The organism is Shewanella sp. AC91-MNA-CIBAN-0169 (genome assembly GCF_040310165.1).
Lineage (GTDB): Bacteria > Pseudomonadota > Gammaproteobacteria > Enterobacterales > Shewanellaceae > Shewanella.
Genome location: NZ_JBEOPM010000006.1, coordinates 57672 through 115342, shown reverse-complemented (window position 1 = coordinate 115342; position 57671 = coordinate 57672). Strand labels below are relative to the sequence as shown.

The following is a 57671-nucleotide window of genomic DNA, read 5'->3' as shown; positions in this document are numbered from 1 at the left end:
ACTATGTTGGTTTCATGGTACGCATAAAACTCAGCTAAAGTTTAACATGCGCAGATAAAACACCTTATATCAAAAACTGTGATTTCCTTTTGAGCTAATTTCTGGCGCTGTGATAATATGCGCACCTTATAATATTGTTGAATTACTTATCGAAGGGCAACAGCATGGCCAGTAATGGACTGTCGGGTATGGAGAAAAAGGTCGCATTTTCGTTAGCCAGTGTGTTTGGTTTACGAATGATGGGATTGTTTATGATTATGCCTGTCTTCGCGCTGTATGGTCAGCACCTTGAAGGCTTTTCACCGCTATGGGTGGGTATTGCCATTGGTGCTTACGGATTAACCCAGGCTTTTTTACAGATCCCAATGGGCATTTTGTCCGACAAATACGGACGTAAGCCGATTATTCTTGGTGGCTTGGTATTGTTTGCCATTGGTAGTTTAATTGCCGCATCATCGGATCACATTTACGGGGTGGTGTTTGGTCGTGCAGTACAAGGTATGGGCGCAATCGCTGCCGCCGTGTTAGCGCTTGCCGCCGATTTAACTCGAGACGAGCAACGCACTAAAGTCATGGCGATTATCGGCATGTGTATTGGCTTTTCATTTGCCTTGTCATTATTGGTCGGGCCTATTGTGGCGCAATACATGGGCTTAACGGGGTTGTTTTTATTAACCGCAGTTCTGGCAGTATTGGGCATGTTAATTGTGCAGTTTTTTGTTCCCAATCCTATTAGCCAAGCGCCTAAAGGCGATACGGTCGCCACTCCGACAAAATTAAAGCGTATGTTGTTAGACCCGCAGTTATTTCGCCTAGATGCAGGTATTTTTATTCTGCACTTAGTGCTAACCGCGGTGTTTGTTGCATTGCCGCTCGATTTGGTGGATGCCGGTTTAGTCAAAGAAAAGCATTGGATGCTGTACTTCCCCGCTTTTGTTGGTGCATTTTTCTTAATGGTGCCGTTAATTATCATTGGGGTGAAACGCAACAACACCAAAACCATGTTCCAGTTGTCGTTAATGATCATGATGGTGTCACTTGCCGCGATGGGGCTTTATGCCGATAACCTTTGGGTGTTAAGTGGCGCTGTAGTGCTATTTTTCACCGGCTTTAATTACCTTGAAGCATCATTGCCAAGTTTGATTGCTAAGTTTTGTCCTGTCGGCGATAAAGGTTCCGCTATGGGCGTGTATTCAACTAGTCAATTTTTAGGCGCATTTTGTGGCGGCATGTTAGGCGGCGGAGCTTATCAGCTCGTCGGCGCATCTGGGGTGTTTTTTGTTGCGCTAGGGCTAATGTGTGTGTGGTTATTTTTGACCCTCGGCATGCAAAAGCCTGTGTTATTGAAAAGCTATACGCTTGAAGCTACAGTAAAAGATAGAAGCGATGCACAAGATATGGCCAGTAAATTGTCACAGTTAATCGGTGTTGTAGAGGCCATTGTGGTGCTCGAAGAGAAAGTGGCTTATTTAAAGGTCGATGATAAATTCAATTTAAGCGAAGCGCGAGCTGTGTTAGGCTCTGTGAATTAGATCGTGTAGATCATTCAGCTTAGTATTCAGTTAAAGTAAACAGATAAAAATCTCAGGAGATTTCGATGGCTAGTCGTGGTGTGAATAAAGTGATTTTGGTCGGTAACTTAGGTAAAGATCCTGAGGTTCGTTACATGCCAAACGGCAATGCTGTTGCCAACTTTACTATAGCGACAAGTGAGTCGTGGAAAGACCAGCAAGGTCAAATGCAAGAACGTACCGAGTGGCACAACATTGTTATGTATCGTCGTCTTGCGGAAATTGCTGGCGAGTACTTAAAGAAAGGCTCTAAAGTTTATTTAGAAGGCAAATTGCAAACCAGTAAGTGGCAAGATCAGACTACCGGTCAAGACCGTTATAAGACTGAAATCAACGCTATGGAAATGCAAATGTTAGACAGCCGCAACTCAGGTGATAATGCCGGTGGTGGTCAGTATCAAGGGCAAGGTCAAAGCTCTGGGCAAAACGCCGGACAAAATATGGGACAACAACAGTCTCGTCCTGCACCAGCACCTCAAGCTCGTCAGCCACAAGCGCAATACAATCAAACTGCGCCTGCTGCAGGTAATGAAGCTTACCAAGCTCAGCCTAATGCTGGCCAGCAAGGTGGTGGTTACCAGCAACAATCTGCGCCAGCGCAACAAGCTGCACCTGCTTATGCACCAAAGCCAGCCGCTGCACCTCAGGGTAATTTCCAACCACAAAATGCTCCTGCACAGCGTCCAGCACCACAGCCACAACAAAACTTCACTCCAGATTTAGATGAAGGCTGGGATGACGATATTCCGTTCTAATTTTCACTAGAGATTACATAATCCAATGTGTTGATTAAAACTTTTAAGGCCTGCTTTTGCAGGCCTTTTTGTTTTCTACGTTAGAGAAGCAACGAGACTGACTCTGCCAGCAGTATCTTTATGGTGTAAATATCACTGTGGCAGTTTTAGGATATAAAATGTTTTATTCAATTAAAACAGAGTATTCATCAAGTGACTTATGACCTCTTGCCGTCAGAAAGCTCAACAACGCTTCGGGGCTACGGTTCAGTAAGCGTTCAATTGGAAACCCCACTGTTTCAATGACCTCAATGGCTTTTTCAAACTCGCCTAAGCTAAAAGCAACATGCGAGTCAGAACCCATAACGAGCAGTCCACCTGCTACTTTTACTGCATTGGCGATTTCAATACAGTTACATGTACTGCCTTTTCTCGACGTCAAAAAAGAGGAGTTATTTATCTCTAGCGCCACGTTATGTTTGGCAGCGGCAGAGGCGACGCGCTTAATATCGATTGGATAAGCAGGGTTGCCTGGGTGAGTAATAATGTCGACATTACCACTTTCAATACAGTTGATGAGTGCAGTAGTGTGAGCCTCTTTAGTCGATGGTGGGAACACGGGTTCATGGAACCCTGCCAACACAATATCGAGCTCTTTTAAATAATCACCAAAAAAATCAATCTCGCCATGTTCATTTTTGATATTCGCTTCAATGCCGCGCAGCACGCCAACACCGTCAACAATTCTAGGTAACACTCTCATATTTACAAAGTGCCAAAAATGGGGCGCATCAGCCATATCTGGGCCATGATCGGTAATGGCGAATAACTTGATACCTTTGGCTTTCGCAACACAAAGGTAATCATGGAAGGTACTATAAGCGTGAGTTGACGCTATAGTATGCGCGTGAATATCAACAAGGAATTTCATGGCGAGTCTCGTTCTCTGAATCAAAAACAGTAGGCATCAAGTCTACGCTGTTAACTGGGCTTTCTCTATGATCACTTTTGTTGATTACTTGCAGCAGGTATTGAGGCATATTGTCGAAGATGCCTTGGCGTTATACATGGCTGTTTTCCGGCATTTTTAGTGAGCCAATCGGCCGCACATGATATTAACGATGTTGTAAGGCATTTGATATGAAATAGGCCGAATGTTGTCACTTTGCCTTATATATTCCACTTCTTAACCCGAGTTGAGGCTGAATAATGAGAGATGAGTTAAGAGCGAAAATTATTGCCGTGTGTGATAAAAAAATTGCGGCGAAAGGCGATAACGTCGGTTTGTCATTTTATGCATTTTTTGCCAACAAAAATGATAATCCTCAATTGCTGATGGAAGCGGCAACATGGTGGATTCAAACACACCAATTGGATCATTTTGTGAAGGCCCACAAAATTAAACAAATGATTCATAATGGCTTGTAATAGTCTGAATAAATTATGTGCGGCGGAGCAATACTGACCAATATTCAATAAGTAACCGATATATAGATTAAGTCATGCCTTAATGATTAAGCTTAATCGCTTAACGGGTTTTTAGATGACACAAGTCGTTTTTGAACGATCAATCAAAATTGTACTAATAGTTTTGACCGTTTTAATGTTATATTTTCACTCTTGAGTGACATTAACGATATTAAATGTCGTGCTTAATACCGATATAGTTAGCAGATATTTTTTGAAAAAAGCCGGAGGAATGAGTGGGAATAATTGGTCGACTGTTAGTTATTGGCGCCACTTTACTATTTTTTAGTGGCTGCGCTAGCACCTCAACAGCGGGTGATCCATTCGAAGCGGTTAATCGAAAAAGCTGGGACTTTAATTACCAGGTCATGGACAAATATGCTTTAAAACCAGCAGCAGAAGGCTATGAAACAGTCCCTCAGCCGATCCGACAAGGTGTGACAAATCTGCTATCAAATCTAAGTGAACCTCTTTATGCAGTAAATAACCTTTTACAATGGAAAGTGACCGACAGCGGTAGCAGTGTTTTACGTTTTGTCGTCAACTCCACAATCGGCCTTGTGGGTCTTTTTGATCCTGCTACCGATATGGGATTAGTGAAAAAAGAAGAAACATTTGCGCAAACCTTTGGTGTTTGGGGTATTGGCAATGGGCCTTTCATCATGTGGCCTGTTTATGGCGCCAGTACTGCACGTAATACCGTCGGCGATTTTGTTGATGTTTTTGTGTATCCCTTATCTATTCTGTCGTTTGAACAAAGGGCCGGTAAGTTTGTGTTGGAAGGTTTAGACAGTCGGATTGATTTTCAGCAATATGAACCCATATTAGACGGATCGTTAGATCCTTATGGCTATGTTAAAGATGTCTATTTGCAGCGAGATGCTCACTTGGTCAATGACGGTAAAGTGGCTGAGACTGAATCTGACGAATTTGATCTAGAGTTTGATGACGAACTATTAGATGATGAGCTATTAAATGACGCACCTGCAGACGACAAATCAGACGATCACACTGATTACAAGGTAACGGACTAGCCAATGTCAAACATCAAAACGTTTTCATCTTGTACGAGTGAATTAAAAAATATTCGCGAATTTGTGGTAGATGCATGCCGCGATTTTCCTTTTAGCGAAGGTAAAGTCAATGAAATCGTATTGGCCGTTGATGAGGCTTGTGCCAATGTTATTCGTCATGGTTATCACATGTCGAAAAAGGGCTGTATAGAAATCGTGGTCAGCAGTGATGATGAGCATGCGCTATTTGTGATTAAAGATGTGTGTTCGCAGATTACTGACAAGCAATTAATACCGGCAGAAAATAATTTATGTAAACCAGGTGGATTAGGCCTTTGCCTCATTCATTATGTGGCTGAAAAAGTAAGACTTATCCCACATAAAGGCAAAGGTAATTGGTTAGAACTGACGGTTAAATTTGAGTGATATAAAATGAATATTGAAATTGAGACACATAACAATTACCAAGTGGTTAAGCTTTATGGAGAGGTCGATCTGAGCAACTCTCGCAGTATCAAACTCGACATCATAAAGTTAATTAAGAGTAAAAATAACATCATTGTCGATTTCACCCACCTGCAATATATCGATAGCTCAGGGATGGCTTCACTGGTTGAGGCCTTCAATGAAGCCAGAGAAAATGACACTGAATTTCATATCGTTGGTGCCAATGGTTCACCGCTTCAAGTACTGCAACTAACCCGTTTAAACACGGTGTTTAACTTAGCTGATTCAGTAAGTGCTGTGAGTAACAATGGTTAACCCTATCATTACTGTAGAGCATTTGTTTGCCCAATATGGCGATACCCATGTACTCAAAGACGTCAATTTAGAGGTCAACCCCGGCGAAATTCTGGTGGTGATGGGCGGATCTGGTTCTGGTAAAAGTACCTTGCTTAACCATATGCTTGGGCTTAAAACCCCTACGTCAGGCACTATCATGATTGATGGTGTGAATATTTTCACGGCTAAAAATAAGCAATTACGTAACTTACGCAAAAAAATGGGCGTGGCTTTCCAAGGCGGTGCACTACTGAGTTCATTAACGGTGGCAGATAATGTCAGGTTACCTTTAGAGCACAACACTTCGCTGGATACCCAAACCATTGATATTATGGTGCGGATGAAGCTTGAATTAATGAACATGGCTGGAACAGGCCATCTAATGCCTTCGGAATTATCAGGCGGCATGCTAAAACGAGCAGGACTGGCTAGGGCCGTAATTATGGACCCTAAATTACTGTTTTTTGATGAACCTTCAGCAGGGCTTGATCCCACAACTGCAGTTGAACTTGACGAGCTTATTCTCACTTTGAGAGATGCCATGAACATGACCATAGTGGTGGTCACTCATGAGCTAGAAAGTGTGTTTAAAATTGCCGATCGCGTGGTGGTATTGTTTGCGGGTGAAGTGGTGGCGAATGGCACCGTTGATGAGATTAAAAACTCGCCAGATGAACGCATTCAAAACATGATCAACCGTCAACCGAACACTTACAGAGATGATGGTGAGGTTTATCTCAATCGTTTGTTAAATAAGGATGAAAAATAATGAATGCCTTGTTTAATTCAGTCAGTAACTTAGGTGCCGCAACGCGTAAAAATATTGAAAGTGTTGGCCTAGCAACATTATTTTTACTGCGTATCGTCAGCAGCCTATTTACTGGGCTGGTGTCATTTAAGCAAGTGATTAAGCAGATATATTTTATTGGTAATCGGTCTTTAATTGTCATTATTGTTGCGGCGCTCTTTACCGGTATGGTTGTGGCACTGCAGTTTTACGATACCTTAGTGCGATTTGGTTCAGTGGATTTATTGGGTTCGGCAGTTGCCTTGAGCCTGATTAAAGAATTAGGTCCGGTGATGACAGCATTAATGGTAATAGCACGAGTTGGCTCTGCGACCTGTTCAGAAATTGGTATTATGCGTAACGAGCAACAATTTGATGCGCTTGATTGCATGGCGATTAACAGTTACCGCTATGTGATGCTGCCAAGACTATTGGCGGCGTTGTTTTGTGTTCCCATGCTGACGGCCGTTTTTGACTTGGTGGGCATTGGCGGTGGCTATATCGTTGGAGTACACATTCAAGGAGAAAGTCCTGGTGCATATATTCAAGGTGTAATGGATACCATTAGCTTTAAAGATGTGCTGGTTGGTCAAATAAAGTCACTGGTATTTGGTTTGTTTATTATGTGGATACCTTTATATTACGGCTTTTATTTACACTTAAACCAAAAAAATATGGGCGCTGAAGGCGTCAGCAATGGCACCACTCAGGCGGTGGTAATGAGTGCAATTATTATGTTATTTAGTGACTATATCGTTAGCTCATTAGCGCTATAACTAGAGGTTTCAATGAAAAACAATTACGTCAATTTTCTCGTCGGCCTGTTTGTATTATTCGGGATTGGGGCCTTGGTATTTATGTCAATTACCATTGGTGGAGCATCGGTCACTAATAGTGGTAACTACACCTTAGTGGCTAAATTTGAAAATTCTTCAGGTTTAAAAGAAGGTGCCTTTGTCGAAATGTCAGGTGTACGTGTTGGATTAATTCAATCGATTAATTACGACCCTAAAGCGTATGAGTCAGTCGTTAAAATATCATTAGATAATGCGATTACCGTACCTGATGATTCGATAGCCTCTATTCGTACATCAGGTATTATTGGCGACAGATTTGTTAAAATATCTACCGGTGGTTCAGAAATAAACATGGCAGATGGTGAAGAGTTTATTGAAACAGAATCATCAATCAGCATCGAAGAGTTAATAAGCAAATATATGTTTAGTCAGGATAAATAATGAAATCAATAATTTTTTTAATCATGATGCTAGTGATGCCGTCTCTAGCTTTGGCGGCACAAGAACCAACAGAACGCGTTAAATTAGGTGTGACAGATATCATTAGTATCGCATCAAATAGCGCCTTGTCAGTCGAACAGAAAAAACAATCACTCAGTGATGTGATTGAAAAACACGTCGACATACAAGCCTCTGCACAACGAGTGTTAGGTAAGTATTGGAGACAGGCAAGCGATACCGAAAAACGTCAATTTATGGTGTTGTTAAAAGGCGTATTAGTCGATACCTATATTGTGTTGCTAGAACAGTATGATAATCAAACGGTTGATTACACCAATGAAACAATCAAGAAAAAGGTTTATGCATCGGTAGATACTGAAATTCATACCAAAGAAAATATCATTCCGGTTTCATATCAGCTTTATCAACGTAATAATGAATGGAAAATTTACGATTTTGTTGCTGAAGGTTTATCGATGATCCGTACCTTTAGTAACGACTATAAAAGTACTTTGAAAAAAAGCGGTGTCACTGGTTTGAATGAAGCCCTTGCTGCTAAATTAGCCCAAAAGTAAGGTTACCCTTGAATATTGATAGAGCATTAGCTAACAGCATTATTGATGAAACCTTATGGTTTAAAACCAATTTGGCAGTCACATTAAGTGAGTTTAATTATTACTTAATTAAAAAAAATGGCCAAGTCAGCTGTAATTTTTCATCCTTGTGTGATGAGCATTACACCCGGCTCTATCAACAATTTAAAGCATTGTCGTTACAACACAGTATTACGGAAATTGTGCCTCTAAAGGACGATGGAAAAATGTGTTGGGTACTGCCTTTTGGTAAAGAATCGAGCTTATTTGACTGCATCATTCTGCTTAATTTACCTGCAGGAACTGAATCGCATCATGTTAGCTCGTTGTATTTTAGGCTTTTGTACCAGCTAAAAAGCTTCCAGTTTTCCGAAGCGTCATCACAACTTAACGCTGCCCAAGTGTGGATCCGCGATGAGATAGAAGAAATTTCGCGCTTGCAGCAATTGATGTTGCCAGACAAAGGTATCGTACTTAGCTCTGTTAAAATGGCTTATACCTATAAAGCGATGAAAGGTGCTGGTGGTGATTATTTAGACATTGTCGACCTTGGTAAAAGTCGCCCGGATGTCCAGGGTGATATCGGAATGATTATTGCTGACGTATCGGGTCACGGCCCTGCCGCGGCAGTAGAAACAGCCATGATAGATGCCATCTTACGCACCTTTGAACCGAAAGATTTAAACAGTAGTTCTTCTGAAGTGCTTAATTATATCAATCAACATTTTTTCACTAAAAAGCCTCGTGGCAGCTTTTTAACCGCTACAGTAATGCGTTATAACTTCCAAGAGAAAGAACTTATTTATGCTAATGCAGGCCATCCTCACGCCTATTTGAAAAAAGCCAACAGGCTGGTTGCCTTAGATCAAGGTGGCATTCCTATTGGGGTACTGCGTGAGCAAAATTGGGATACCTACCGGGTTAGTGTTGATGTAGGTGATATCTTATTTGTGTATACCGATGTGGTCATCGAAACGCAAAATGCCCACAAAGAATTATTTGGTTTCGATCGCTTAGAAAAAGCCATCAGCGCAGCACCCGATGAACCCGAAGCTATGCTGGAGTATCTGGAGCAGCAAATGAAACAGTTTTGCGGTTTTTCAGAGTTTCAGGATGATTTGACCATGTGCGCAATCCAGTTTATCTAAGCTAATTGAGTATTTAATCATTGAGAAGATGAAGATTGGGATGACGATATCCCGTTCTAGGACATCTCCAGTCACAGGTTTAATCTTTTTTATCAATAACTAAAAAGCCCTGAGTTACCGCTCAGGGCTTTTTTTATCTCACTGGTTTGTTGGGCTATTAAGCGGTTAATGCTTCAGCTGGGCCGAAGAATTCATAATGAATTTGGCTTTCTGGTACACCTAAGCTGGTGGCGATGGCCAATGCTGCTTTCATAAAACCGGTAGGGCCAAGCAGGTAAAATTCTACATCGCGGTCTGCAGGGAGTTGCTCTGCAATGATTGATGCATCAATAAACCCAGTGGCATGAGGTTGGCAGTGTTGTTCTGGTTGGTTGTAAACATACAAAGGTTTGATGTGGTCATGTGTTGAGGCAAGTTGATCGACATGGTGTTTAAAAGCATGGACATCACTATTTATGGCCGCATGAATAAAGCGAATATCGCGTCCTGAACCCGCTTCAGTATTGAGCATACTAATCGCAGGAGTAATACCGACACCGCCAGTCAATAATATTAACGGCTTGGTGTTTTTTCGTAAGATGAAATCGCCACTGGGTGCACGTAATTTCACTTTATCGCCTAACTGAATATTGTTATGTAAGTGATTTGAAACCACGCCATTAGGTTCACGCTTGACGCTAATTCTTAAATAATCTTTGCCTGCCGCGTCAGATAGACTGTAGTTACGACGCATTGATACGCCGTCGATATCATCAAATACTAAGGTCAAAAATTGCCCAGCGTCAAAGTTTGGTAAGCCTTTATTATCAAAAGGTTGAAAGTAGAATGAGGTAATCACTGAGCTTTCATCTACACGTTTGACTAAAATAAAGTCACGCTCGCCACGCCAACCACCTTGTTGTTGCTCTTTAGCTGTATAAATTGATTCTTCCGCCGCAATCAATATGTTGGCTAATTGGCCGTAAGCCTTGGTCCAAGCATCAATCACTTCGTCTGTTGCAGCATCACCGAGTACGGCTTTAATGGCTTGTATTAAACAACTGCCAACAGCGTCATATTGTTCAGGTAAAATGCCTAATGCAACATGCTTTTGAACGATTTTACTAACGGCATCACTTAAATTGCCCAATTCATCAATATTGGCACCGTAAGCAATAACCGCATTTGCCAGTGCTTTAGGCTGAGTGCCTTTGGCTTGGTTAGTTTGATTGAAAAATGGTAATACTTCTGGATGCTGTGCAAACAGTAATGGATAAAAATGGCTGGTGATGTCATTAGCGTAAATTTGCAGAGCCGGAACGGTGGCTTTAATAATTTGAACAGTTGCAGTGTCTAACATTAATGATTTCCTTCTAGGGAGTAAAATAGCGATAAGCTTCAATCAATTACCTTGTCTACCCATACATTGCACAGAACACGCCAATATTTATCTAGCTGATTTAGCAGGTATAATTTTCATAAGGGTTAATTTGACCTAGATCAATATATATGTCAAATTAACCTAAATTGGGTTAATTTGACATATTATGAATATTGTTCCCTTTATCGATATTGTAGAAGACTTAAATCGTGACCTGATAAAATCGGAACGTTACTTACGACTGATTTTAGCGATTCAGCGCGCTATACCATGTGACGTAGTGGCCTTGTTGAAACTTAAACATGATCATTTAGTCCCTGTAGCTGTTGTAGGGCTAAAGCAACAAGCCCTCGCTAGACAGTTTTCGATCAACCACCATCCACGCTTACAGCAAATTTTAGCTAACCCACATATTACCCGCTTTGATGCCGACTCAACACTGCCCGATCCCTACGACGGTTTAGTCGATGATGGCAGTGAACAATTGCACGTGCATGACTGTATGGGCAGTACTATTTATATCGATGGTAAAGCGTGGGGCGTTTTAACCTTAGACGCCATGAAAGCCGGTAGCTTTGATTCGCTTAACCCAACCGAAACCCGTGCTTATATTGCAGCTGTGGCCGCTGCGATTAGTACCAGTGAACATATTGAAGCGTTAGAAGTGCAAGTTGAACGTAATCATCAAGTGGCGCAGTGCATGTTAGCGACTGCTGGACCGTCGAGTATTATTGGAAACAGTGTCGCAATTACGGATTTATTGTCTGAGATAAATACCGTTGCAGCCAGCGATCTATCGGTATTAATCACTGGCGAAACTGGCGTGGGTAAAGAGCTGGTTGCCAAAAGTATTCATCAGCAATCACGTCGCAGCGAGCAACTACTAGTACAAATTAACTGTGCTGCATTGCCAGAAAGCATCGTCGAAAGTGAATTATTTGGTCACGTAAAAGGCGCGTATTCTGGTGCGGTAAGTGACCGTCGCGGCCGCTTTGAATTGGCTGATGGTGGGACATTATTTTTAGATGAAGTGGGTGAGTTACCACTTGCGGTGCAAGCTAAGTTACTACGTGCGTTGCAAAACGGTGAAATTCAACGAGTCGGCAGCGATAATATTATCGTGGTGGATGTCAGAATTGTTGCCGCTACTAACCGTAATTTACAGTTAGAAGTCAAAGAAGGTCGCTTTAGGGCTGACTTATATCATCGCTTGAGTGTGTATCCTTTACCTGTGCCACCATTACGGGATCGTGGTAAAGACGTTATTTTACTGGCTGGCTATTTTTTAGAAAAAAACCAACATCAGCTTGGCGTCGCGAAACTGAGGTTACAGCAAACCGCCATTGATCAGTTAACCCAATACCATTGGCCTGGCAATGTGCGAGAGTTAGAACACTTACTCAGTCGAGCTGCGTTAAGGGCTATTAGCGAGCAAGGGCGTCATGCCAGTATCATTAGCATCAGTCGTGTTCATCTCGGTTCAGAGTTTGTTGTGAGCCATACAGTAGCACCAGCAATAGCCGAGGTTGATATTATCAACGACAGTAATGCCGCAGCCGCATTATCGCAGGTGTTAACCCTTGGACTACGTGATTCAACCGATGAGTACCAACGACAAATAATACAGACGGTATTAGCGACCGAAAGAGGTAATTTAGCCGCTGTTGCCAGAAGTTTACAGCTGGATAGAAGCAATTTAATCCGCACCATGCGTCGTTTAGGGCTTGATCCTAACGCGGCATACTAAGAATGATATCCAAAGAAGCCGTGACGTGTGCGGCTAATTGTCTCGTCTGAAGTTATCTCGATCTGCAGTAATGACGATTTGAGTTTAATTAGAATATATTTTGTTATTTCAGTAATATATTCCGAAAAATTCTGGTCTATATATACTGAGTGAAGTTGGATTAATTAGAGTTTCCTAAAGGATTAATGTTATGCAAAAAGGTTATGTAGGTCATATTTCGTTGGTGGTTGCCATCGTCGCAGTCGCGATTGCTGCTTTGATGGTTTTTGGCTCGTCACTGGGATTGTGGGACCCTATTGTCGGCTTTATGGCCAGTCGTAATTACCATAACCTGTTGGGTTATTTAGTGGTCGTGGTTGCGGTGCTGGCATTAGTGACCAGCTTTACCATTAAGCAAGACAGTAACGCTAAGGGCAAAGGCATATTAACCTCTACAATAGCGCTATTACTGGGCTTAGCTATATTGTCGCCGAGCATTATGGCGTTGGTTATCAAACCAGTGAAATACCCACCTATTCACGATATTACTACCAATACTCAATCACCACCGCAGTTTGAGTTTTTAACTGACAGCCGGGTTGGCGCTAAAAATAGTTTGGTATATGGCGGAGAAGAGATTGCCGCGCAGCAACTGCAAGCTTTTCCCAATATTCAACCAATTGCGTCAGACTTATCGGTAGAAGCGGCTTATCAAAAAGCATTAACTGTGGCTAAAACCATGGGCTGGACCATTGTCGCTCAAGACCCAAAAGCACTGCGCTTTGAAAGTACGGCAACAACACCTTTTTTCAATTTTGCAGATGATGTCGTTATCGTTGTGTCTACGTTAGAACAGGGCAGTCGTATTGATTTACGCAGCGTGTCGCGGATTGGTATTGGCGATGCTGGTGTGAACGCAAAACGCATTCAAGAATTTAGTCAGCGGTTTGCTGAATAGTCTGAGTCTTGAATAAATTATGCCGCAGGCTTTAACCAATAAAAAGGAGCATAAAATGCTCCTTTTTATTAATGACGACAAAACGGTTAATTAACTTAAATGCTTAATCGAAGATACAGCTGCTAACGATTATTATGCTAAGTTTTGTGATGCGAGATATTTCTGACTTTAAATCAGCTTTTTAAATCAGCTCTTTAGCAGAACTGCCATTGTTTGTAGCCATCAATCAGTCGGTATCGCGCTTGATGGCCATAATGTGAAAGTGTATAAAGCTTTTCATCGGTATTTTACTTGCCTAAAAAGCCATTAAAAAATACATAACAAACAGTGCTATATTGATGCTCTAATTGATATAGGATGCTTATCATTTAACTGCAGTAAGTCCCAAAGATTGCCGTACAGATCTTCAAAAACTGCCACTGTGCCGTAGTCTTGCTCTTGAGGCGGCCGTACAAACTTAATCCCATCGAGTTGCATGCGGTTATAGTCGCGCCAAAAATCGTCGGTATTCAAAAAAAGAAATACCCGTCCGCCGGCTTGGTTACCAATAAAATCATGCTGCTCTGGTTTTGATGCCCTTGCTAGCAGCAACTACACTCCGTTTGACCCCGGAGGCGACACCACGACCCAGCGCTTGTCTTGTTCTGCTTGATAGGTGTCTTCAATCAAATCAAACTTCAATTTATTGACATAAAAATCGATGGCTTCATCGTAATCATTCACCACTAGCGCGATGTGAACTATAGACTGTTTCATTATTATCCTTTGATAGCTTTGTAAATTAGCCAGTGAATGAGCGTTGTAAATTAGCTAATGAGTTAATGCAAAATTTTCAGTGCCATCGATTATGCATTAATTAACCAGAACTCGAGATAACAAACGCCTCGCAAACAGCCCTTTGTCTTGCTAACTGCGTTATTTTTTACATGAGAAGACTTGCAATAGGCCAGCTATTGACGGGTTAATTCGCCTTGTTAGTAAAACAAATGACAAGTTTGAGAGTGGTTAATGGCTAAGCTTAATATCTTTATCATTCTATTCTCATCTCTACCCCTAGTTGAGGTTAATTCGATAGGTATGGAGATATTCACGCATAAAAAAAGCCACAGCAATGAACTGTGGCTTACTGATACTAGCGAGTCAGTGAATTCTAAATCGATTAGTTCTTTTTAGAATATTTTGCAGCTTCTTCACCCGCTAAGCGACCGAAGGTGATGATGTCTGAAATGGCATTACCACCTAAGCGGTTAGCACCATGAACACCGCCAGTAACCTCACCAGCACCATACAAGCCTGGGATAACCTGCTTCTTAGCATTCATGACTTCAGCTTTGGTGTCGATCATCACGCCACCCATAGTGTGGTGAACACCAGGTGTGACTTCGATTGCGTAGTAGTTACCTTCGTTAAGTGCGCGCGGTAGGTTTGGACGCTCAAAATCAGTGTCTTTACCGCTACTCACTAAGCTGTTGTAACGCGCAACGGTTTCAGTAAGTGCTTTGCCGTCAATACCTTCCATTTTACCTAATTTAACTAGGCTATCTGCCGTTGGTGCAACACCTAAACCAATATACTTATCAATTTTTGACAGTGATTTACGCACAGAATCATCAAAAATCAAATAAGCTGATTTACCGGTTTGCGCTAAGATAGCGGCAGATGCTTTATCACGAGTAGTAATTTCGTTAACGAAACGCTTACCTTCACGGTTAACCAAAATCGCACCATTACCACGTACCGCTTCAGTGACCATTACGCCACCTTTAACAGATAGTGTTGGGTGAGCTTGGATATATTTCATGTCTTTCAATGCGCCACCCGCATTTTCAGCCACATCCAGTCCATCACCTACAGCACCAGGTTGGTTAGTAGAGATAAAGCCTTTTAGCGAAGGATCGAGTTTAGCGACACGTTCGTTATTTTTAGCAAAACCACCCGTTGCTAAGATTACCGCATCGGCTTTCACCCAGTAGTAACCTTTGTACATACCCTTAACCAGAATACCTTTAACAGTGCCTTTATCATCTTTAAGCACTTCAATGCCGCGAGTGTTCATGCGTAAGTCGATATTACGTTTCACTGCATTATCATAAAGTACTTGAACGACATGGGCACCAACACCAGCACCACCAGTTGGACGGTGTGCACGGTTAACAGATGCACCGCCCATCATGCCAACATCGGTTAAATCGGCGCCCATAGCGGTCATCCAATCAACAGAGTCTTTAGAGTGTGAGCTTAATACTTTAACTAATGCAGGGTCATTTATGTTTTGGCCACCTTTCATAGTGTCTTCGAACATTAACTCTGGGCTATCAGTAATTTTTTTGGCTTTTTGTTGATCAGTCCAAGCAGCGTTCATGCCACCTGCAGCCAACTTAGCATTACCGCCAATAACAGGCTCTTTCTCTATAAGAATGACTTTAGCACCACTGTCTGTTGCAGATATTGCAGCAGAGAAACCTGCGCCGCCAGAGCCGACAACCACTACGTCAACAGTGTCGTGTGGGGCGCTAGCAAGAGCCGCCTGACGTTCTGATTTATCTTTGGCCAATTCAGCAATAGTCGGTTCGTCACGTAGCCATTTTTTAGCATAAGGCATGTTGAAATCGAAGCTGTGGCAAGAGTCACAGTACACCATCGATTTTTCGTGTGCGCTGTGGCATGAGGTACAAGCTACTTCGCCAGGAAAATGGGAAGCATGAGCATTATAATGTTCATGTTTTGTGGTTTCAGCTACTTCAGCAAGTGTGCCATGGCAAGATACACATTGGGCATTTTCATAGGTTAAGCTGTCATTTGACAGTTCACCATCTGGTGTATGACAGCTATCACACTCTTGGTTTTGTACATGGAATTCAGCTAAGTTATCAGCGGCAACAGCGTTGCCCATTAGGCCTGCTGTGCCCATTAATGTAGCAATACAGACTGCAAGATTGATCTTTTTCATTTTTGCTCCCCCTTCTATACGTAATGACGGTTTATTCATTAACTATAGAAGCCTCTTATTGTTTTAGTAAGGCTGAAGTGAGATTCACTTCACTTTAACAGTACGGTTCAAATTAGCATCGAGTTGATCAGCTATTATGTTCGCTCAATGTAATCTTTGCCTAAGGGGGCGCAATCAACAACCAGATAACCAGAATAGAGGGCAGAAATGACAACTCAATCACAAGCCTAAAAATGCGCTATGCAAACATGCATAGTTATAAAGAGGTATATGCAATTTTGCATAGCTTATGTGGAGATAGATCACATCGAGTTAACATCATAAGAAAACGTACATAATGATTTGCTAATTCGGGTAATGCTGCACAGTTTCAAGTGGAAAAAATGGGTAACATCGCGGCATGAAAACTCTATTGCTATTACTTATCATCATCACTATGCCTGTGCTCGCGCAAGACAGCATTGTCTTAGGCGTGCATTCAAAAACAGCGCCATTAGAGTGGCGTAATAACGGCGTTGACCAAGGCTTTAATATTGAGTTGATGGATAGAATTGGCCAGCTGACCAATAAGCGCATTATTGTACGTCGAAAGAGTTTTCAACAATTGGTAAAAGATGTTCATGATCCTGACAGCGATATCGATGTGATTACTGTGGTTAGCCCGGTGAACATGGATCGCAAGTTAGCTCAATCTGATCCTATATATGCAACCCATGCTAAAGCTTATACCTTGCAGGGTAAGGCGTTAATAAACAATTGGGCAGATCTTGTTGGTAAGCGGGTAGCTATTAAAAATGGTGCCTTTGTTGATGTGTTTTTATCTGACCATCTGCAAAATTTCGACCGCGTGGATGTTGATTTGTATGAAACCGGTTTTCAATTACTGATAAAAAACCAAGTCGACGTGGTTATTGCCGAGAGTTTTGTTGCGCGGCGCTTACTTCCGCTATATCCATCGGTGCGAAGTTCCAGTGATGCGTTAATTTTCGGGGCATTTAATTTTGTCGCGAATGAGACAAAAACCGAACTGATGTACCAAATTAACGAGGCGCTTAGGCAGTTAAAATTATCAGGCGAATACGACAAACTGGTTAATAAATGGTTTGGCACCGGGCGTGAAAAAGTTGATTTAACCTCTTCCGAAAAACGTATGTTTGCCCTCGCTGTTTTGGTAGCGATTATGTCTGCTATTGGGATGATTTTCACCGGATTTATAAGCGCTAGTTTACGCCGTCATACTAAAGCGCTTGATGCAGAATTAATTCAACGAAAGCGGATTGAAGTTGAGATATCTGAATTGTCGCAACAGTTCCAGTCTGTTCTCGATGGGATCCCCAATGGCGTGACCATAGTAAACCAGGACCTCCAGCATTTATGGAGTAACGATAACAATATTCACCTGTTAGATTCAGATGAGTTTTACTATGTCGACAACGATGTTTTTAAGCTTAAAGCCGCAGTATTCGATGTGTTATCGACCCAAAAGTCGTTTACTGCCGATATGCGGTATCAGCAGCAGTGTTGGCAATTACAAATTCATCCCATTGCCAACAATCAGGTGGTGATTCTACTTGAAGAATCAACCGAGCAGCATCGATTGCGCCAGGCTAATGAAGAGGCCAGTCGTCTAGCGTCATTAGGAGAGTTGTCTGCAGGAATTGCCCATGAAATCAACAATCCAACCGGCCTCATTGTGCATGCGGTATCACTATTTACCGCGGCCATGAAAGACTTAACGCCTGCCGCTAAGCACTATCAAAAACAAAACCCTTTCTGGCTTATTGCAGGGCTAAACCCAGACATTGCCATCAATGAGTTACAGTATAGTTGTGGCTCTATAGAAGAGGGTGCTAAACGTATCAGTCGAATTGTTAATGACCTAAAGCGTTACGCTATGCCGCATATTGCTGATCAATATACCCGAGTGAGCTTAAATGATGTGGTTCAAGTGGCCCAGCGTCTCACCGCGAATCAAACAAAATCTCACCAGATCAGTACCCTGTTATGTGACCCTAGCCCTAGCATTACAGGCGATGCTCAACAGTTACATCAGGTGTTAATTAACCTCATTCAAAATGCGTGTAATGCTTGCTCAACTCAGCCAGGGAGCATAGTGATAGAAACACATGTTGCAAACAACATGGCCATACTCAGTATCAAAGACAATGGCTGTGGGATGGACAGTGCCACATTAAAACGTATTACCGAACCCTTTTTCACCACTAGGCGCAACGAAGGTGGTAGCGGCTTAGGGTTATCGGTGTGCAGTAAAATAATTAAAGAACATCAAGGCGAAATGCAGATTCAGTCTACCTTAGGCAAAGGCACGCAAATTCGACTGATTTTTGCATTAGCACAACAGGATTAGCCCATGAAACTAGCCAGAAATATTCTGTTAATCGACGACGAAGCTGCATGGTTACGCACACTCGCGATAACCCTGAACCGTCTAGTTCCCGAAGCTGAAATTGACACTTGTGTCGACAGTCGCCAGGTGAGTAGTCGCTTACAGGTTGGCGACTATGCGCTAGTGCTAGTCGATCTCACCATGCCATTTCACTCCGGTGAAGAGTTATTAGCGATGATCCGCAGTGATTTCCCTAACACTCGAGTCATTATAGTGACAGGGGTAAATGAGGTTGATACAGCAGTTCGTTGTATTAAAAATGGCGCTTATGACTACTTTATTAAAACAGACAATGTCGATGAACTTGCACGAACAGTTCGCCGTGCACTTGAAGTGGTCGGGCTTGAAAGAAACTACCTTTATATCAAAGAGAAGTTTTTAAGCCGAACCTTAGATAACCCGCAAGCATTCAATAATATGCTAACTTGCGAGCCACAGCTATTAGATCAATTTCGCTATCTTGAAGCCGTATCTTGTAGCCCTGAACCCTTGTTAATTTATGGCGCCAGCGGAACTGGTAAAAGCGAGTTTGCTCAATCTTGCCATGCGCTTTATAGCCCTAATGAACCCTTCGTTAGTATTAATCTTGCTGGTATTAGTTGCGAGTCATTTGAGCAAAAAATGTGTGGCCAACTGTATCATCACAATAATGGCGAGCTAGAGGCGGTTGCAGGTTTATTGCATCAAGTGGGCAGTGGGGTACTCTATCTTAACGACATTGGCACGCTACCACTGGATGCCCAAATTAAGTTATTAGCGCTGTTAGAAAGCAAACAATATTACCCTTTAGGTAGCGACACAGCCTATCCGGTAAAATGTAAGTTTGTGGTATCAACTCAAGATGATTTACTCAAGCTTCATCAAGCAGGTAAGTTTAGGAGCGATCTACTCTACCGTTTACGGGCACATAAAATTAAATTACCGCTGTTAGCTGAAAGGCAGTTAGATATTGCTATGTTGATCAATCATTTTGTCGCCCTAGCCGCAGCAGAAATGAATCTGCCTGTGCCGATTCAACCAAGCGACTTAGCGTCAAAACTCGCCAGTTACAACTTTCCCGGTAATCTACATGAACTTAAAGGAATGGTCTTTGATGCTGTAAGCCGCAGTGATGGCATAGCGCTTAACACCTCTGCTTTTATGGAAGCCATTAATGAACACAAGTCATTGACTGCAACGCCGCAAGACCGAATTATCTTTCCCAAACAACTGCCCACCATTGCACAGATGAACCAAGCGTTAATGGACGAAGCCATGAGCCGTACCGCTAATAACCAAACTGCAGCAGCGCAAATACTGGGTATCAGCCAAAGTGCATTAAGTAGGCGGCTTAAAGGGCATTAGATGTTAATTTAAATACAACTTATTTATTATTAAAATATGTGAGCGGATATCTAGTTGAAAAGCGATTTTTACAACTATATCAAACCTCGTTGTAAATCGAGAAGGAAAAATGATCAAATGTATGTTTTATTCTACTTTATAGGTGTCTTCAATTAATCCCAATTTTAATTTATTTACATAAAACCCGATTACATCATAATCTATCAACTCATACTAGTTAGTGGTTGTGTTATTATTGTTTCATTGAAGTATTTTTTGTGTTTCATTTAAGTAGTTTTGATGTTTCTAATTAAGGCGCTAGTTTTAACGTTTATCTATAAGTTTTTAATTAATAACTTTTGATTTCAATCATATTTTTTACTTTAAATTTTGACATATTATTCGATTTGCATCCTTGCGCATCTTCTCTACCTAAAGGACAAGGAGAAAGTTCATTAAATAATGTTGTATTAATATTAAAAACCCCTTTTTCTTTGGCTAACATGCCTTTTTTCTTTAAGCTTCCCAGCATTAAGTCTAACTTTATAACGCTAATATGTAATATGTCAGCAATTTCTTCGCGGGTTAATTTTAAATTGATCGTAAGCCACTTTGATGAAAACGCTGTCTTTAAAGCGACGAGAATATCGAATAGAAACTTAATCAGTTTATCTTCTGGTGATGATGTTAATAAAAAAATAGCCAATGCAGTTTGTCTTTCTGTAAAATAGTTGGCATCAAACATAAAATGAGTAAAAAGCTCAATATCTTTTTTTATTAAGCCTTTAATCAAAGACTTATCGATAAGAATTATCTCGCTATCGCGAGCAACTTTAATGCTTTTACAGCAAGTACAATTGTCTTCTAATAATAAATGATAATCAGTCAACCTATTAGGGATGATGACATTCACAAATTTAGGTTTGGTGTAGTTGTTGGTCCTTTTTATATAAAATAACAATCCAGATTTTAAATATATAAAATTATTAAGTAAAATATCTTTAGAAATCAACTCTCCTTTCTTTAATGTTTTTAGCTCACCATTTTCTTTAATGAAATTCATTATGTCGGTTTTGACTACGTCAGGAAAGAATATAGTAGACCTGCTTTTTTTTTCAGAACTTAGAGACATAGCAAAAGCCATAAAGTAATACCTTAAATTTCCATTGTATTAAGCTGATATTCTAACATTCTAACATTTAAAACCAAACATTATATAACAAGTTCAAACCCTATTTATATCCAACTTATGTGGTGTTTATCACATATTTCTTTTAGTTGTGATGCGTGACTGATAAGCAAATAAGGTTTGTTTTTTTGTTAAGTAAATCACATGTTATTTATCATTGTTTATACCTATATGTAGGTATTTGAACGCATGTTCTGATTAAATTGGCTCAATAGATTTATAGATGTTAACTGAAAACCAAATAGAGTCCCGGCTAGTTAGTATTGTTTATTTTGGATCTTAAGAATGAAAAATAAGTTTACGATTTTATTTTCTACAATAAATATAGAAACTTACTTTAATGAAGTAATTATTCAACAGGTAAAGACATGAAGGTAAAAAACTCAGATTTAAGGAGGTATTTAACAATGAGGTCTCTCTATCAACTCGCCATGCTCATTGGTTGCGGATTATTGGTAATGCAAAGTGCTCATGCATTACCGTGGGACGATTTAACCGCAGAGCAGTTAGATACAACATTACAACAAAAATTTACTGACGGGAAATATTCTCCTAAAGGGGCAGACTCTTGTCTTATGTGTCATAAAAAAAATGAAAAGGTGATGGATTTATTTAAGGGAACTCACGGAAAGGTCATTTCAGAGGCATCTCCAATGGCGGGCTTACAGTGTGAGGCATGTCATGGCCCACAAGGTAATCATAATCGCGGTGGTAAAGAGCCGATGATAGCTTTTGGTAAAGACAGCAAGCTATCTGCTCCAGCCCAAAATACTGTTTGCCAAGGTTGTCATAATGACCCTAAACAAATGGCGTGGCATACCAGTACTCATAACTTAGAAGAAATTGCTTGTAGTGATTGCCATACCATTCATACAGCGAAAGACCCCGCACTAGATAAATTGAGTGTGAATAACACATGTACCTCATGTCATACCCAACAAAAAGCGGATATGAACAAGCGCTCATCGCATCCAATGAAGTGGGACCAAATGACCTGTATTGATTGTCATTCTCCTCATGGCTCAATGAGCGAAAGCGCACTCAATAAACCAACGGTAAATGACACTTGTTATAGCTGCCATGCTGAAAAACGTGGACCTTTCTTGTGGGAACATGCTCCTGTAACAGAAAACTGCGTCTCTTGTCATAACCCTCATGGCAGTGTCAATGACAATATGCTTGAAAGCCGAGCACCACAATTATGTCAGCAATGTCATGCCAATGACGGTCATGCTAGCCGTGTTGTCCCAGAACCTGGTATTGATTCATTTGGTGGCGGCAAAAGTTGTTTGAATTGTCATAGCAAAATTCATGGTTCTAATCATCCTGCTGGCAGTTTGCTACAACGTTAATGGAGAGCAAGTTTATGTCATTTAAATTGAATCTGATCACCATATCCATGATAGCCATGTCATCACCTGTTATGGCTGCTAATTTTGCAGTTGGTAACGCAAACATGGATTCGGTGAATACAAAAAATTATGAGTGTAATCGTTGTATAAGTTCTGCGGGGTACCAAGGTGAGGTAACGCTTGCTGCGGGTTATAACGACATTAATGATATTCATGCGGCTAATGCCTTAGGTACTGACAATAACGGCGCTATTGCGGCAGTGAGTGGAAATATCAAATACCAAGGTGAGTCAGGCTATGAAGCGAAGATTCAAGCTTATCAGTTAGGTATGGATAATGGTTTTGCTCATCTATCTGGCGGTCAAGCTGGCTTGTATGAATTTAACTTAGATATTGATTCTATCAAAACCTATCAAGCTGGCGATGTTCAAAGTTCGCTTTGGCACAACAACGGTATGTTGACGCCTAGTGACAGTCTTAATGAATTTGACCTAAATCAACAACGTGAAAAAGTCGGTTTAGGGTTTGAATTTGATCAAGATTTCTATGGTGTATTTGTTAAATATAGCCAAGAAGATAAAACGGGTTACAAGTCTAGTAGTCTCGTATCACCCAGCCCAATAAATTTTGGTTTACCGACAGATTCTACCACTCAACAATTGGATGCTGGCATCCACTTGTCGGGTGATAACTGGTTAACTGAACTGAGCTACTTTGGCAGCTATTATGAAAACAACATCGACAATCTAAGCCTTCCATACGTTAATGACGTGTATTCGGCGACACCAGATAATCAAGCTCATCAAGTGTCGTTATCAGGTCAATATCAGCTCCACCGCACTGTGATGAATGGACGTATTGTCGCAGGACGTATGATCCAAGATGAAGATCTTATCCAAATGGCGGGTAATCCACTGCAAAATTGGGATGGTCAAATCGATACGCTAGATGGTCGTTTCGCTCTGACCTCAATGATAACTAATCGATTACGTTTAGGTGGCAGTATTGATTACACCAAGCGAGATAATCAAAGCTCTACCGCCGAGTTTGCTCAATATAACTTTAATAGTTTAACCGGCGCTTTTAGACAAAATACCCCTCGTGATTTGGAACGTAATACTTATAAAGTCAACGCAAGCTATCGCATCGCCAGCGGTTATCGCTTGCAAGCTGGTTATGATCGCAAAGACGTTGATCGTACTTTTAGTGACAGAGAACAAACCAATGACGATAACTTATGGATGAAGTTCAATGTTCGCGCATTAGATAACGTTAACGTTAATCTTAAAGTTGAGCATGCCAATCGCAGTGGATCTGAGTATGAAGCAAGCGACCTAACCTCATCTGAAAACAACAGCTTATTGCGTAAATACTACTTAGCAGATCGTGACCGCAATGCACTCGAATTCAAGATTGTGCATAACCCAACTGATTGGATGAATCTGGGTATCACAACTCGTTATGCCAAAGACGAATATGACGATACTAAAATTGGATTAACTGAATCAGAAGATTACGGATATGACGTTAATGTAAATATTCAATTTAATCAGTATATAGATGGTTATTTGTTTGGGAGTCAGCAATGGATTAACTCTAATCAAGCAGGCAGTCAAAGCTTTAGTTCATCTGATTGGCAAGACGATATTGAAGATGAATTTATCAATATAGGTACGGGTTTAAGCTACAGCGGTTTAATGCAAGACCGTCTGATAGTAGGGATCGATTATCTATTCAGTAATTCCATTAGTGACACCCTAGTTCACAGCTACGTTGGCTCTACAGATACGCGTAGCACTTACGGCGATTATTATTCATATAGTCACAGTGCCAGCATGTATGCAGATTATGCCCTAAATGAGCAAATGGCACTTAAATTAACTTACCGCTATGAACGCTATTTCGATACTGATGCAGCCAACGTAGGGGTCAATGATATTGCAGGGATGATTACCTTGGGTGATATCAATCATAACTACAACGCACACCAGGTGATGTTGGCGTTTACCTACAAATTGCGCTAAGACGCATCGTTCATGCTACGAGAGGATATATCTATGGAACGTAGAAGTTTTTTAAAAGCAAGTGCCGCACTGAGCTGTGTTGCAACTGTTACTGGTTGTAACACAAGTTCTGATGATGCCAATGTCATACCTCCGACACCGCCAGTCAGTGATGAAACCATTACTTGGTCTGCGTGTTTAGTTAACTGTGGTTCAAATTGTCCTGTTAAGGTATTTAGCAGCGATGGGATTATCACGCGTGTTGAAGCGGATAACGAAACGACTGACGAGTATGGTGTTAATCATCAAATTCGCGCTTGTGCTCGTGGACGTTCTTTACGACAACGCACTTATGCTGCCGATCGTTTAAAAACACCGATGAAACGTGTTGGTAAGCGTGGTGAAGGAAAATTTGTACCCATAAGCTGGGATGAAGCAGCATCCACTATTGCAAGTGAATTACAACGTATTGCAAATGAATACAGCAATAAGTCCATATTAAAGATATATGGTACAGGTGCTTATTATGGATTCTCTAGCTCAAGTTGTTTTAATCGTGTGTTAAATCTCAATGGTGGTTTCCTGAATATTTATGGTAACTATTCGTGGGCACAACAAACTGAAGCTGCCGCTGCAACAGGGTTTAGTAGTACTTCAGGCTCTAACTTGCTAGCACTAAATGATAGTGATTTATTTATTGGCTTAGGCTATAACCCCAGTGAGATGCGTCAGTCTGGATCTGGTGAAGGTTATGACTTTTTAAATGCACTGCAAAAGAACAATGGTTTAGAAGTGATCATGATTGATCCTCGATATACCGACTCAATGGCTGGGAAGGAGGATAACTGGTTCCCAATTCGTCCAGGTACTGATGCAGCGCTATGTGAAGGTATTGCCTATGAAATGATTAGCTCTGGTTGGGTAGATAACCATTCTAAAAACTTTCTAGATAAATTCTGTGTTGGTTACGATAAAGAATCCTTAATTAATTTAAAAGCTGAATTCGAAATCTCTGAAGATCCTGAAAAAAAAGCATATATCCCATACATTAATCCTAATGATAATTACAAAGATTATATTTTAGGTGAGGGTACGTTTATTTCAACTGGCCCTAAAACACCGAGCTGGGCAGCTAAGATCTGTGGTATTTCTGAAACACATATTAAATCAATTGCGACAAAATTGATGAATGCTCGTGCCCCATTCATTGTTGCTGGTGCAGGTATAAACCGACATGCGAATGGTGAACAAGCCATGCGATCTTGCTACATGTTATCTTTCTTAACGGGTAAGGTTGGTCAACCAGGTGTCAGTAATGGTGCTCTTCCAAGTCAAGGAAGTCTCAGCCGAAGTGGAATGTCTGGCTTATCTAACCCGATCAAAGAATCCATTTCTTGCTTCACTTTTCCTGACGCAATAGAACGTGGTCATGAAATGACCACTCGAAAAGACGGGATTAGAGGAACTGCTGACTTAGATACGCCATTGGGCGCTGATACAAAAGCAATTTTCGCGATTAATTCTAATGCGTTAATTAATCAACATTCAGATTCTAATGGCATAGCTAAAATTCTTGAAGATGAAACTAAATGTGAACTCATCGTCGTTTGTGACTGTTGGATGACATCATCAGCTAAATTCGCTGACATTCTACTCCCAGATACCTCTTGGTTAGAGTCAAACGATTTAGTGAATGACAGTTATGCTTCGGGCATCATGGGCTACTTAGTTGCGATGAAAGCCGCCATTAAGCCGTTATGGGAATGTAAATCAATGTACGATATGTGTGCTTTGATTGCTGAGAAAATGGGTAAACTTGGCGAGTACACAGAAGGTAAAGATGAGGCCGGATGGTTAACTGAGCTTTATGAAAAAACGCGTACAAATAGTAATAATGCTAATGCAATTCCTCCTCTTCCTAGTACGTATGAAGAAGCACAAGCACAAGGCGTCTTCCGTGCATTTGATGGTAAAACTGTCGTTGCATTAGAAGACTATATAAATGGCACCGATACGCTAAATACTCCATCAGGGAAAATCGAAATTTTCTCACTTGAGTTAGCTCAAAAGGGTACAGACTGGGAATTTGATAGCACAGTAAAAGGCAATTACATTACTAGCATACCTATGTACCAAGCGACTTGGGAAGGTTATGAGGACAGTGAAACATCAGAGGATTATCCATTTCAATTAGTGGGTTATCATACAAAAGGTCGTACTCACTCTAGTTATCATAATGTTCCTTGGTTACGTGAAGCTGTTGAAGATGCCGTTTGGATGAATCCTGCAGATGCCTACAAGCAAGGCTTAACTCAAGGATCAAAAGCCCTTATTTGGAGTCAACGCGGTACTATTGAACTCCCAGTTAGAGTAACTCCTCGTGTTGCGCCAGGTGTTCTCGCTCTTGGCCAAGGAGCTTGGTACACACCAGATCCGACGGGCAGAGTAGGACCATCAGGGCATATTATCGACATTGGTGGATGTATTAATACACTGACCCGTTACCAACCTAGCCCTTTGGCAAAAGGTAATCCACAGCACACAAATCGCGTACAAATTGCTAGCGCTTGATGGAGTAATTAAAAATGACAGAACAAACTCAATATGGTTTTTATTTAGATACCACCAAGTGCACAGGTTGTAAAGCGTGTCACATATCTTGTAAAGATAGACAAGGTGATATTATTCGCAAAACTAATCCAATTGAACAAGGTGTACCGGCATTAGAAGGTATTAACTGGCGCCGAGTATATGAATATGGTGGTGGTGATTGGTCTACTAATGCTGACGGTAGTTTCGAGCAAAATGTTTTCTCTTATTACACCTCTATTAGCTGTAATCATTGTAACGAGCCTGTATGTGTAAAAGCATGTCCTACTGGTGCCATGCATAAGCGTCGTGAGGATGGGTTAGTCCTTGTTCATACAGACTTATGTATTGGTTGTAATAGTTGCGCTGAGGCTTGCCCATATGACGCTCCACAATTAGATCCCCAACGGAAAGTAATGACTAAGTGTGATGGTTGTTACGATAGATTAGCACAAGGAAAGCAGCCCATTTGTGTTGGTTCATGCCCATTACGTGCATTGGATTTTGATACGATGGAAAACTTACGTGCTAAGTATGGTAATGGCGACGGACATATAGCACCACTACCACCACAAAGTATTACCTCACCAAACTTGATCATAAAAGCAAACAAGAACGGTGGCCGCCAAGGTGAAGTGTTGAACTACTCTGAAGTTTAATACTAATCATTAAGTATGATGCCCCCATGGGCATCATACTATATAAAGGAAGGCATAATGACCGACACAACAACGAATATATATCTTGAACTTCATGCTATTGCTCGCTTATTACATAATGTGTTTTTAGATTATCCGACTGTAGATTCTATCCAGTATTTCAATGATAACCAGCTTGATCAAAACTGGCCAGTATTGATAGGATCTGAAGCGAACCAAAAAGGTAAGGTTTTATTAAGTCAATTTATATCGCAATGGCAACCAGACCAAATTAACGAAGTGAAACTGGATTATGGCCAATTATATTTTGGACCCGGAGAACCTAATGCAATGCCATGGGGCTCGGTATATTTAGGTGAGCAACAAATTCTTAATGATCAATCCACCATTCAATTGATGAGTTTTTATAAAAAGTTTGGTATTAGCTTTGACTTAAAGTACAACCAACCAATAGATCATATTTCTCTATTCTATTCAGTAATCGATCAGCTGTTACAGCAATTATTAGATGAACCCAATAACAAATTGGCAAAAGAAGCATTAATCATATTATTACAGCAACATATGCTGCCATGGTCTGGGCGCTGCCATGAGTTAGCAATTGAATATGCACAAACTGATTTTTATAAGGCTATTGCTCTGCTTTCCCAAGATTTTGAATCAGTACTTGCTTCCACCATGAATGTGGTGCCTATGCCAATGCGTTTATTTCGTTAAATAAGGTGTTTAATATGAATGTGATTAGGTCTGTTTCAGAACAATGGCATAAAGCAGAGTTTGCTCACCAATTACATATCTATTTAAGTCAAGAGCAAGTTATCAACGATTTATTCGTGGGTGCGACAAATAAAGCTACTATATGTAATATTATTGCAGCCATGATTGAGTCACCGATAAAACTACATGATGAAAAATATAAAATAGATCAAAATTCAATTTTCGATTGTTTTTTTCAATGTTTTCATTTGCTTTTTATTAAAGAAGTTGAACATCACAGTTTGACCCAAGCTGAACAGTTAATTCTATCTATTTCAGTTTATTTCGCCAATAAGATAAATCAACAACCAGACAGTGTTGATATAAGTGATCTTCAAAAGAGTGCTCATATTATTACAGCAATGTCTCGGCTTGAAATAGTTCGTAAAGAACATCGTAAATCACAATGTAATATGGGTTGAAGTTGATCTTTTTACTTAGTCATAAAAAACTTTTCTACGATAGAAGTTTCGTGTAGTTAATAAAACACGAAAGTCATTTAAGTTCAATTAGTGTTAGAAATCTCAATCACTCTTCGTTACTTAATTATTAGCGTTGTAGTGCATGCAATTAGAAGCTGACTCATAGAGTTGATTTATTTTATAAAAAATAGGAAATAGAAAATTATGGAATTTTTACGAACTGATGATAGTTACTTTGTTAATTTACCAGGCTATCAGTTTACACCTAATTACCTATTAGTGGACGATAGTGAAGGAGGCCAGTTACGGATTCATTATCTTGATGAAGGAGACAAAGATGCTGCGCCAATATTATTACTACATGGAGAACCTTCATGGAGTTTTTTATATCGTAAAATGATCCCGATCCTTGTTGCAGCAGGTCATCGAGTTATTGTCCCAGATCTTATTGGATTTGGCCGTTCAGATAAACCAAGTCAACGTTCTGATTATACCTATCAACGTCATGTAGATTGGATAAAATCATTCGTTTTACAACTTGAATTAACCAACATTACTTTGGTATGCCAAGACTGGGGCGGCTTAATCGGGCTGCGTATGGCAGCTGAAGATATTCCGCGCTATACCGGTATTGTTGCAGCAAACACCATGTTACCCACAGGTGATGAAGAAACTAATGATGCATTTATGCAATGGTTTAATTACTCGCAAGAAGTAGTACATTTCCCTACAGGACAGATGATAAATGGTGCATCTGTTTCAAATTTATCAGATGACGTTATTGCTGCATATGACGCGCCATTCCCTGATGAAACATACAAAGCTGGTGCTCGTGAATTTCCCTTGTTAGTGCCTATTACGCCTGATGATCCAGCAACACTGAAAAACCGTGCAGCATGGAAAGTATTATCTCAATGGGAAAAACCTTTTTTGACAGCGTTTAGCGACTCAGATCCTATCACCGCTGGCGGAGATAAAATGATGCAACAAATAATACCGGGTGCAAAAGGGCAAAAACATACAACGATTATCAATGCTGGTCATTACTTACAAGAAGAGCAAGGTGAGGTGCTAGCCGAGGTTGTGGTTAAGTTTATTGCTGATAATCGTTAACGCGCCCTTTAGCCAAGTTCGATAACTGCTTAGTAATAATAATGGTATCCATTATTAACATGCTTATCTCGATGGCTATATGTTCTGTAGAGGGCATATAGCTGCTATTTATCATGATTAGCTTATGGTTTTATTGAACCATATTGATGTTTAATGCTAACATTTTATCTCTGTATTCAATTTCACTATTTATTCCCACCTTAACCTCTCCTAAACCCGTCCATCAGTATGCTTGTTCCAATATGGTGTAATACACACGTTTGGAGATGCAGTTGATGATGGTAAAACCGACCTTACGAAAGGCGATGCTGGCACTGATGGTCATAAGCCTGTTGGGCTGTAGCGCTGTCGATAATGTCAATTACGCCGACCGAGCCAGTCAAGCTGAGGCGGATACGAGTCAGCGTTTGATTGAGCCGTTATTGGCTGCATCAAATACTCAAGATGCGCCGATGCAATCTGTAGTTTGATTAACGGATTTAGATAAACCGTGCATTATAATGTGATGATAATTATATTATCATAAGGTGTTAACTTAATTCGATTGTACTGTAAGGTAATCGGCCTATAATGAGGGGTATCTTGACGCCGTACTAGGTTATGGGATCGCCGCAATGAAATACCGCACACATTTATTTTCTCTTCGTATCGGGCATGCACTCCGAGAGTCTTTAAAAGACGCTCCCTACAATGCCAATGCATTCGCTAAAGATTTATTAGCCGGCTTAACTGTTGGAATTATTGCCATTCCACTGGCAATGGCACTTGCAATTGCCATTGGGGTCGCGCCGCAATACGGGTTATATACTGCCATTATTGCTGGGTTTGTTATTCCGCTCACCGGTGGCTCGCGTTACAGCGTGTCTGGCCCTACCGCCGCGTTTGTGGTGATCCTTTATCCCATAGTGCATCAATATGGTTTGTCAGGGTTATTGCTTGCCAGCCTGTTATCCGGGCTAATGTTGATTATCATGGCGTTGTTTCGCTTAGGCCGTTTTATTCAATATATTCCCGAGTCGGTCACGTTGGGTTTTACCGGTGGTATTGCTGTTGTTATCGCAGTATTACAAGTGAAGGACTTTTTTGGCTTAAGCATTAGCGAAATGCCAGAAAGTTTTGTCGGTAAGGTGGCTACCTTGGTTCAAGAAATACCAGGGTTTTCTGGGCCAACATTGCTGGTGGGATTAAGCACCTTAGTAGTGTTTATTCTGTGGCCTAAACTCAAGTTGGCGGTACCCGCACATCTTCCTGCCGTGGTTGTTGCGAGCATTGTGGCGCTGGTACTAAATCAACTCGGTTTTCATGTGGCGACAATTGGTTCTACGTTCAGCTTTACCTTAGCCGACGGCTCAATCGGGGCGGGCATTCCCTCTATGTTGCCTGACTTTGAATGGCCTTGGCTTCGCGCGCAATCCGGTGAAGTGCCATTGGTACTCACTTGGCAATTAGCCAGTGACCTATTGTCTGCCGCCTTTGCGATTGCCATGTTAGGCGCCATTGAATCGTTACTGTGTGCAGTGGTGTTAGACGGCATGTCCGGTAAAAAACACAGCGCCAATAGCGAATTACTTGGCCAAGGTATCGGTAATATTATCGCGCCATTTTTTGGCGGTATTACTGCGACTGCTGCTATTGCTCGTTCGGCGGCTAACTATAAGTCGGGCGCGGTAAGCCCAATCGCGGCCATGATCCATGCGGTGGTGGTATTAGTGTCTTTATTATCGCTCAGTACTGTTTTAGCTTATATCCCCATGGCGGGCATGTCGGCGCTGCTTATCATGGTGGCATGGAACATGAGCGAAGCGCCCAAGATTGTCCATCTGGTTAAAAAATCCCCTGCCAGCGAAGTGTTAGTGTTGATGGTGTGTTTGTTACTGACTATATTCTTCGATATGGTGATTGCGATCAGTGCAGGGATCATTTTGGCGTCGTTATTATTCATGAAGCAAGTGGCTGATATGACCAAGGTGCAAGACATTAGCGAGCAGAAGAAACACATTCATGTTGAATTACCGCCGCGTTGGAAAGTGTTTAAAATCAATGGACCATTATTTTTTGCTGCCGCCGACAGTGTCTTTGGCGAGTTGGCGCATTTGAGTGGCGACCAAGATGGGGTGGTGTTGTATTTTGATGGGGTATCGCTTTTAGATTCTGGTGGTGTCTCGGCGCTGTATAAGTTTATTGCTAAATGTAAGCATGATAATACTCGGGTATTGTTGGCCGATTTTCAATTTCAGCCACTTAAAACCTTGGCCAAAGCAGGCTTTAAGCCTGACGGCGTGCAGTGCGTGACGTATTCAACCTTGGCTGGTGCGCTAGACGATGTGGTGGCTGGAGTTTAAAACACCATAAAGGCTGACAAACCAGTATGGTGTTTTCGATAAACTAGCTGCGATAACGTTTTGTCAGTTATTGGGCTGGTTTAGCCACTTCAATATAATGCCAAGAGTCTGCAATGTGCAGCCTTGCTGAAGTCACACGTTTATTCCGCTCAACATTAATGTGGTTAGTTTGCTCTGACCACAACTCTTGCAGTGCGGTCATCTTAAGATAAAAACCGTCCATATTAGTGGTGATCGGCGTTTCCTGATAAACCCACAAATACTTGCCCTGTAACTCGGTGCCAACATAGGTCAGCGTTAACGGATGTTGCTGCTGATCCTGCATCGAAAACGTCGAAATAGCATAATAAGCAAACGCTTCACGGCCAACGGGATCGCCGATCAGATCGGTACTTTTATCGATCACTTGTTGGGCTGCGTGTTCAGCATCGTGTAAATAAAACCGATGCTGGACTTCTAGCATGCCGCTACGCTGATTAAATACAATACTGGTGTAAGCTTCTTTTTGCTGGTGGGCCGTGACATTGCCCGCCAGCAAACTTAACGCGATAGCCATGAATCCTGCATAAAATGATAGACGCATTATTTCTTCTTCACTTTTATTTCAGGCTCTTTCAGGGCTTCTTTATTGTCATGCATAATGTCGCGATACTTATTGCCCTTACGTTCTTCTTCTTTAAAGGCTTCAATGCGTGAGGGAATAATTTGTCTTGGGTAATAGTTGTTTTCAATATCGACATCGGCTGTTTCGCCGCGACGATCAACCACGGCAGACACTAAGATTTTGTCTTTGTCGGTAACAATGAGCTTACTGACTTCAAACGGTGAACGGCGCCAAATTTCTGCAGGCAGCACCAATGACTCGGTATCACCATTTTCAAACGTGAGTTCGAGTAAAATTGGCATCACTAAGCCACCTAAATTGGCAAAGTTAAACACATAATAGTTTTTATCTTCTTTGAGTGCGCGTGCGAGTGTTTGTTGCTCCCACGGGTCTAGCTCGGCGTGTTTTTTGTTGTACTTGTTGCGCTCTTTATTGGTCACGCTAAATTGATCATATTGGTCATGATAATCAACGTTATCTGAATTAAGTTCTACCCAGGTTTTTAGGCCACTTTGTTGGTTACGCTCAACCGAATAAGGCATGGGTTTGTCTTTATAATCTTGGCGACGACGATCAAAATCAATATCAGGATTATTGCTGTCTAAGCGCAGTTTATAAATGCGATCTAGCGAGATATCAACATGATCAGTGGTGTAAAACCAGCCACGGAAAAACCAATCTAAGTCGACGCCAGAGGCTTCTTCCATGGTACGGAAAAAGTCGCTTGGAGTAGGGCGCTTGTTCATCCAGCGACGGCTGTACTCTTGAAAGGCAAAATCGAATAGCTCACGGCCTAATACCACTTCACGTAAAATGTTGAGTGCCACAGCAGGTTTAATATAGGCGTTTGGACCAAGCTGTAACACGCTGTCTGACTGCGTCATCACCGGCACTTGCACGTTAGACTTCATGTACTCAATAACGTCACTTGGCTCACGCCCCCACGGTAAATTAGGGTCCCATTCGCGGGTGGCTATGCCGTCTAAAAAGCTGTTTAACCCTTCGTCCATCCACGTCCATTGACGCTCGTCTGAGTTCACAATCATTGGGAAATAGTTATGGCCGACTTCGTGGATTACTACGCCGATTAAGAATTGTTTTTCCGACAAGGTATAAGTACGGCTTTCATCGTCGTGCCAAATGGTGCGTGGACCATTAAAGCTGATCATCGGGTATTCCATGCCGCCAACAGGGCCGTTTACACTAATGGCCGCAGGGTAGGGATAATCGAAGGTAAAGCGCGAATAGACTTCAAGGGTGTGAATAACCGATGCAGTTGAATAACGCTGCCAAAGTTCTCCACCTTCTTTAGGATAAAACGACATTGCCATCACTTGTGGGTTCTGGCTGCCTTTTTGTTGGTAACCTTGAGCATCCCAAATAAATTTACGTGAAGATGCCCAAGCAAAGTCGCGTACGTTTTCAGCTTTAAAATGCCAGGTTTTATTGCCTTTAGCAGTGCTTGACTCGTTAGTAATTGCTTCGTCTTCTGAGACAATAAATACAGGCTTTTTGGCTGTTTTAGCTTTATCTAAACGTTTGATTTGTTCAGGTGATAACACCTTTTTGCTGTTTTGTAATACGCCAGTGGCTGTGACGATGTGGTCGCTGGGTACGGTCATACTGACATCGTAATTACCAAACTCGAGGGTAAACTCGCCGCTGCCTAAAAACTCTTTATTGTGCCACGCTTCGTAGTCGGAATAGCTGGCAACTCGCGGAAACCACTGCGCCAATAAGAAGATGTCATTACCGCCTTTACGCTTGTCGTCAGGGAAGTGCTCGTAACCCGAACGCGCGCCAACGGCGTCTTCTTCTAAAATGTTATAGCCATAATTAATGTGTAACTGCGTCGATTTATTATGGCTTAACGGGGTGGGTAAATCGACGCGCATTTGGGCGCCGACAATAGTGTATTTTAAAGGCTTATTATTAGTGTCAGTAACAGCCGCTATTTGATAACCCAAGTTATTGTCAGCTAAAAATTGTTGGCGACGAAGATCACCTAAACTGATTTTGGCAAAGGCATTATCACCGTAAGTGTTGTTAGCACTAACACTACCATCCACGCCATTAAATGCGGCGCTGCGTTCAGATATCGAATCTGATTTAAAACGATTTTGTTCTAGCTGTAACCATAGATATTTAAGCGTATACGGTGAGTTGTTGTGATAAGTAATCACTTGCTCGCCTTGAATGCGACGCTTTTTTTCATCCAGAGTGACATCGATTTTATAATCAACTTGTTGTTGCCAGTAGTCTTTACCTGGTTCGCCAGCAGCATTGCGGTAATCGTTTGGTGTTGGGAGGCTCTCTTCAAGTTGACGAAACTTGTCTACAAAATGACCTTTGCTTTGGACAATTTCAGAAGCCGAACTGGTAATAATAACTGAACTGGTTAATGCCAGTAACAGCAGCTGACGATACACGCGCATAAATACTCCTTTGACGTCAGCAAGCTGATGCCAATAATCCCAAAATGATGATTTGTTATATTTTTTGTAGGCGGAGTGTAACTAAATTGACCCTGTTATGCAGTGATTAGAGTGTTACGAAGTTTTGCACCTTGCTGATGCCAATTCCGTATGGCATAACAACAGCAAGCGAGATTAATTGAAAATAGGCAGGAATTTTTGCAGGTTTTTATGACGGGCCTCGTCAGAGGTCAGTTCAGGTAATATTTTGTATTTACTCATAATCTGCTGATATTCGCCATTGGCTTTTAGCATGTCGATGCCGTTAGCAAAGGTTACAGCATAAGCTTTATTGTGTGGATTAAAGCCAACATATAAAGGCACCGGTTTGCCTATAGTGCCAGCGTAGCGAAGTTGCTTGGTTAAGTTTAATTGACTCGCGGTGTACTCAATGACATTTTTGTTGTCGATGATGACCGAATGACGTCCTTTTACCAGCCGAATAATATTCATCGCTAATGGGTCTCTACCCGAGGCAAAGTAGGTATTAGAATGTGCAGCAAACCAAGCATCGAGCTCAACACCATAGTCATAGCCAGTGACGACAGCAGCTTGTTGAGTGCTATTAAGGTCGGTAATCTGCTCAAATGTTTCATTACTATCAACAAGAGTATAAAAGTCATTGCTGTTATAGCCGACAATCACATCAGCATTAATCAATTGGTTTTCGGCAATGGCGTTCGGCGTCAATGCCAGTACAGCATCAATGTTGTTTCTTTGCAGTTCAATCAGTGCGCGTTTATAAGGAAGAATCTGAAATTCAATCGGTTGGCCTTGGATTTCAAAAGCGCGACTTGTGAGTTCTACAACGTAGCCTGTTTGGTTGTTGCAGATATAAGGACACCAAATATCAGATGCGATACGGATAGGTGTAGCATGGGCGTGAATACTGAAAATAGACAGTAAAACGAACAGGTACTTTAACAAGTATTTTGCTCCATGTGTTGAACGGGCGGGTATATTAATGGTTTAAAGAGTATAGGCAATCTTTTTTGATTAAAAAAAATACTACTTTATGTTTTGCTAACAAACATGCCGATTTTGTAAACAGGTAACCGGTGCCAGTAACAGGCTATTCATTATAGTTACATTTTAATAACAATTAACCAAGGTGATATTTTTATGGCAATTTTAAACAGAACATTTACCCATGTAGTGGTTGAGCAGCCTGGCGAACCCAGTGCGATGATCATGACTAAATCGACACTTGCGATGCCGACAGAAGGCCAGGTGACGATTAAGGTGCATGCCGCTGGAGTTAATGGGCCTGACATTAAACAGCGCGTTGGCGCTTATCCACCGCCAGCAGATGCCAGCCCGATTATCGGGCTAGAAGTGGCTGGTGAAATAGTTGCCGTGGCAGACGATGTTACCCAATGGAAAGTGGGTGATAAAGTGTGTGCCTTAGTGCCTGGTGGCGGCTATGCCGAGTTAGTGAATACTTACGCAGCACATTGTTTACCCATTCCTACCGGTTACAGTTTTGTACAAGCTGCCGCGTTGCCAGAAACTTTTTTTACCGTGTGGGGTAACTTGTTTATTCGTGGTGGACTTAACGCGGGTGAAACGGTGCTTATTCATGGCGGTTCTGGCGGTATCGGTACGACCGCAATTCAAATGGCGAGTCGTTTAGGCGCAACGGTATTTGCGACCTCTGGCAGTGCAGAGAAATGCCAATACTGTCTTGATCAAGGTGCTAGTGTAGCGATTAACTATAACGAGCAGCACTTTGTTGAGCCGATTTTAGAAGCAACAAATGGATTAGGCGTTAATGTCATTATGGATATTGCAGGTGGCGACTTTATTAACGAAAACCTCAAAGCGATTGCAACCGACGGACGTATGGTGTCGGTTGCCATGCAACGTGGTCCACAGGCAAACGTGGATATTTTCCGTATTATGGCTAAACGAGTGATTTGGACAGGGTCAACGTTACGACCACAAAGCGTGGCGAATAAAGCCCTTATTGCTCAAGGTTTGGCAGAGTTCGTATGGCCGTTATTAAATAGCGGCAAAATGAGCATTCCAATTGATAGTGTGTTCCCATTCTCGCAAGTGGTGCAGGCACATGAACTAATGGAGTCGGGCACACACAAAGGCAAGATAGTGTTAGATCTACAAGCTGATCCTCGTTAAGTAAATGAATACCCTTATCAATACACATATTAATATTGTGGTTTTAATCAGCGATATATTTTGATAAAAAACTTGAAGCTTGATGTTTTTAAGCTAAAGTCGTGATCACAAAGTGATTGGCCTGAAACGGGTTAATCACTTTTGTGAGGCGTTTATTTTGTGAGAAAAATGACGATAAAGTGTTAAAAATTGACGACAACCAACATTTTTATGCGATTACTCGAAAATTTCATCGTTTTAGGCATTGATTCTCAGAAATATTCTGTTTAAATACCCACACAAATACAGAACAGATAATCGTGGCGCAGTATGAAGATGTTATCTTCAATAATCCTGCATCATTTTTAGAATATGTGTTGATTAAGGGCGTTAGCATATATGTATAACACTGCAAAAAAACAACTTTGGTTTGGTGAATTAAGAACATCGAAAGGTAACACTATCGTCGTTCATGATAATCAATTGCCAGAAGCGTCACCAGGGCGCATTTTCATGTACAACACTATCCGTAATACGATTGTGGAGTACGTAGAAGACATCGTTAAAGTTAACTTACACGACTTAGACGAGCAACAAACAAAAGCCGCTATGGCTGAGTTTGGCGATGCTTGGAAAGTGGCACGTAGTGAGTTTATGGCAAAGCATCAGTTACGAATTGATTTATCAAAAGTACCCGATACAGCGCCACCGCGTAAGGCTAAACCGGCTCCAGAGCCAGATGAACCGATTAACGCCGATGATGACATTCCAGAATTTGATGATTCAGATGATGACAATGATAGCTTTGATGACATGGGTGATAGCGTAGACGATTAAACCTGCAGATAACATTGAGTCTCTGGCTCAGTGTATTGCGTGGTCTATGTTATTATCCTGCTTATATCTGCTATAGATAACTGACTACATAAGGAATAATTTATTATTCCTTATGTAGTTTATTCCTTGTCGAAACTGTCGACAATAATCGCACCCATGGACGCGGGCATCGCGATTAAAATAATCCGTTTTAACGCTAAAATTGGGTCGGTGATTAATGGCAATTTATCTAATGCCAATAGCACAATGCTGACCACCAATAACGTTAATATATACGCTGCAATTACCCGCAACAAAAATGCTCGTCTGCGCTTAACAATATTTGCCTGAAACACACTCTGATAAGCAAACAGAGTAATAAATGCCAGCGACAATACCACCACCAATACCAAATTTAATGCAGGCAAACTGGCCGACAATCTCCATGCTTCTTCAGAAAATGCAATCGGCACCGACAGGGCAAAAGCCCCAACAGCAATTTGACCAATATCTTCGGCATTAAAACTGGATTTTACTGGCTGATTATTCTGCATCAAACTGATATCGAGTGATGTGGTGATAAACCTTGCCAGGTGTTACCCACACATCGCCGGGCAAGTCAGGTTGATTCGGCGAGTCGGGTAGCATTTGCGGTTCAATACACACAGCTTGATGATCGCTTAATACTCGCTGCTTTTTGCCTACAGTGCCCTGCAAAAAGTTTGCGCCGTAAACCTGCACCCCAGGCTGGTTAGTATAAACCGTCATATTACGGCCGCTATTCGGGCTGGCTAAACAACCAAATCGTTGTAAATCTGCACCGGGATTATCTAACACATAGCAATGGTCAAAACCCTTGGTTGCAGCTAATGCTGGGCGCTCGGTTTGTACCGACATCGGCGTGGCTTTTGCCATGTCTAAATCGCTACCTGCGGTAGGTTGCATTGCGGTAGGTACGCCAACATCATTCATTGTGAGGTACTTTTTAGCATCCACTTGCAGCGTATGTTGCTTATTAGTGTCGCTGCGATTACCGTCTAAATTAAAGTAGCTGTGTTGGGTTAAACTAATGGGACAGGCTTTATCTGTGCTGGCCAGCATTTCAATGTACAAGTTATTACCCACTAAACGGTAATCGAGTTGCACAGTACAATTACCCGGAAATCCCATGTCGCCGTCAGGGCTTGTTAAGGTTAAGCGAACGCCATCACTTAAGGTACCGAGTTGCCACAATTTTCGATTAAAGCCCTCAACACCACCGTGCAAACAATTGCTCGCTTGATTTACGCTAAGTTGATATTGATGGCCATCATATTGGGTTTTACCATTGGCAATTCGATTGCTATAACGTCCTGCTATCGCGCCTAAATAGGCTTGTTGAGCCAGATAATCTTCGACATTGTCGCAGCCTAAGACGATATTTTTGCGTTCACCGTTACGATCTGGAGTCCATAATGATCGAATGATGCCGCCTAAACTTAATACTTCAAGTGCGATGATGCCATTATCAATTCTAACCCGTTCAATCTCACCACCACGGGGATCTTGCCAAGGTTCCAGCACACTAAAACGTACCATTTATGCCTCTCTAATCTGTAAATTGTTAACCGATGCGTCCTGCACCGCCACTTGCTGAACATAAGTATATTGTTGCTTCGATGCCAGTTTGCTTAAAATATTGGTTTTCAACCAGGTTAATCACCTCATCGGTGAGGTCATGATTAACCAGCGCCAATACGCAGCCATCGCTCATACGCACGCCGCCTTTCTCACCGATTAAAGTGGCAATCATGCTCACTAAGGTGTCAATGTCGGCAGTGATAATGTCAAAATCATCGCGCATAGATGCTTGAGACTGTGCCATTAACTGACTAAAACGAGCAATATTATTTTGTTGCAAAGCTCTGGCGGCATTACTCGTACGTTGATTTTCGGTGATGATATGGCGCGCTCGGCGAAATTGGACATCGCTGAGTAAGTCTTTATCTGCTGTGAGTAAGCTTAATGATAAATCACGCAGAGAATCGAGACCAAGTAACTTGGTTATCTGATTACACTCTTGCTTGCGTTGTTCAAATTGTTGGGTAAAACCATGACGGTCTTGTTTTAAGTCGATTACGATTAAGCTGAGTTCTTCAGGTAATAGCACTGATTCGCTTTCTAATTCTAAGCAATCAATCAATAAGGCGTGATCAGGCTCTGCCATCGCGCTAATGATTTGGTCCATCATGCCGCAATCTAACAGCATAAATTGGCTTTCGCCACGCTGAGCCAATTGGGCAATAGCGATAGGTGATAAGTTTAGCTGGCTGGCATAACTGATAGCAGTACCAAAAGCGATTTCAAGCGCTGCCGACGATGATAAACCTGCTCCCAGCGGCACGTCACCCACAATGGCTAAGTCTAAGCCTTTGGCTCGTAACCCCGATTGGTTCATGGCGGCGGTAACGCCTTTTAGATAGTGGCTCCAATCATCGCCTGCAGCAACGGGGCCTTCTTCACCAAAGTGCCATTGCTTAATTTCCCCAGGAAACGCCGTTGTTACAGCGCGAAATAAATTATCATCGCGATGCTTAACAGCAATAACAGTATGAAAATTAATTGCGGCGGGTAATGCGAGGCCTTCGTTATAGTCAGTATGCTCGCCCATAATGTTAACTCGCCCGGGCGCCTGGTATAAATCATCTGGCTTGGTGCCAAATGTACGAACAAATAATTTAGTCGCGCGTTGAGCAGGGTTTGACATACTTCAAAAAATCCAACAAAGGGTGACATGGAAAGACTTGTTACTTGAGTTATAGCATGACTTAACCGTGTCTGTAACTGAGATTTTTTTATCTGAAGCAAAATTGAAAATATGCGGTAGTAAACAAAAACGCCTAGAGAGTTATCTAGGCGTTTGCAATTGTTGATTAGTTTTATGATGGCAACTCAGATGTCGTTTCATTTATTGCCGATTGATCTGGCTTATCACTACTAGCAGCAACTGAACTTGGAACCAGTTCTGGCGGTGAATCGAGTAGCTCTTTAATCACATGGTCTACAAAACCGGCACCTGCAGCTTCATACAAGTTATACACAGTATTAACACCAGATTCTTTTAATGACTCGGCATCTTCAGCGTATTGCACAATCGCGCTGATTTTCCCCTCGTAATTAAGCTTTTGCAGTTGTTGCACTGCAAACAAATTACCCGCGTGATGTGGCATTGCCAATAGTACTAACTCTAAGTGTGGCGCCCGTTCAAGCTTGACCCAAAAGTCAGTATCGCTAGCGTCACCTTGCACAACATTACGGCCTTCATTTCGATGAAAATCAACCAATTCTTGTTTGTGTTCAATCCCTAAAATTTCGCCGGTGTATTTGGCGCGTAATTCATCATATGCCCCAGAACCAATACGGCCCATCCCCAAGATCAAAAAGCGTGGATTACCAATGCGGATTTGTCTGTCTTCAGGGTGTAATGGGTGGCGTTCGAGTTTGGTTAATTTAGATTGGAAACGCTGATAAATATTACTGACGTTATTATTAAACGGCGCTGCAAATAAAAAACTAATACTTAATGCCACAGCAATAATGATCAGCCATTCTGGTGGTAACCAACCTTTGTGTGCCGCGACTGCTGCTACGATTAAACCAAACTCACTGTAGTTACCTAAGTTAAACGAGGCGAGCAGCGAGGTTCGCGACCGCAGCTTAAAGCGAGTTAGCAGATAGACAAACATCAAAATTTTCACTGGAATTAGCGCAACTAAAATCGCCGCTAAACCAATATCGGCTAAGGTCGGCAATCCATTTAACCCAATAGTTAAGAAAAATGCGACTAAGAATAACTCTTTAAAGAAATAAATAGATTTGGCTAATTCAGATGATTTAGCATGCCCAGCGAGTAAAATACCCACAATCAATGCGCCTAAATCGGGTTTTAAACCGACGGCTTCAAATAACCATGCCCCCACCACTAATGCCATAACAAGGCCAAACAATACCAACATTTCGCCGTGGCCGACCCGATCAAATATTTTATAAATAAGCGGTCTTGCAAGCGGTAGTAATAACAATGCAAATGCCCAAACCGACGGGATGTTACCTTTAGAAATGGTTAAAAATATCACCGCGAAGATGTCTTGCATAATCAAGATACCAATCGCGACTCGGCCATAAAGCGACTGCATATCACCGCTATCTTCAAGCACTTTTACCGCAAATACGGTACTGGAAAAACTTAATGCAAAGGAAATTAGCATCAGTTGATTGAAGCTGTATCCGTCGAGCTGTTCAATACCTAAAAAGCCCAATAACTTCAGTACTGGCACAAAAAATAGAATCGAACCAATTAAATGTAAGCTTGAACCCGCCCACACTTCGGCTTTAAACAGGCTTTTAAGGTCAAGTTTGAGACCAATAGAAAACAATAATAAGGTGACACCTAAGTCAGCAAGTTGCTGCAAAATAGGTAAGCTAGTGTCTTCAATGCCTAAGGTGAACAATACAAAACCAGCAGCAAGATAACCAATCAGTGGCGGTAAACCAACTCGGCTGACCAGCATTCCGCAAAGTAGGGTGATAATCAGGATAGCGGGTTCCATAAAGCGCCTTGAATGAGGGATACAAAATCTTATTGTATAAGAAAAAAGTTAACTTTCGATGACTTTAATAGCCTAAAAGCAAAAAACAGCATCTTTAGTGGCTAAAGATGCTGTTTTATATAGTGTATTACTAAATGATTCTACCAACTGCTTTTACGGTACACAGCACAACATGCGATCATTCATTAAGTTGATTTGATTAATGCTCTCACTTTGCACATTCACTCAGCCCAGTAAGTTAATGTGCTTAGTCTGTTAAGTCGGTCTGTTAACTTACTTTGCTAACAGTATATCTAAATGAGCAGCAAAGTCTTTTGGTCCCATAAAGCCGGTAACCCGCAAGTCTTCACGCTGCTCACCGTCGCTATTAAACATTAACAATGTCGGTAAACCTAACACGCCATAATGTTCTAAAAGGGTGATATCAATGTCATCGCTGGCAGTCACGTCAGCTTGCAATAACACCATTTGGTTCATACGCGTTTCCACGTCGGCATTTTTAAAGGTAATGGCTTCAAATTCTTTACACGCCACACACCAGTCGGCGTATAAATCTAACATCACCGTTTTACCGCTAATACTGGCTTTATCCAATTCAACTTCTAAGTCTTCCAGCGACTTAATACGGATAAAGTGATTGGCTTCGGTGTTGGTTTTGCCATCAATACTGGTTTGGGTCATATTTGAGGATTGATGACCAAAGCTGCTCATTAATGCTTGGAAACCATATGAGAAACTTGCCATTAAAGCCAGTAATAACAACACCCCACGAGTGCTTTGTTTCCAGTTAAATTCTGACAACCTGTTTTGATGCATTAAGTAAGCGATTAAGCTTATTGCCCATACTGACCAAAGTAAATCGGACACTAAACCAGGCCAAATACGACCAATCATTACAATAGAAACTGAAATCAGTAAGAAGCCAAAGATGGTTTTAATAATGTCCATCCACGCTCCTGCGCGCGGTAAAATTTTGCCACCCGAAGTCCCAATCACTAATAACGGTAAACCCATACCCATGCTGAGTACATACAGCGCTAAAAAGCCTTGCAGTAAATCACCAGACTGCGCCACGTAAATCAGCACGCCAGATAACGGCGCCGTGGTACAAGGCGAAGCGACTAAACCTGAAATCACCCCCATCATAAACACACCAATAAGGTTGCCACCTTTTTGGTTGTTCGACATCGAGTTCATTTTTTCTTGCCACTTCGATGGCAGCTTTAAATCGTACATGCCAAACATCGATAAGCTCAGCAGCACAAACATCACCGCCAAGAAAATCAAAATAGCAGGGTGTTGTAATGCCGCTTGAAACTTAAGTCCGGCAGAGGCAACCACTAATCCTAATAATGAATAGGTAATGGCCATGCCTTGCACGTAGGCCATTGATAGGGTGAAGGCTTTAGCGGTAGAGAGCTTCTTGCCTTGACCAACAATAATGCCCGACAAAATAGGGTACATCGGAAACACACACGGTGTTAATGCTAAGCCAATACCTAAACCAAAGAAAATAACTAAAGTCCATAATAGGCTATCGTTTTGGAGCATTTGGTTTAACGTGTCTTGCTGAGTAATCGGTGCCGCTGGTGCATCGGTTGCCGTTGTTGATGCTTGCGCATCATCAGGTGCGCCAATCACTTTTTTACTGCTTAACGTGCCGTCATTTGCTTCAATCGCTGCTAACGTTACATCGTGCTTGGTTGGCGGATAACACAAGGTACCTTCTGCACAACCCATAAAGGTGACATGAAATACCGCATCGGCTTGGGCTTCTTTAAACGCGATAGGGATTTCAACAAACGAGTAAAACACCTCTTGGTCGCCAAAGTATTCGTCATGATGGTTTTTACCATGAGGTAATTCAATATCACCAATCACCGCACCGTCGACCGAAAACTGTAGCTTATCGCGATATAAATAATAGCCCTCTGCAATCACAAAATTGATTTTGAGCTGATTACCTTGTTGTTGGTAATCAAACACAAAAGCATCGTTAACCTTCATTAACTCAGGTTCGCTGCTTAAAAAGCTAAATTTATTACTCAACACATTAGCGCTGTGTGCTGCTGGCGCGAGTATCATTGATGACATCATTAACAATGATGTCAGGCATATGGCGACGAGTTTTTTCATGATGGTGAGTTGTCTTTTATCCATTGTAAATAAGGGCCAAAACCACCGGTAATTGGAGTGGCAATGAATTCTGGTACTTCATAAGGATGCATTGTGATCACGAGCTGTTCAATTGCATGGTAATCAATTGCCATGCATTTTATCTGTATTGGCACTTCGTGTGACTGACAAATGTTATTGTCCCAATAATAAATTGACTCAACGGCTTGGCCTATTTGTACACATGCCGCTAACTTTGCCTCTACTAATGCAGTCGCAATACTGGCTGCAATGTCAGCATCTGGGCAAGTGGTTAATATCAATAGCAGTTCAGGTTTATACATAAGTTGTCTTAAAGTTTACTTAAGCTAATGCTGTTATCATGCACAAGGTCATCACAGTACGCTTTTTTAAACGCATTTTCATTAAACTGAGGTGATATTCGTGACGCGTCTTGAAAAGAGACCCGTTCACCCCCATTTAAGTTTCATCGGCAACAGTTTTTTTACAGGTCGCCACTCTGTTATCTTATAAGTCGTCACTCTATCAAAAAGCGATCCTTAGAGGCCAATATGTTTTTTATTTTATTGTTAATATTTGTTTTAATACCGGTTATTGAACTCAATGTACTCATTGAAGTTGCCAGCTCAATTGGTTCATGGACCACGGTCGCGTTAGTGTTATTTACCGCGGTTGTTGGAGTGTCATTGGTACGCAGCCAAGGCCTTAGTACTTTAATGAGTGTGCAACAAAAATTAGCCCGAGGTGAAGCTCCGGGGCAAGAAATTGTTGAAGGTATGATGTTGGCTGCCGCTGGGGTGTTATTGCTTATTCCTGGTTTTGTCACCGACTTTATTGGCTTAATTTTATTAACCCCATTTACCCGCGCTCCTATCGCGGCGTTTTTATACAAACGTATGCAACTTCGTGTTGTGGCTAATGGTGGTATTCCCCCTGGCTTTGGTGGCGGACAAAGTCCTTTTGGACAGTCCGGTCCATTTGCAGGGCAAAAGCCATTTGATCAACAGGGCAACACTTTCGACGGTGATTTTGAACATAAAAATGATCGTCCACGTAGCCATCAAATTGAAGTAGTTGATCTTGATGATGACATTAACAATGATCGTGATGATGACATTAAAGATAAGCGCCATGACGACAATCGTGACGATATTATAGATGTAGAGCCTATTAAGCCCAAAGATGACGACAAGCCGTCTTAATACGCACCACTTATGACACACCATCTTAATACACATTATGGTAATACCAGCTTATTTAACAAGACCAAGTTTGATCTGTGATTTGCCGTGATGTGTAGAGCGTGTTTTGTTAAGCGCCGCGCTTAGCACTTGATCAAATATAACGTAAACAGCCGACTAGTGCAGATGCATTACTTGGCTGTTTTTGTTTTTGCGCCTGTCTCGGAATCGGCTTGCCGCTGGAGTTGCTTATCTTGCTGAGCACCAAACCAAAATGCACTGATGATACTTAATCCCCAGTTGGCTAAAAATATCCAAGTGAGTATCGGCATGGTTGAGCTACTGTCGATGGCAACGTTGGATACCGCAGCATAAATAGAAGTTAAATCGTTGCCGATATTGCCTGCTAAAATTTGCTCCGCAATCACTTGTGCACGGCTAATAATTTGATCCATTATCACCAAAATACACACCATACTGACACTGATAAATCCCCAGCCGAGTAGCTTTTTACCCAACCAAATCTGGCCACTGCCAGGGCAAACAATGCCAGAGAGCATGGCGGCGTAAATGGATTTTTTCATGTTAAACCAAGATTTATTGCAAGTAATATAGTGTTATTAATCCACTGACACAGATTAAAAAGCAAGTGTGGCTGCCATTATTAACACAGTTTAATATTCGCCCAGGCGAGAGGTTGGTTTATTAGTGTCGTCTTGCTCGCCGTCAGTGGCTATTGAATTATCTGAACAAGGCACCGTGTGCTTAATCTCTTTTGGCTCACTAATTTGAGTAGCCAAGTAATAGCAAGCTATCCCCATCAATGTATTCGCAATGGGTAACGCCAATAAAATACCTTTCACCCCACCAACATACGAGCCTAGCGCCGCCAGCGGTAACATTAATAACATTAAGCGGCACAAGTTAATCACCAGTGAACTCAACGGCCTATGGTAAGCGTTTAAGCTAGTGGCAACCATAATAACAATGGCAAGTGGCCCATAAGAGGCAGGCAATACCATAATATAAAAACTCAGCCACTCTATAACCAGTGGGTCGTGAGTAAACAGTCTTGCGATAGGTTCGGCATAAAAATACAGCGGAATAAACAAGATTGTTTGAAATACAAAAGCAAATCGCAACGACATCAATAAGGCTTTTTTGGCGCGTTCAGGTTGGCTGGCACCTAAGTTTTGGGCAATAAACGGCATTAGACTCGACGACAGCGCCATCACCACAATCAACAGTACCGACTCAAGCCTAATTCCGGCACCAAAGGCAGCCACACCCGCATGATCAATCCGTGCCAACATGGCCATTATAATGCCGTTGGCAATAGGATTTATTACATTCATTAACGCCGCTGGGCGGGCGATATGGGATAAGACTTTCCAATGTAAAATTAATCGACCCACATCAAACTCAGCAAACTGAACCAGTTTACGTTTGACAATAATCAAGTGGCCAGCAAATGACATTGCCACTACCCAAGAGAGTGTGGTCGCAATAGCAGCGCCTTGAATTTCTAAACGCGGAAAAGGGCCAATGCCGAAGATAAGTAACGGGTCGAGAACCAGGTTTATAATGGCGGCCAGCATCATAATTTTAGCCGGTGAGTGAGTGTCACCTGTGGCACGTAATGCTTGATTACCCACCATTAATAGCACTAAGGCAGGCGCGCCTAAATACCAGTACCACATGTAGTCATTAATTAATGGCAAACTGGCACCGTTAGCACCAAGCAAACTAAAAATAGGTTCAATAAACACACAGCCGAGTATCGACAAGCCCCAAATAATCACCAGTGTCATGCACAAGGCATCAAATAAAAACACTCTGGATTCGGGCGCATGCCCAGATCCAATCAAACGACCAAGATTGGTTGACACACCCGCGCCAATGCCAATGCCGATACTGGTAATCACTAAGGTTACCGGAAACGTAAAGCTCACTGCTGCCAGTGCATCTGTACCCAACTGGCTAATAAAAAAAATGTCCACTAGACTGCCACCTAGAATGGTCATAATCCCAATCAGGTTAGGCAAAGTCATGTTAAGCAGTACACGACCAATAGGTGCGCTGAGCAACCCGTGTCTGTCTTTCATCTATTCTCAAACGTTTGATGTTTCAAAGGAGCCGAATTCTATCAGGATTAGCATTGCTTTAATAAAACAGACGTAAAAAAAGTGCAATTATTTTTAAAATTCCCCTTGGATCTGTGACCAGTCACCCCCATATCACATGCATCAAGGGGGAAACCCTTATTTGTTAGTCAATAGCCTCGCTTTTTGGGCATCAAATCATTAGGAGAGTTCATAGATGAATATTCGTCCATTACATGACCGCGTTATCGTTAAACGCTTAGAAGTTGAATCTAAATCTGCAGGCGGTATCGTGCTTACAGGCAGCGCAGCAGAAAAATCAACTCGCGGTAAAATCCTTGCAGTAGGCAACGGTCGTATCTCAGAAAATGGCACAGTTACACCACTTGACGTTAAAGTGGGCGACGTAGTGATCTTCAATGAAGGTTACGGCGTGAAGAAAGAAAAAATTGACGGTGAAGAAGTGTTAATCCTGTCAGAAGCTGACCTGATGGCAGTCGTAGGCTAAGCCTCACGCATCAATCGACTTTCCAATTAATCATTAAATTTAAAGGAACATCAAAAAATGGCAGCAAAAGAAGTCTTATTTGGTAACGACGCACGCGTAAAAATGCTTGCAGGCGTTAACATCCTAGCCAACGCAGTTAAAGTAACCTTAGGCCCTAAAGGTCGTAACGTTGTTTTAGATAAAAGCTTTGGTTCGCCAATGATCACCAAAGATGGTGTGTCAGTTGCTAAAGAAATCGAACTAACAGACAAGTTCGAAAACATGGGCGCACAAATGGTTAAAGAAGTTGCTTCTAAAGCCAATGATGCTGCCGGTGACGGTACCACTACTGCAACAGTATTAGCACAAGCTATTGTTGTTGAAGGCCTAAAAGCAGTTGCAGCGGGTATGAACCCAATGGACCTTAAGCGCGGTATCGACAAAGCAGTTATCGCAGCCGTTGCTGAACTTAAACTACTTTCTCAAGAATGTTCAGACACTAAAGCCATTGCTCAAGTAGGTACAATTTCTGCTAACTCTGACGAGTCAATCGGCGACATCATTGCAACCGCAATGGAAAAAGTCGGTAAAGAAGGCGTTATCACCGTTGAAGAAGGCCAAGCGCTTGAAAACGAATTAGACGTTGTTGAAGGTATGCAGTTTGACCGTGGTTACTTATCACCATACTTCATCAACAAGCCAGAAACTGGCAGCATTGAATTAGACAGCCCATTCATTTTATTAGTAGACAAAAAAGTTTCTAATATCCGTGAATTGTTGCCAATCCTTGAAGGTCTAGCTAAAACAGGTAAGCCATTGCTTATCGTTGCAGAAGACGTTGAAGGCGAAGCATTAGCAACACTCGTTGTGAACAACATGCGTGGCATCGTTAAAGTAGCTGCTGTTAAAGCACCTGGCTTTGGTGACCGTCGTAAAGCAATGCTTCAAGACGTTGCTATCCTAACTGGCGGTACTGTTATCGCTGAAGAAATCGGTCTAGAACTTGAAAAAGCCACTCTAGAAGATTTAGGTACAGCTAAGCGCGTAATCATCACTAAAGATAACACTACAATCATCGATGGTAGTGGCGACCAAGTGCAAATTTCTGCACGTGTTTCGCAAATCAAACAACAAGTTGAAGATTCAACTTCAGACTACGACAAAGAAAAGCTACAAGAGCGTATGGCTAAGTTAGCTGGCGGTGTTGCAGTAATCAAAGTTGGCGCAGCAACAGAAGTTGAAATGAAAGAGAAAAAAGCGCGCGTAGAAGATGCATTGCATGCAACTCGCGCAGCGGTTGAAGAAGGTGTGGTCGCCGGTGGTGGTGTTGCCCTTGTTCGCGTAGCAAGCAAAATTAAAGATGTTGAAGTATTGAACGAAGACCAAAAGCACGGTGTAGTAATCGCACTGCGTGCTATGGAAGCGCCTTTACGTCAAATCGCCACTAACGCAGGTCAAGAAGCCTCAGTTGTCGCTAACACTGTTAAAAACGGCACCGGTAACTTCGGTTACAACGCCGGTAACGACACTTACGGTGACATGTTAGAGATGGGTATCCTAGACCCAACTAAAGTAACTCGTAGCGCGCTACAGTTCGCCGCGTCTATTGCTGGTCTAATGATCACAACAGAAGCGATGATTGCTGAAGTACCACAAGATTCTGCACCTGATATGGGCGGAATGGGTGGTATGGGCGGAATGGGCGGCATGATGTAATCTAACTGGTTAAAATCAGTTATAGCGGCGTTACTTTGCCACTCACGTAGAAAAACACTACGCTTCGTGACAAAAAGCCTTGCTCTAAGCTGATTTTTCCTGCGTTAGATCAAGTGTTGTTTCAAGCCTAAAAGCTTAAAGCCAAATTTCTTGTAAAAGAATAGAGAAAGCCTCGATACCTAACAGTATCGGGGCTTTTTGTTATTCTGCGGTTCTAAAACGTTGATTACGGCGTTGCTGCTCGCTCACATACACACAACGTCTGCTACGTTCACAGCGCCTTGTACTAAACTTTTTTCCTGCGCTATATCCTTGCTGGTCTGAACATCCAAGCTGATTTGGATTAAAAGCCTAAAGATCTAAACGCTAAAAAAGCCTCAATACTTAACGATATCGGAGCTTTTTGATGTCTAAGTTTTTTACAAAACCTAGGATATTTCGTTCAAGGTAATTGAGGTGATAAAAGATTACCTTCTGTTATTCTTTACTTCCTCAAAAAATGCCGCCAAATCTTCGATGTCTTGATTTAGTTCGTCAATGTCAGGCATAGGAACTACACCAGCATTAGCTGGGTTATCATGGGCATCAAGAAAACCACAACACTTGTCATAGATGACTGTAATAAAAACTATTTCTGGCTCGCTAACTTTTAGTAGCTTAGCGATCATTGTTACTCTAACATCCCTACTGAATCGTTGGACAACATCACCAATCAACCACTCCTCAATGAGTCGCTCTAGAGTAGTTCGCAACTTCCCATAGACGTACCTTGCTTTCTCTTTATAGTCTTCCTCTATGAAGTTCTCAAAATCTTTACAGTATCTTCTTACATCAACAATTTGTTGGCGTAGGAACTTTATCCGGTCTTTTGTGGACATTGCATCCCATGGTAAACGACCTACCAGGAAACCAGAATATGGGCCTCTCTGAGCAATATGTAATAAGTTAAACGAAGTCTCTGTTGCAGCTTCCCTCAACATGACTAAAAATGGTAAATCGTGAGTTAGCACAATCACTTGACGGTGCAGGGATTCCATGGCTATTCGTTTTGCAAACAACCTACGCCACTTGTGATCTAGTGAGTTTACTGGGTCATCAAAGATAATTGCTGACTTACGATTATCAATTGTCAACTCGGACATAAAGCCTGCTAAAGCAATACACTTTTGCTCACCTTCACTGGCAATATCTGAGATTTTTGTAGGGGCTATATTCGCAATGGCCAGCTTCAATTTCTGTTCCCCTGCGGAACCGCGAGTCTGAGTTTCGGCAGGAAAAGCTTTAAAACCTAGTGCAGTTAACTCTCTTTCAAACACATCTTTTAACTGACCAATTGCACCTGCATTACTCAACACCGATGTAAACGAAGTTACTCTCTTAAGCACAACACTACCCAGAGCATTTTGAAACATCTGAAAAGTATAAAGTCTATTGATTTCATTTAAGACTAATTGTTTCTGTTGGCGTATTGTTTGCCTATCTAGTAACTCCAACAGCCTTGAGTTCATTTCTGCAAGTGACCTAGCTAAAGATCCATCATCAGCCACACTTTCAATCTTAGCTTTGAGAGAGTCCAACTGAGCTTTCAGCCAGTTTGGAACATTAAGAATTAACGGTGGCAGGATAAAGCATGGAGTGCTAGCCAGGACAGCTTGTTTGCGATTGGTTAGTTGTTCCATTAGTTCACCTAAAGCAGTCATAACCTCAGGTTTTATAGTTTCAATTTCAGTCAAAATCCCAGAAAAAGGTGATAAATCGAAAGATAGGTTTTGAATAAACTGTATGCGAGCTTGATATGCTTGGATTGCTTTTTGAGCTTCAACTTGAGACTGATCTTGTAGGTAATTGTGGAATGCCTTCATACGCTCAGCTGTTGCAGTGTCTATAACTTGTAAACAAGTCGGGCAATTCTCACCTACAACTGGAGGGAAGGAACCATTTTGATTAGTTATAAAGCTTTCAACATGCCTCCACATCTGTTTCCAAACGTCAGCGCCAATACCCCCAATAGGTAGACCTGTCAGAGTTGTTTGTCTTATGGTTTCAGCTGCTGAAATTCTAGAATTCTGTTCATCATACAATCGTCCAATTTCGCCCAAGTTACCGTCACTAAGCTGAGAGACTAAATTATTAATAAATTTATAAATAGGTTCACGGTGGCCTAGCTTGTTTGTAAGCTCCTTTTTCAATTGATCTGGGGTCTTACCTGTTAACTCGACAATTTCTAGCTTCAAGGGTTCTATTTGAGCTATTTCTTCATCTGTTGCGCAGTGAAAATCTAAAGCTCTGGTTGATTCTGTAATAGGTAAATTACTTAATGAATGTACAAACGCATTAACTTTGGTCGAAGGATTAAAGCCAAATACAGGGTGCGGTGTTGAATGATGCTTCTGTTCCCCTAAAAGTCTTCTTTTCACCTCAAGACAACCCCTCACTAACTCATCAAGTAATTTGAGCTCTGCTGGCTTGTATTCAACGCTGTCTTCTTTGGATATGTAGTGTACAGCTGACTTTGAGTCAAATATACGAATGGACTTTAGTTCTGGGCTGACTTCACCATCTTTTTCCCAAACAAATTGAGAGGGTGTTCTTCCTGCGGAACTAAAACTCAGAGTAGCTTGAGGTTTTTCAATCGATGGTTTGAAAACATTCGTGAGGATATTAGGGACATCGCCACGAGTTAGACACGCGCTTTTTAGGATTTTTGCATAACTAGATTTACCTGCACCATTGTCCCCATAGACGACTGTTAAACCATTAGGGTCGAAGTTTAGGTTTTGGTCTGGTACAAGAGATGAAACGTTCCGAACCATACCGAGGGAAAGTAGATTTATAGGGTGTTCTTCAACACCGAACCCCATTAGTCCCACAGGTGATATGTTTGCTGGATAGATCTCATCTTTTTGTAAGAGTCCAAACTCCATCTTTGCAAGGTTATATAAGATATCAACAAATTCAGGTTTGATCTCTCCATGGCCTAAAACTATGCGTATAGCGTGACGCCACCAAAGCGGTTTACCATCCTGATTAACCCACTCAACGACCTTTGCTATTTGTGACATAACGAAATTCTATTTCATTGGCTTAAATTTGGTAACGACAGCACCCATTAATGGTTTTATCTTGATGTAATAGATGTAGATAGAGTTTACATTTTTGCCTAGATTACTCTCTGTTCACAACCACACTCTTGGCAATTCAAGGTGTAGGTTTCTTTGCGCTTAGTGACCTTGGTATTTTTACTCTGGCATTGTGGGCATGGTTGTTTCATTGCTGTGTTTTTGCTGCATTGGTTGCAGTTGATGTAGTAACCGAACTTGCCAAACATTGGGGTGTATTGTGTTGATTCACCGCAATATTTACAGCTTAGTATGGGGTGTTGCTCTGGCGCTAATGCGACAACCGCTACTGGTGCAAGTATTGCGGCAGTAGATTGAGCTAGATAATTAGTGGTCGCTGATGCTGGTTTAGGCCCTTGCTCAAGCCCTGGTTTTATTTCTGGTCTTTTGGGTATCGCTTGGATTTGCTTTAGTTGAGCCGGAGCAGTGTCAACTTGCTGAATATTTGAGTCGATATGTTGGCTAATAAGAAATTGGCCGATTGAATCGAGTTCTTGTTGACTAAAGTCTGGTCGAGTGTCGGTGACGCTTATAAAGCGGATAAGTTTGTGTTTAAGATTCATGATATTTTTGAGTTCGTCGACCAAAAATTCAGTTTTATATAATTTGTCTGAAACCTCTTTAGGCATGGTTTTTCGGTCGATCACAGCATTACTGGATACCGCACATAAATAGTGCCAACAACGTCCATTGAAGCCTTGCTGCTTTATACCCAGTAACTTACTTAATATGTCATTCCTATGATGCATGAGCATTTCTTTCAATAAGGCTTGTTGCAGCTCAACTTGCTTAATGGGCGAAGACATACCAGACCATTGGCTGTTATAGCTGCGTGTCCACTCGCCTTGGTTGTTCACTTTAACGTGACCTTTTATGCTTTTTGATTCAATGAGCACGAAGCCATAGGTGTATACGATCAAGTGATCAATTTGAGCCGTTTCATCATTAAAGCTGAATTTGAAGTCGTTGATAACCAGTACTTCAGGGTTGTCTTTAAATGCGCGGCGTAAGAAGAAGGCCACATCCTGTTCTTGTTTTTGACCGGCAATAGTTTGCGGCGTTTTGGTCATTTGTAGTGTTTTAGTTTTAAGAATCATTTACCAACAGCATCCATTCATAACTTGATAATAATCAAGCTCATAATATCTATGATGCAGATAAAAAAGCCAGTGTTAATTTTAAAAGTAGGGCGTAATCGATTCGATAGTGTAACAACCTACACTTATAACTCGTTTGGCGACTTAGATAATTAAAAAGTGTATTAACTACACTTTTGTTGATCTTGACAGGGGAGATTACAGTAAAGTGTAGGTTGTTACACTTTGCTGTTGAATACTTAACCATTCAGAGATAAAGTGTAGCAAAGTACACTTTAGACTAACGTTATGACATCTGCACTCAATCAACAATCCTTGGGTTTACTCATTAAAGAAACCAGAAACAACGCAGCACTGACTCAAGATGTGGCGGCGATGATGTGTGGCGTGACCAAAAAGACCTTAATCCGTGTTGAGAAAGGCAATGATGTTTATATTTCGACAATGTTCAAAATTCTTAATGGTCTGGGGATTAGTATTGATGTCGCGCAGAATCATAACGCTGATCCTAAAGTGTGGTACTAATCGATAGTAAATAAAAAGCCCTGATGCTGTTATGTATCGGGGCTTTTTATTTTGTGATGGATTGTTATTTACGGGTAATTTTATCCAAATATCCAATGACGAATACCGATAAGACTGATATTTATCTCGTATTCATAAGTGTAGGTCGAATTTATTTTTCTTAAATAAGCGTTCAATTTGTTGTTTGGCGTTTTATTTAAGTTTAGTCAGCCAAGCATTTAAAGGATGTTATGTAAACATGCGATTATTGAGTTATATAATGCTCAATACGTAGTGTTATGGCTCATTACTGAGTATTATACAACTCAATAATAAACCGGCCCGATAGCTTTTGAGTATTATAAGACGTATTAGCTATCAGCGTAGCAATCTTCTAATTATCCAAATTAACGACAAGAATAAACAACTAAATGAGTCTTATAATACTCAGTAATTGAAGGTAATAACAATTATTGAGTACTATAAGTTACTTTTATTGAGGGTTTACATGTTTTTGAGTACAATAGTATTCATTAAGTATAAAAAAGAGTATTCAATGGAAGATATTAATCTTGAAAATTTAAATGAACTAACTGTACAAGCTTTCATTGATAACTCATGGAAGGATATTGCGAAGATTACATTCCCGAATAATGCTGATTACACATTTGACGCTACCGAAGTCGATTATGAACTTGACTATATAATTGCTAATCTTTCTGCGGATGATCACCATGCAGTATCTATAAATCACCCTGTTGAATTCTATTTTGATGACAATGGACAACAAGGTTGGTTGAAGTTCATTGACGACATCATCCCTAGTGGCTCAAGCCGAAAGTACTGGCTGACTCAAATAGATACTGATGGGATGTCAGCCAATCAACAAAAGTTCGTGTTGCTAGCATATGGCACTATTTCTCCCATTGGAAATTTGCGTATCAAAGAATCTATAGAAGCAGTTAATAGAGTTCCTAATCAATACTTTGAAGTTTCAGACGTAGCAAGTAGAGGTGCAGACTTTTTGAGTTACGCACAAACTCGGGGGGCCGCTGCTGGTGGAGCTACTGGAGCAGGTGGAGAAGCCCCAAAACTGCTACTAAGACGTAGCAAAAACGATGTCGTGTGGATAGATACCTATCAAGACAATACAAATATTGATGATATGTATTACCTCGTTAAATTCCCAAGAGGGAATAGAAGGGGAGTTAATGATGCGGTGTTAGTTGCCGAATACCACTATTATCATGAGTTAACCGCTATGGGTTTTAGTACTATACCTGTAGCAGACATGAAACTAGAAAAAGGTGAAAACTATCATTCACTTTGGTTGCCAAGGTTCGATATAGAGACTCAAGTAGATGGGACTACCAAACGTTATGGTATGGAATCTGTGTACTCAATGTTAAAAAAACCGCCAGCTACTATTTTAGATCATGGTGAGACAATACGTGAGTTGGTTGACCTGATCACTCAGAGTAATACAGTCAAAGAGAAGCACCTGCATTTTGATGTTGAGGCATTTATTATTGAATGGGTTCGCCGTGACTTATTAAATATTGCGTTTGGTAATAGCGATAACCACGGACGAAATACTTCATTCTATAAAGATGACAAGGGTATAAGGTTAACCCCCATTTATGACTTTGCGCCTATGAAAGCTGATCCAGATGGTATACCAAGAACAACGAAATGGGCTGCTCCAGATCTTGAACTTGGTGGTAAATTTAATTTTATTGAGATTGCCTACTCTTTAAGTGATTTAATTGATCCAGAACTATTGATAAATGAACTAAGGACAACAGCACATCAACTAGTCGGTTTAAAGCAAAGGCTAATCGATCGTGGTGTTCCTGATCAAATAGTGAATATGCCAACATTTGGGTTTGATTTTCTAGATGAAAAATTAAAACAATGGGAATTATTATGAAAAAGAAAAATTTAACGAATACAGTTAACTTCTTAAAAAAACATAATTCTGATAGCAATATGAAATTTAACAGCGAGGGTGAACGTATACAGACTAGAAGCGACCAAATTATAACGAATCGAGTTGATAACAGCGTTGTCCATATGACTGTTGCAGATGCTGGAAAACCCGTTGTTGTTCAGAGAGGCCCGCTCCCTAGATTGGAGGGAACTCCTAGAGGTAAGTCATTTGCAAGCGATGTAACAACTAGTGATAAAACTCAAACTAGGCAACGTTCGTCTACGAACACGGCTATTAAGGATGCTAAGTTACGTAGGG

The 57671-nt window shown here is 41.5% G+C and carries 49 protein-coding genes and 1 pseudogene (1 of these 50 only partly in view); 32 read left to right on the top strand and 18 right to left on the bottom strand.

Features of this window, described 5'->3' with window-relative positions; translation table 11 throughout:
• Positions 1-164: 164 nt before the first annotated feature.
• Together AAEY98_RS07725 and AAEY98_RS07720 are read left to right on the top strand one after the other, a co-directional pair.
• Positions 165-1532: an MFS transporter gene (locus tag AAEY98_RS07725; protein ID WP_101084979.1), complete on the top strand. Its 1368-nt coding sequence runs from the start codon at positions 165-167 to the stop codon at positions 1530-1532.
• A gap of 65 nt (positions 1533-1597) precedes the next feature.
• Entirely contained in the window at positions 1598-2326 is a 729-nt protein-coding gene (locus AAEY98_RS07720) for a single-stranded DNA-binding protein (protein WP_162024042.1), read from the top strand.
• Positions 2327-2489: 163 nt separating this feature from the next.
• On the opposite strand, the gene AAEY98_RS07715 is transcribed toward AAEY98_RS07720, so the two are convergent.
• Entirely contained in the window at positions 2490-3236 is a 747-nt protein-coding gene (locus AAEY98_RS07715; RefSeq protein WP_351016135.1) for a phosphatase, read from the bottom strand.
• Between the two features lie 278 nt (positions 3237-3514).
• On the opposite strand from AAEY98_RS07715, the gene AAEY98_RS07710 reads away from it, so the two are divergent.
• The 9 genes from AAEY98_RS07710 to AAEY98_RS07670 all read left to right on the top strand — a co-directional run bounded on the left by AAEY98_RS07710 (position 3515) and on the right by AAEY98_RS07670 (position 9334).
• Positions 3515-3733 (top strand): DUF6500 family protein, encoded by a 219-nt coding sequence (locus AAEY98_RS07710; RefSeq protein ID WP_162024040.1) that lies wholly within the window; start codon positions 3515-3517, stop codon positions 3731-3733.
• A 275-nt stretch (positions 3734-4008) separates the two neighbouring features.
• Positions 4009-4806 carry an MlaA family lipoprotein gene (locus tag AAEY98_RS07705; RefSeq protein ID WP_335692208.1) on the top strand — a complete coding sequence of 266 codons (798 nt, stop codon included), beginning with the start codon at positions 4009-4011 and terminating at the stop codon, positions 4804-4806.
• A 3-nt stretch (positions 4807-4809) separates the two neighbouring features.
• The gene (locus tag AAEY98_RS07700) at positions 4810-5211 is read left to right on the top strand and encodes an ATP-binding protein (RefSeq protein WP_101084984.1); all 402 of its coding nucleotides are present in this window, start codon (positions 4810-4812) and stop codon (positions 5209-5211) included.
• Between the two features lie 6 nt (positions 5212-5217).
• A complete protein-coding gene (locus tag AAEY98_RS07695) occupies positions 5218-5547 on the top strand; it encodes an STAS domain-containing protein (RefSeq protein WP_011639120.1) in 330 nt (109 codons plus the stop codon).
• The gene (locus AAEY98_RS07690; protein WP_101084985.1) at positions 5540-6337 is read left to right on the top strand and encodes an ABC transporter ATP-binding protein; all 798 of its coding nucleotides are present in this window, start codon (positions 5540-5542) and stop codon (positions 6335-6337) included. Before AAEY98_RS07695 ends, AAEY98_RS07690 begins: the two co-directional genes overlap by 8 nt.
• On the top strand, positions 6337-7131 hold the full coding sequence (locus AAEY98_RS07685; RefSeq protein WP_101084986.1) for an MlaE family ABC transporter permease: 795 nt from the start codon (positions 6337-6339) through the stop codon (positions 7129-7131). The genes AAEY98_RS07690 and AAEY98_RS07685 overlap by 1 nt, the downstream gene beginning before the upstream one ends.
• 12 nt (positions 7132-7143) lie before the next feature.
• Entirely contained in the window at positions 7144-7593 is a 450-nt protein-coding gene (mlaD, locus tag AAEY98_RS07680) for an outer membrane lipid asymmetry maintenance protein MlaD (RefSeq protein WP_101084987.1), read from the top strand.
• Positions 7593-8168 (top strand): MlaC/ttg2D family ABC transporter substrate-binding protein, encoded by a 576-nt coding sequence (locus AAEY98_RS07675; RefSeq protein ID WP_101084988.1) that lies wholly within the window; start codon positions 7593-7595, stop codon positions 8166-8168. Before mlaD ends, AAEY98_RS07675 begins: the two co-directional genes overlap by 1 nt.
• An 8-nt stretch (positions 8169-8176) precedes the next feature.
• Entirely contained in the window at positions 8177-9334 is a 1158-nt protein-coding gene (locus tag AAEY98_RS07670) for a PP2C family protein-serine/threonine phosphatase (protein ID WP_101084989.1), read from the top strand.
• A gap of 157 nt (positions 9335-9491) precedes the next feature.
• Here AAEY98_RS07670 and hmpA read toward each other — a convergent pair whose 3' ends face one another.
• On the bottom strand, positions 9492-10673 hold the full coding sequence (gene hmpA / locus AAEY98_RS07665) for an NO-inducible flavohemoprotein (protein ID WP_351016130.1): 1182 nt from the start codon (positions 10671-10673) through the stop codon (positions 9492-9494).
• A 187-nt stretch (positions 10674-10860) separates the two neighbouring features.
• Between hmpA and norR the strand changes: the two genes are divergently transcribed.
• Both norR and AAEY98_RS07655 read left to right on the top strand, forming a co-directional pair.
• Positions 10861-12441: a nitric oxide reductase transcriptional regulator NorR gene (gene norR / locus AAEY98_RS07660; RefSeq protein WP_351016127.1), complete on the top strand. Its 1581-nt coding sequence runs from the start codon at positions 10861-10863 to the stop codon at positions 12439-12441.
• Between the two features lie 190 nt (positions 12442-12631).
• Positions 12632-13378, top strand: a complete 747-nt coding sequence (locus AAEY98_RS07655) for a DUF1499 domain-containing protein (RefSeq protein WP_351016125.1) — start codon at positions 12632-12634, stop codon at positions 13376-13378.
• 330 nt (positions 13379-13708) lie between these two features.
• On the opposite strand, the pseudogene AAEY98_RS07650 reads toward AAEY98_RS07655, so the two are convergent.
• Positions 13709-14134, bottom strand: a pseudogene (locus AAEY98_RS07650) (VOC family protein).
• A 403-nt stretch (positions 14135-14537) separates the two neighbouring features.
• Positions 14538-16328: a flavocytochrome c gene (locus AAEY98_RS07645; RefSeq protein ID WP_162024034.1), complete on the bottom strand. Its 1791-nt coding sequence runs from the start codon at positions 16326-16328 to the stop codon at positions 14538-14540.
• A gap of 400 nt (positions 16329-16728) precedes the next feature.
• Here AAEY98_RS07645 and AAEY98_RS07640 point away from each other — a divergent pair, with 400 nt between their 5' ends.
• The gene (locus AAEY98_RS07640; RefSeq protein WP_351016122.1) at positions 16729-18696 is read left to right on the top strand and encodes an ATP-binding protein; all 1968 of its coding nucleotides are present in this window, start codon (positions 16729-16731) and stop codon (positions 18694-18696) included.
• Positions 18697-18699: 3 nt separating this feature from the next.
• Positions 18700-20079, top strand: a complete 1380-nt coding sequence (locus AAEY98_RS07635; protein WP_351016120.1) for a sigma-54-dependent transcriptional regulator — start codon at positions 18700-18702, stop codon at positions 20077-20079.
• Between the two features lie 328 nt (positions 20080-20407).
• On the opposite strand, the gene AAEY98_RS07630 is transcribed toward AAEY98_RS07635, so the two are convergent.
• On the bottom strand, positions 20408-21202 hold the full coding sequence (locus tag AAEY98_RS07630; protein WP_351016117.1) for a Crp/Fnr family transcriptional regulator: 795 nt from the start codon (positions 21200-21202) through the stop codon (positions 20408-20410).
• Positions 21203-21678: 476 nt separating this feature from the next.
• Here AAEY98_RS07630 and AAEY98_RS07625 point away from each other — a divergent pair, with 476 nt between their 5' ends.
• The 9 genes from AAEY98_RS07625 to dauA all read left to right on the top strand — a co-directional run bounded on the left by AAEY98_RS07625 (position 21679) and on the right by dauA (position 32483).
• Entirely contained in the window at positions 21679-22599 is a 921-nt protein-coding gene (locus AAEY98_RS07625; RefSeq protein WP_392342885.1) for a DmsE family decaheme c-type cytochrome, read from the top strand.
• A 14-nt stretch (positions 22600-22613) separates the two neighbouring features.
• Positions 22614-24623, top strand: a complete 2010-nt coding sequence (locus AAEY98_RS07620; RefSeq protein WP_192114072.1) for an MtrB/PioB family decaheme-associated outer membrane protein — start codon at positions 22614-22616, stop codon at positions 24621-24623.
• A 33-nt stretch (positions 24624-24656) separates the two neighbouring features.
• Positions 24657-27173 (top strand): DMSO/selenate family reductase complex A subunit, encoded by a 2517-nt coding sequence (locus AAEY98_RS07615; protein WP_192114073.1) that lies wholly within the window; start codon positions 24657-24659, stop codon positions 27171-27173.
• A gap of 14 nt (positions 27174-27187) precedes the next feature.
• Positions 27188-27850, top strand: a complete 663-nt coding sequence (locus AAEY98_RS07610; protein WP_011639098.1) for a DMSO/selenate family reductase complex B subunit — start codon at positions 27188-27190, stop codon at positions 27848-27850.
• A 57-nt stretch (positions 27851-27907) separates the two neighbouring features.
• On the top strand, positions 27908-28567 hold the full coding sequence (locus AAEY98_RS07605) for a TorD/DmsD family molecular chaperone (protein WP_011639097.1): 660 nt from the start codon (positions 27908-27910) through the stop codon (positions 28565-28567).
• Positions 28568-28581: 14 nt separating this feature from the next.
• Positions 28582-29028, top strand: a complete 447-nt coding sequence (locus tag AAEY98_RS07600) for a hypothetical protein (RefSeq protein ID WP_351016112.1) — start codon at positions 28582-28584, stop codon at positions 29026-29028.
• A gap of 204 nt (positions 29029-29232) precedes the next feature.
• Positions 29233-30141, top strand: coding sequence for a haloalkane dehalogenase (locus tag AAEY98_RS07595; RefSeq protein WP_350998658.1), 909 nt, complete (start codon positions 29233-29235; stop codon positions 30139-30141).
• 275 nt (positions 30142-30416) lie between these two features.
• Positions 30417-30611, top strand: a complete 195-nt coding sequence (locus tag AAEY98_RS07590) for a hypothetical protein (RefSeq protein ID WP_101084999.1) — start codon at positions 30417-30419, stop codon at positions 30609-30611.
• 144 nt (positions 30612-30755) lie between these two features.
• Positions 30756-32483, top strand: a complete 1728-nt coding sequence (gene dauA / locus AAEY98_RS07585) for a C4-dicarboxylic acid transporter DauA (protein ID WP_351016109.1) — start codon at positions 30756-30758, stop codon at positions 32481-32483.
• A gap of 67 nt (positions 32484-32550) precedes the next feature.
• Here the strand turns inward: dauA and AAEY98_RS07580 are convergent, their stop codons facing one another.
• The 3 genes from AAEY98_RS07580 to AAEY98_RS07570 form a co-directional block, all read right to left on the bottom strand.
• Positions 32551-33066 carry a DUF6702 family protein gene (locus AAEY98_RS07580; RefSeq protein WP_182743794.1) on the bottom strand — a complete coding sequence of 172 codons (516 nt, stop codon included), beginning with the start codon at positions 33064-33066 and terminating at the stop codon, positions 32551-32553.
• Complete coding sequence (locus tag AAEY98_RS07575; RefSeq protein ID WP_351016104.1) at positions 33066-35522, bottom strand: M1 family metallopeptidase; 2457 nt, start codon at positions 35520-35522, stop codon at positions 33066-33068. Before AAEY98_RS07575 ends, AAEY98_RS07580 begins: the two co-directional genes overlap by 1 nt.
• 174 nt (positions 35523-35696) lie before the next feature.
• Positions 35697-36488 carry a substrate-binding periplasmic protein gene (locus tag AAEY98_RS07570; protein WP_350998668.1) on the bottom strand — a complete coding sequence of 264 codons (792 nt, stop codon included), beginning with the start codon at positions 36486-36488 and terminating at the stop codon, positions 35697-35699.
• A gap of 195 nt (positions 36489-36683) precedes the next feature.
• Between AAEY98_RS07570 and AAEY98_RS07565 the strand changes: the two genes are divergently transcribed.
• Positions 36684-37697 (top strand): NAD(P)H-quinone oxidoreductase, encoded by a 1014-nt coding sequence (locus AAEY98_RS07565; RefSeq protein ID WP_351016102.1) that lies wholly within the window; start codon positions 36684-36686, stop codon positions 37695-37697.
• Positions 37698-38075: 378 nt separating this feature from the next.
• The gene (locus AAEY98_RS07560; RefSeq protein ID WP_101085004.1) at positions 38076-38513 is read left to right on the top strand and encodes a hypothetical protein; all 438 of its coding nucleotides are present in this window, start codon (positions 38076-38078) and stop codon (positions 38511-38513) included.
• A gap of 119 nt (positions 38514-38632) precedes the next feature.
• On the opposite strand, the gene AAEY98_RS07555 is transcribed toward AAEY98_RS07560, so the two are convergent.
• The 6 genes from AAEY98_RS07555 to cutA all read right to left on the bottom strand — a co-directional run bounded on the left by AAEY98_RS07555 (position 38633) and on the right by cutA (position 45540).
• Entirely contained in the window at positions 38633-39046 is a 414-nt protein-coding gene (locus tag AAEY98_RS07555) for a DUF2391 family protein (protein ID WP_335692222.1), read from the bottom strand.
• A complete protein-coding gene (locus AAEY98_RS07550; RefSeq protein WP_182743798.1) occupies positions 39036-40070 on the bottom strand; it encodes an aldose epimerase family protein in 1035 nt (344 codons plus the stop codon). Before AAEY98_RS07550 ends, AAEY98_RS07555 begins: the two co-directional genes overlap by 11 nt.
• Positions 40071-40095: 25 nt before the next feature.
• Complete coding sequence (galK, locus tag AAEY98_RS07545) at positions 40096-41238, bottom strand: galactokinase (protein ID WP_101085007.1); 1143 nt, start codon at positions 41236-41238, stop codon at positions 40096-40098.
• A 172-nt stretch (positions 41239-41410) separates the two neighbouring features.
• Entirely contained in the window at positions 41411-43081 is a 1671-nt protein-coding gene (locus AAEY98_RS07540; protein ID WP_350977569.1) for a cation:proton antiporter domain-containing protein, read from the bottom strand.
• Positions 43082-43354: 273 nt separating this feature from the next.
• Positions 43355-45217: a protein-disulfide reductase DsbD gene (locus AAEY98_RS07535; protein ID WP_162024416.1), complete on the bottom strand. Its 1863-nt coding sequence runs from the start codon at positions 45215-45217 to the stop codon at positions 43355-43357.
• Entirely contained in the window at positions 45214-45540 is a 327-nt protein-coding gene (cutA, locus tag AAEY98_RS07530; RefSeq protein ID WP_162024017.1) for a divalent-cation tolerance protein CutA, read from the bottom strand. Before cutA ends, AAEY98_RS07535 begins: the two co-directional genes overlap by 4 nt.
• A gap of 228 nt (positions 45541-45768) precedes the next feature.
• On the opposite strand from cutA, the gene AAEY98_RS07525 reads away from it, so the two are divergent.
• Positions 45769-46419 carry an FxsA family protein gene (locus AAEY98_RS07525; RefSeq protein ID WP_162024016.1) on the top strand — a complete coding sequence of 217 codons (651 nt, stop codon included), beginning with the start codon at positions 45769-45771 and terminating at the stop codon, positions 46417-46419.
• 170 nt (positions 46420-46589) lie between these two features.
• Here the strand turns inward: AAEY98_RS07525 and AAEY98_RS07520 are convergent, their stop codons facing one another.
• Positions 46590-46982, bottom strand: a complete 393-nt coding sequence (locus tag AAEY98_RS07520; protein WP_162024015.1) for a hypothetical protein — start codon at positions 46980-46982, stop codon at positions 46590-46592.
• Positions 46983-47072: 90 nt separating this feature from the next.
• On the bottom strand, positions 47073-48503 hold the full coding sequence (locus tag AAEY98_RS07515) for an MATE family efflux transporter (RefSeq protein WP_162024014.1): 1431 nt from the start codon (positions 48501-48503) through the stop codon (positions 47073-47075).
• 214 nt (positions 48504-48717) lie between these two features.
• On the opposite strand from AAEY98_RS07515, the gene AAEY98_RS07510 reads away from it, so the two are divergent.
• Positions 48718-49008, top strand: coding sequence for a co-chaperone GroES (locus tag AAEY98_RS07510; protein ID WP_011639076.1), 291 nt, complete (start codon positions 48718-48720; stop codon positions 49006-49008).
• Positions 49009-49065: 57 nt separating this feature from the next.
• On the top strand, positions 49066-50703 hold the full coding sequence (gene groL / locus AAEY98_RS07505; protein ID WP_351008473.1) for a chaperonin GroEL: 1638 nt from the start codon (positions 49066-49068) through the stop codon (positions 50701-50703).
• Between the two features lie 467 nt (positions 50704-51170).
• On the opposite strand, the gene AAEY98_RS07500 is transcribed toward groL, so the two are convergent.
• Together AAEY98_RS07500 and AAEY98_RS07495 are read right to left on the bottom strand one after the other, a co-directional pair.
• On the bottom strand, positions 51171-53765 hold the full coding sequence (locus AAEY98_RS07500; RefSeq protein ID WP_351016097.1) for an AAA family ATPase: 2595 nt from the start codon (positions 53763-53765) through the stop codon (positions 51171-51173).
• A 98-nt stretch (positions 53766-53863) separates the two neighbouring features.
• Complete coding sequence (locus tag AAEY98_RS07495; RefSeq protein WP_351016094.1) at positions 53864-54919, bottom strand: nuclease-related domain-containing protein; 1056 nt, start codon at positions 54917-54919, stop codon at positions 53864-53866.
• 288 nt (positions 54920-55207) lie between these two features.
• Here AAEY98_RS07495 and AAEY98_RS07490 point away from each other — a divergent pair, with 288 nt between their 5' ends.
• The 3 genes from AAEY98_RS07490 to AAEY98_RS07480 all read left to right on the top strand — a co-directional run.
• A complete protein-coding gene (locus AAEY98_RS07490) occupies positions 55208-55444 on the top strand; it encodes a helix-turn-helix domain-containing protein (RefSeq protein ID WP_351016091.1) in 237 nt (78 codons plus the stop codon).
• Positions 55445-55979: 535 nt separating this feature from the next.
• Positions 55980-57353: a type II toxin-antitoxin system HipA family toxin gene (locus tag AAEY98_RS07485; RefSeq protein WP_182743810.1), complete on the top strand. Its 1374-nt coding sequence runs from the start codon at positions 55980-55982 to the stop codon at positions 57351-57353.
• Positions 57350-57671, top strand: the 5' portion of a protein-coding gene (locus AAEY98_RS07480; protein WP_351016088.1) for a helix-turn-helix transcriptional regulator. It continues 296 nt past the right edge of the window; only the first 322 of its 618 coding nucleotides appear in the window; its start codon is at positions 57350-57352; the stop codon falls past the right edge of the window. Before AAEY98_RS07485 ends, AAEY98_RS07480 begins: the two co-directional genes overlap by 4 nt.

Coding starts and splice junctions, on each gene's coding strand:
- AAEY98_RS07700 (WP_101084984.1), top strand. CDS start 4,810: ATGTCAAACATCAAAACGTTTTCATCTTGTACGAGTGAATTAAAAAAT.
- AAEY98_RS07540 (WP_350977569.1), bottom strand. CDS start 43,081: ATGGAACCCGCTATCCTGATTATCACCCTACTTTGCGGAATGCTGGTC.
- AAEY98_RS07510 (WP_011639076.1), top strand. CDS start 48,718: ATGAATATTCGTCCATTACATGACCGCGTTATCGTTAAACGCTTAGAA.
- AAEY98_RS07485 (WP_182743810.1), top strand. CDS start 55,980: ATGGAAGATATTAATCTTGAAAATTTAAATGAACTAACTGTACAAGCT.
- AAEY98_RS07590 (WP_101084999.1), top strand. CDS start 30,417: ATGATGGTAAAACCGACCTTACGAAAGGCGATGCTGGCACTGATGGTC.
- AAEY98_RS07695 (WP_011639120.1), top strand. CDS start 5,218: ATGAATATTGAAATTGAGACACATAACAATTACCAAGTGGTTAAGCTT.
- norR (WP_351016127.1), top strand. CDS start 10,861: ATGAATATTGTTCCCTTTATCGATATTGTAGAAGACTTAAATCGTGAC.
- cutA (WP_162024017.1), bottom strand. CDS start 45,540: ATGTATAAACCTGAACTGCTATTGATATTAACCACTTGCCCAGATGCT.
- AAEY98_RS07565 (WP_351016102.1), top strand. CDS start 36,684: ATGGCAATTTTAAACAGAACATTTACCCATGTAGTGGTTGAGCAGCCT.
- galK (WP_101085007.1), bottom strand. CDS start 41,238: ATGTCAAACCCTGCTCAACGCGCGACTAAATTATTTGTTCGTACATTT.
- AAEY98_RS07555 (WP_335692222.1), bottom strand. CDS start 39,046: ATGCAGAATAATCAGCCAGTAAAATCCAGTTTTAATGCCGAAGATATT.
- groL (WP_351008473.1), top strand. CDS start 49,066: ATGGCAGCAAAAGAAGTCTTATTTGGTAACGACGCACGCGTAAAAATG.
- AAEY98_RS07595 (WP_350998658.1), top strand. CDS start 29,233: ATGGAATTTTTACGAACTGATGATAGTTACTTTGTTAATTTACCAGGC.
- AAEY98_RS07560 (WP_101085004.1), top strand. CDS start 38,076: ATGTATAACACTGCAAAAAAACAACTTTGGTTTGGTGAATTAAGAACA.
- AAEY98_RS07635 (WP_351016120.1), top strand. CDS start 18,700: ATGAAACTAGCCAGAAATATTCTGTTAATCGACGACGAAGCTGCATGG.
- AAEY98_RS07495 (WP_351016094.1), bottom strand. CDS start 54,919: ATGATTCTTAAAACTAAAACACTACAAATGACCAAAACGCCGCAAACT.
- AAEY98_RS07520 (WP_162024015.1), bottom strand. CDS start 46,982: ATGAAAAAATCCATTTACGCCGCCATGCTCTCTGGCATTGTTTGCCCT.
- AAEY98_RS07640 (WP_351016122.1), top strand. CDS start 16,729: ATGAAAACTCTATTGCTATTACTTATCATCATCACTATGCCTGTGCTC.
- AAEY98_RS07645 (WP_162024034.1), bottom strand. CDS start 16,328: ATGAAAAAGATCAATCTTGCAGTCTGTATTGCTACATTAATGGGCACA.
- dauA (WP_351016109.1), top strand. CDS start 30,756: ATGAAATACCGCACACATTTATTTTCTCTTCGTATCGGGCATGCACTC.
- hmpA (WP_351016130.1), bottom strand. CDS start 10,673: ATGTTAGACACTGCAACTGTTCAAATTATTAAAGCCACCGTTCCGGCT.
- AAEY98_RS07710 (WP_162024040.1), top strand. CDS start 3,515: ATGAGAGATGAGTTAAGAGCGAAAATTATTGCCGTGTGTGATAAAAAA.
- AAEY98_RS07715 (WP_351016135.1), bottom strand. CDS start 3,236: ATGAAATTCCTTGTTGATATTCACGCGCATACTATAGCGTCAACTCAC.
- AAEY98_RS07615 (WP_192114073.1), top strand. CDS start 24,657: ATGGAACGTAGAAGTTTTTTAAAAGCAAGTGCCGCACTGAGCTGTGTT.
- AAEY98_RS07685 (WP_101084986.1), top strand. CDS start 6,337: ATGAATGCCTTGTTTAATTCAGTCAGTAACTTAGGTGCCGCAACGCGT.
- AAEY98_RS07655 (WP_351016125.1), top strand. CDS start 12,632: ATGCAAAAAGGTTATGTAGGTCATATTTCGTTGGTGGTTGCCATCGTC.
- AAEY98_RS07515 (WP_162024014.1), bottom strand. CDS start 48,503: ATGAAAGACAGACACGGGTTGCTCAGCGCACCTATTGGTCGTGTACTG.
- AAEY98_RS07490 (WP_351016091.1), top strand. CDS start 55,208: ATGACATCTGCACTCAATCAACAATCCTTGGGTTTACTCATTAAAGAA.
- AAEY98_RS07630 (WP_351016117.1), bottom strand. CDS start 21,202: ATGGCTTTTGCTATGTCTCTAAGTTCTGAAAAAAAAAGCAGGTCTACT.
- AAEY98_RS07625 (WP_392342885.1), top strand. CDS start 21,679: ATGCTCATTGGTTGCGGATTATTGGTAATGCAAAGTGCTCATGCATTA.
- AAEY98_RS07675 (WP_101084988.1), top strand. CDS start 7,593: ATGAAATCAATAATTTTTTTAATCATGATGCTAGTGATGCCGTCTCTA.
- AAEY98_RS07580 (WP_182743794.1), bottom strand. CDS start 33,066: ATGCGTCTATCATTTTATGCAGGATTCATGGCTATCGCGTTAAGTTTG.
- AAEY98_RS07690 (WP_101084985.1), top strand. CDS start 5,540: ATGGTTAACCCTATCATTACTGTAGAGCATTTGTTTGCCCAATATGGC.
- AAEY98_RS07525 (WP_162024016.1), top strand. CDS start 45,769: ATGTTTTTTATTTTATTGTTAATATTTGTTTTAATACCGGTTATTGAA.
- AAEY98_RS07600 (WP_351016112.1), top strand. CDS start 28,582: ATGAATGTGATTAGGTCTGTTTCAGAACAATGGCATAAAGCAGAGTTT.
- AAEY98_RS07725 (WP_101084979.1), top strand. CDS start 165: ATGGCCAGTAATGGACTGTCGGGTATGGAGAAAAAGGTCGCATTTTCG.
- AAEY98_RS07575 (WP_351016104.1), bottom strand. CDS start 35,522: ATGCGCGTGTATCGTCAGCTGCTGTTACTGGCATTAACCAGTTCAGTT.
- AAEY98_RS07535 (WP_162024416.1), bottom strand. CDS start 45,217: ATGAAAAAACTCGTCGCCATATGCCTGACATCATTGTTAATGATGTCA.
- AAEY98_RS07550 (WP_182743798.1), bottom strand. CDS start 40,070: ATGGTACGTTTTAGTGTGCTGGAACCTTGGCAAGATCCCCGTGGTGGT.
- AAEY98_RS07500 (WP_351016097.1), bottom strand. CDS start 53,765: ATGTCACAAATAGCAAAGGTCGTTGAGTGGGTTAATCAGGATGGTAAA.
- AAEY98_RS07605 (WP_011639097.1), top strand. CDS start 27,908: ATGACCGACACAACAACGAATATATATCTTGAACTTCATGCTATTGCT.
- AAEY98_RS07620 (WP_192114072.1), top strand. CDS start 22,614: ATGTCATTTAAATTGAATCTGATCACCATATCCATGATAGCCATGTCA.
- mlaD (WP_101084987.1), top strand. CDS start 7,144: ATGAAAAACAATTACGTCAATTTTCTCGTCGGCCTGTTTGTATTATTC.
- AAEY98_RS07720 (WP_162024042.1), top strand. CDS start 1,598: ATGGCTAGTCGTGGTGTGAATAAAGTGATTTTGGTCGGTAACTTAGGT.
- AAEY98_RS07610 (WP_011639098.1), top strand. CDS start 27,188: ATGACAGAACAAACTCAATATGGTTTTTATTTAGATACCACCAAGTGC.